Raw genomic sequence first — 45,393 nt, forward strand, 5'->3', positions numbered from 1 at the left:
AACCCCGCGGCTAAAAGCCGCTGAACTCTACCACGGACAGTGAGAAGACCCACCGTAATGGGTGTCTCTCTCGGATTTCGTCTTCGCTCCCCGGCGCTTGTCCGTGTCGCTCTGACCTGCAATAAGTTACGTGAGCGCTAACAGCGAGTCAAATCGCCTGGTTGCTCCGACGTTTTCCCAGGTCAGAGCCCGGTCGTCGGTGGGCCTACGCGCCTACGCGCTCGACCCCGGCAATGTGCCGCTTGCCACGTCGCAACACGAGCCAACGCTCATGCAGAAAATCGGATTGCCGTGGTATCCACTCGTCGCTTTCAATGCGAATGTTGTTCACATAGACGCCACCCTCAGCGACATTGCGGCGTGCAGCTCCCTTACTCGCCGCCAATCCCGTGCCGACCAACAAATCGACGATCGAATCCGGGCCGCCCGGCTTCAACTCGGCGACCTGTCCACTACTTGCCTCCCGCAGCGCGGCGCCGAGGGTGGATTCGTCGAGGTCGGTCAGCTCGGCCCGGCCGAACAGCGCCTGACTGGCCAGCTCGACCGCCGTCGTCGCGCCTTCCCCATGCACCAACGTGGTGAGTTCACGCGCCAATCGCCGCTGCGCGGCGCGTTCATGCGCGCGGTTCTGGGTGGAGTCCTCCAGCTCGGCGATCTCATCCGAGGACAAGAAGGTGAACCACCGCAGGTAGCCGATCACGTCGGCATCGGCCGTGTTCACGAAGTACTGGTACCAGGCGTATGGGCTGGTCATCTCGGGATCGAGCCACAGATTGCCGCCGCCCGTCGACTTGCCGAACTTCTTGCCCTCGGAGTCGGTGACCAGCGGAGTCGTCATGGCGTGCACCGTGGCGCCCAGCTTCTGGCGGACCAACCGGGCGCCGGCCACGATGTTGCCCCACTGGTCGGAGCCGCCGATCTGCAACGCGCAGCCGTGGCGCTGGTGCAGTTCCACGAAGTCGTTGGCCTGAAGAAGCATGTAGCTGAACTCGGTGTAGGAGATGCCGTCGCCCTCCAGCCGGCGACGCACTGTCTCCCGGTCGAGCATCACGTTCACCGAGAAGTATTTGCCGAGGTCACGGAGGAATTCGATGGCCGAGAGCTCGGCGGTCCAGTTCAGGTTGTTCTCGACGATGGCGCCGGTCGGGGTGTCGTCGAATTCGACGAACCGTTCCAGCTGGCCGCGGATGCGACCGGCCCAGTCGGCGACCGTGTCGGCGGTGTTCAGTGTGCGTTCCCCGGTATCGCGGGGGTCGCCGATCATTCCGGTGGCCCCGCCGGCGAGCACGATGGGCCGGTGCCCGGCACGCTGAAACCGGCGCAGCGTCAGCAGCGGCACCAGATGGCCCGCGTGCAGGCTCGGCGCGGTCGGGTCGAAGCCCGAGTAGACAGTCATGGGTCCCTTGGCCAGGTCATTGGCCAGCGTGTCGCGGTCGGTCGACTGGGCGATCAGGCCACGCCAGTCCAGCTCATCGAGGATTCCCATGCTCATGACGACGATCATGCCGCATTGCCGAGATCAGTCACTGGCACCGGGCGCGGGGGCGCGCGGGCTGCGCCGGTAGGCCGACACCTCTCCCCTGTCCGCCAGCCACAACCGCCATCTGCGGTCGGCGGCCTTGCTCACGCCGACCCGTGGGCCGTCGACCGACGGAAGCGGATCACCCAATGTCAAGCGGACCGGGCTGTCGGCGTCGAACAGGTCAATTCCGTTGTCCTCCATGGTGATTCCCAGGGCCGAACAGAGGTTGCCCGGCCCCCGCGCCAGCGCCGCCGGGCGAATCGCCGGTCCACGACGGGCGCCGGCCACGTCGGCGCCCTCGCACACCGACGCCGCTCGCAGCAGTACCGCCCCCGCGATGCCGTCGTGCCCGCAGACCACATTCGCGCAGACGTGAATGCCATGGCTGCGGTAGGTGTACAGGTACCCGGGCGGGCCGAACATCACGAGATTCCGACCGCCCGCACCGCGAAACGAGTGCGAGGCGGCGTCGGGCCAGGGCCCGTCGGGCGGGCCGCCGTACGCCTCCACCTCGACGATGACAGAGCTGACGCCGCGACCGGTCAGCTCGGCTCCCAACAGTCGGCGGGCCGCGAGCAAGGGGGCACCAGTCAACAGCTCGGTGCCTATCTGCAAGCCCACCCGAGCGATTCTGCACTTCGTAACATCCACCGTTGACACCGGCCACACCGGAGCGCAGTATTCACCACATGATGACTTCATCGATTGATGAATTCTCCCCAGGATTCCCGGCCGGCGCCGCTCCCCCGGCCATCGACATCGCCGGACTGCAGGTCACCCGGGGTGGCCGGCCCGCGATCCGCGATCTCACCGTGCAGATCGCCGGCGGCACCATAACCGGCCTCCTCGGCCCATCCGGCTGCGGCAAGTCCACCCTGATGCGCAGCGTCGTCGGAACCCAGATCGTCGCGGCGGGCACGGTCACCGTGCTCGGGCACCCCGCCGGCTCAGCACCGCTGCGCCACCGGGTCGGATACGTGACGCAGGATCCGACGATCTACGACGACCTGCGGGTGATCGACAACGTGCGGTACTTCGCCGCGCTGTACGGAACGTCTGCGGACTCGGCCACCAGTGCCATCCGGTCGGTCGGCCTCGACGATCACCGCACCGCTTACTGCGGCAACCTCTCGGGCGGCCAGCGCACCCGGGTCTCACTTGCCTGTGCGCTGGTGTCCGAGCCCGAACTCCTGGTGCTCGACGAACCCACCGTGGGCCTCGACCCGGTACTGCGCGTCGACCTGTGGGAACAGTTCAACGAACTGTCGCGGCGCGGCACCACATTGCTGGTCTCCAGCCACGTGATGGACGAGGCCGACCACTGCGGCGACCTGCTGCTCATGCGCGACGGCCGACTGCTCGCCCACACCACCCCGGACCAGCTACGGAAGGACACGGAATGTACGTCCCTGGAGGAAGCGTTTCTCACCGTCATCCGGCGCAGCGACTCGGGCGCGATCAACCGGGCCGACTGAGCCCGGCGGCCTACCTGGCCACGACCGGCCGGATCCTGCGGCAACTGGCGGCCGACCACCGCAGTGTCGCCATGATCCTGGTGGTACCCAGCCTGATCATCACGCTGATGTACTTCATGTTCCAGAATGCGCCGCACCCGCCGGGACACCCGACGCCGTTCAACAACGCATGTCTGATCATGCTCGGCGTCTTCCCGCTGATCGTGATGTTCCTGATCACCTCGATCACCATGCAGCGCGAACGCGTCTCGGGAACCCTCGAGCGGATCCTGACCACACCGCTGCGCCGCTTCGACCTGTTGGCCGCCTACGGCACCGCGTTCTCGATCGCCGCCGCGGCCCAGGCCACCCTGGCCTGCATCGTCTCGTTCTGGTTCCTCGGATTCGACACCGCGGGCAGCCCCATCCTGGTGTTCCTGATCGCGATCATCAACGCCGTGCTGGGCGTGGGGCTGGGCCTGTTGTGCAGCGCGTTCGCCCGGACCGAGTTCCAGGCGGTCCAGTTCATGCCCGTGGTGATCGCGCCGCAGCTGCTGTTGTGCGGCATCATTGTGCCGCGCGCTGCGCTGCCGGAATGGCTGCAGTGGATCAGCAACGTGCTGCCTGCGAGCTATGCGCTCGAAGCCCTGCAGCAGGTCGGTGCCCACCCAGAGCTCACCGCCGTCGCGGCCCGTGACATCGCGATCGTAGTGGGGTTTGCTGTGCTGGCACTGTGTCTGGCCGCGGCCACCCTGCGCCGCCGAACACCTTAGGAAGCCGTGAGCACCGACATCGATTCCGAACGAGAACGCAAACGGCCCGGCCGCCCCGCCGGCCCGTCGGACAAACGCGAGCGCATCTTGACCAGCGCACGGGAATTGTTCTCCCGCAACGGAATCGACAAGACATCGATCCGCTCGATCGCGGCCGACGCCGGGGTGGACGCCGCCCTCGTGCACCACTACTTCGGCACAAAGACCCAGCTGTTCGCCGCCGCGATCCACATTCCCATCGATCCCATGACCGTGATCGGGAAGCTCAAAGACGTGCCGGTCGAGCAGATCGGGCATACCTTGCCGTCAATCCTGTTGCCGCTGTGGGATTCTGAGATCGGCAAGGGCTTCGTGGCGACCTTGCGCTCCATCCTGGCCGGCAACGACGTATCGCTGGTGCGGTCGTTTCTCCAGGAGATCATCATCGGCGAAATCGGGCCCCGGGTAGACAGCCCGCCCGGAAGTTCTCGCGTGCGCATCCAGTTCGTCGCCTCGCAACTGGTCGGGGTCGCGATGGCGCGCTACATCCTGGAACTGGAACCCTTCGCCACGCTGCCGGCGGATCAGATCGTCGAGACCATCGCACCCACCCTGCAGCGCTACCTCACGGGTGACCTACCCGGACTCCCCTGATCCGGCCAATTCCAGCAGCCGGCGATGCTCGGCGTCGTCCTCGATGGCTACGGCCTCGTCGACGAGCAGCACCGGGATGCCGTCCTCGATCCGGTATGCCCGCCGCAACCGGGGGTTGTAGAGCCAGTCCGTACCGGCCAGCAGCAGCGGCCCGCGGTCCTGCGGGCACACCAGGATGCTCAAGAGCTTGTCGTCGACCACCAGGTGACGCTAGCCCAGCGGGATCGAGATGCCGCCACTCGGGCCGGGCTCGCCGCCGCCCCCGCCCGGAATGGGAGCGATGCCGCCCGGGAACTGGCCCACCCCGGGGTTGAGACCACTCTGCTTCGGAACCTGGGCGCTGGACTGTGCCTGCAACTTGCGCTGGTACGACAGCGTGCTCTTGAGGGCGTTGATCAGCGGAACCTGATTGGGGCGCTTGTCGAGCGCCGCGGTGATGGCTTCACGGTTGGCGTTCGATGGCCTGTACCCCTGCGCACGCAGCTTCATGATGTCGTGGATCAGCGTCGAGATCTGGCCACCGCCCTCGCCCGTGTCGTAGTCCTTGGCGATGATGGACAGTGCCTCGTCGGCGGTCATCTGCGGCGCCGCGGGGGCAGCCGATCCGGGTGCATCCGCGGCAGGGGTCGGCTGAGCGGGATCGGCGGCCGCTACCGGCGCACCTGCGCCCACCAGCAGCCCCAGGACCAGCGCACCGCCCGTCACCGTTCCGGTGACGATCCGACGCCAGCTGTTCGCACCCGATCCCGATGTCATCGATCCTCCAGTCGTTCTGCCGTCTGCCGGAGCCTAACAGCGCTTTCCTGCCCCGGCACCCCGTCGGCTAGTCGGTCGCCGGCTCGTCATCGGGGGCTCCCGCGACGAGTTCGGCCCGGCTGGCCGCCGTCATTTTCTTGTACGTACCTGTATCGGCATCGAAGTACCAGCAGTTACGGCGGCCCGGTTTCGGGATGCCCGCCGCCCGCAGCGGACCGACGAGCGGGCGGTATGAGGCGCCGAGTTCCATGTCGGCCACCACGTGCACCACGTCGGGCGGGTTACCCGCGGCCAGATCGTCCAGCGCGTGGGTGAGATCGGCCGTCGGGACGCTGCCGCCCGGACGCAGCGCCAGCGCCGTCACCGCCAGTTGCCGGCCTCCTTCCGTGACGCCGTACGTCACCGACATGTCGACCGCGTCCAGGCGGCCGACCGCGTCGTTGACGCTCGTCGCGAACACCGGTCCCCGTTCGGTCCGGATCACCGCACCCCGGTTGTCGACCAGCCAGTAGTCACCGTCCTCGTCACGACGGAACAGGAACTCGGTGGACACCCAGGTGTCGGCCGGCGCGAACACGCCCCGCTTGACCACGGCGGTCGGATCGACCGGGCCGCGCGGGTGAGCCAGCAGCACGCCGACCTCGTTAGCCTCGGCCTTGCGCACGAAACCCTGCTCGTCCTCCAGGATCAGGTCGTCATCGGCGTCGTAGGCGGCCAGCTCGACGGTGCCGCCGCCCGGCAGCGGGCGGCCCTTGCTGCCGATCTTGGCGCCGGACACGTTGGCCAGCACGGCCTGCCCGTCTGTGGTGGCGAAGAACTCCACGACCTGGGCCGGCTCGAACACGTCGACCACCCGCTTCCACAACCCGGCGGGCATGCCCGAGCCGATGAACAACCGAACCGGGTGGCTTCCGGTGAGCGAGAACGACGGATCGTCGATGACCTCGCGCAGCATGGCCCAGGTGTAGGACACGACCGTGACGCCGTACTGCCGGATCTCCTGCAGGAACCGGTCGGGCTGCAGCCCGCGGGACAGCGCGATGCGTGAGCCGCCGACCACCGCACCGCCCAGGCTGACCAGCAGGCCGGACTGGTGATGCAGCGGGGTCAGGCAGTAGACCGTGTCACCTCGGCCGAGATTGGCCGCCGACGCGGTACCGAACGCCGAAAGCGCCCATCGGAAGTTGGTGATCTGGCGGGCTACGAGCTCACCGCCGACCTCGCTGAAGGCGACGAAGGCCAGGTCGCGGGCCAGGCCCGGGTTGGGCCGGTACCAGCCGGGAAGCTCGACGACGTCGGGGTCGATCTTCTCCATATCGACGACAGACGCGACGTCGTCGTACTCCTCCAGGTGCAGATCACGGTTTTCACCGCCGCCGAGGACCAGCACGCGCTTCCCGAGTTCACGCGCCATGTCGAGGTGGCTCGGGTCGGCGATGATCTCGGACACGCCGCCGAGACGGGCGGCCTCGGCCAGATCCGTCTCCGGCAGCAGCACCGCCACCGCCCCCAACCGGGACAGCGCCGCGATCGCGACCAGGGCGCTGGGCCGGGTGTCCATCAGCACGCCAACGCGGGCGCCCTGACGCACCCCGACGTCGATCAGGCCGTGCACCACGTTGTTGACCCGGCGGTCCACCGCCTCGTAGGTGTGCACCCGGCCGTCGAACAGCAGCGCCTCACCGTTGGGCACGCTGCGCGCCTGCTCGCTCATGATCCGGCCGAGCGAGATCCGGGTGTGGTCGTTGACCTGACCCAACCGGGCCAGCCTCGGCAGCGTCCGGGCCGTCTCGATGACCAGGGTCCTGGCGTTCTTGTTCGCCGTCACCAAGGCCTCGGCCGCCGAGCGGGCCACCCCGAACGCCATCTCGGTGGCGGCGGTGGCACTGTGGGTGACGCGGGTGGAGAACGACACCCCGCCCTCCGGATGATCGGCCGGCTGCGATCCCATCGGGACCACACCCTCCGGCATCTGTTCTCCACCAAGCCATTTCACCCACTGCGCCACAGTCGGCCAGGTCTGGGTGGAGGCCTTGGAACCCACGACCAAACCGAAATGCCCTGCCCTGATCAGATATTCGTAGACATCCGCATCCGGCGCGGCCCGCTTGATGCCCCGGACCGCGGCCGGCTGACCGATGTCGTCGACCTCGCCGACCACCGCCAGGATCGGGCAGTCGATGTCGGACAGCGTGACCAGGTCACCGTGGACGGAAAAGCCGCCCGTCATCATCCGGTTGTGGGCGATGAACTGTTTGAGCAGCTCGGCGATCGCCGGCCCCGACCACGCGATCCAGCCCTCCGAGGACAGGAACCGGCGCTGCTGCTCGCGCGGCAGCAGGGCCTCGCGGTCGTGCAGCTGCCGCAGGAACTCCAGACGCGACTGTGCGGTCTTGATCGGGTCCAGCATCTGAAACCCGGTGCGGGCCAACCAGCCCGGGATGTCGATGCGGCTGAACACGTGATCGGCCATGAAATCCGCCGCACCCGCGGCGACGCCGGCCGGAAGGTTCATCGGCAACGCGGCCAGGGTGTCCACCGGGGACCCGAAGGCGATGATGCTGGCCAGGTCCTTGGACCGCCGATAGGCCGCGGCCTGGTAGGCGAACATCCCGCCCTGCGAGTAACCGGCCAGGTGCACGTCGCGGCCCGTGACCTCTTTGACGATGTCGATGGCCTCCGACAACGCCACCACGTGGTCGGCGAGATTGCGTTGCATGCCGCCTTCGACCTTGTCCGGTGAACCGAAATCGATCACCCAGGGGTCGACACCCGCGGAGTGCAGGATGCCGACCGCACCGTCGTCGCGCGTCACGTCCCACATGTCGGCCGACATCATCATCGGATGCACCATCAGCACCGGCGGCCGCGGATTCTGGACGCCGGGACGGACGTCCGGCGGGAAGTACCGCCGGAGCCGGTACATCGGCACGCTCTGGATGATCTGGAAGGGCGACGGCACCGAGCCGGTCTCCAGGCCCCCGTAGCGCAGCACCTCCAGACCGTTCTGCGCGGTCGCCAGCAACCGCTCGACCGGTTTGGTCACTGCCGAGAAATCCACCAGCTTGCTCCCCACATCGCAACTCACCCCGACCCCCGATTGACGAGGTCATCATGGCACAACAGCAACCGATCCCCGACTTGATCACTCGGACGCCGACAACGGCCCCATGCGGTGCCGGTGCCGGAGCCGCCGAACGATAGGGTCGGCGGCGATGGCACACCTGCTCGGGGGCGAAACCCTGCATCTGGAGTACCCCACCGGAGTGGTGTTCGACTCCGTCACCGTCGGCGTCAGCGAAGGCGACCGGATCGGCATCGTCGGCCGCAACGGTGACGGAAAGTCCACGCTGCTGGGCATGCTCACCGGCCGCGTCACCCCACACGGCGGTCGGGTGACGCAGCGCAGCGGGCTGAGGGTGGGATCCCTGGACCAGACGGACACGCTCGACCCCAATCACACGGTGGGCTGGTCGCTGGTCGGAGATCGCCCCGAGCACGAATGGGCCGGCGACGCCCGGATCCGGGACGTGATCGGCGGTCTGGTCGCCGACATCGCGTTCGACGCGCCCGTGTCGACGTTGTCGGGCGGTCAGCGCCGACGTGTGCAACTGGCCGCGCTGCTGATCGATGAGTGGGACGTCATCGCACTCGACGAGCCCACCAACCATCTCGACATCCAGGGCATCACGTGGCTGGCCGGGCACATCAAGCAGCGGTGGGCGCGCGGCGCCGGCGGGCTGTTGCTGATCACCCACGACCGCTGGTTCCTCGATGAGGTAGCGACCGAAACCTGGGAGGTGCACGACCGGATCGTGGAGCCGTTCGAGGGCGGTTACGCGGCGTACGTGTTGCAGCGCGTGGAACGTGATCGCCAGGCCGCCTCGATCGAGGCCAAGCGCCAGAACCTGATGCGAAAGGAGCTGGCCTGGCTGCGCCGCGGCGCGCCGGCCCGCACCTCCAAACCCAAGTTCCGTATCGACGCGGCCAACGCCCTGATCTCGGACGTCCCCCCGCTGCGCAACACCGTGGAGCTCTCCCGGCTGGCCACCGCCCGCCTGGGCAAAGACGTCATCGACCTGCTCGACGTGTCGGTCACCTACCCTGGCTCCCCCGACCGGGAAGTGTTGCGCGACATCGAGTGGCGGATCGGACCGGGCGAGCGCACCGGCATCGTCGGCGCGAACGGTGCCGGCAAATCCACCCTCCTCGGCCTGATCGCCGGGACCGTGACGCCGACCTCCGGCCGGGTCAAACGCGGTAAGACCGTGCGCCTTTCGATCCTCGACCAGCAGTCCAGCGAGCTCGATGCGGTGGCCGGGGACATGGTCCGCGAGGTGATCGGGCGGCTGCAGACCAGCTATCAGATCGACGGTAAGGACCTCACCCCGGCGCAACTGCTGGAGCGGCTCGGCTTCAGGCGCGATCAACTGTCGACACGCGTCGGCGAACTTTCGGGCGGGCAACGCCGCCGTCTGCAGCTCATGCTGGTGGTGCTCTCGGAGCCGAACGTGCTGGTGCTCGACGAGCCCACCAATGATGTCGACACCGACATGCTGACCGCCACCGAGGATCTGCTGGATTCCTGGCCCGGCACGCTGATCGTGGTGTCGCACGACCGGTACCTGCTGGAGCGCGTGACCGATCAGCAGTACGCGATCCTGGACGGGCGGCTGCGGCATCTGCCGGGCGGAGTCGACGAGTACCTGCGGTTGAGCGAGCAGCGTGCGGCCTCATCTGCCATGCCGGCCGGTTCTGCCGCTCCGGCTGCGCGTACCGAAACCGCACCGGCACAGTCCAAGTCGGGAGCAGAGCTGCGCGCAGTGGAGAAGGAGATCTCCTCGATCGACCGGTCGCTGGCCAAGCTGGCCGACCGGATCTCCGGCAAGCACGACGAACTCGCCGCCTACGACCAGTCCGACCATGTCGGGTTGGGAAAGCTCACCGGTGAACTGCGCGAGCTGGAGTCACAGGTGGCCGAGTTGGAAGCGCGCTGGATGGAGCTGTCCGAACAGCTGGAGTGAGGTCCACTCGGGTCGTGGGCGATGACGATGCAGTTGTCAGGTCCCTGACGATTCAGTCGGCTTCATCCCGTCAGACTCGGTCAACAGCGTACGGATCAGGACCTCCAGCGCGCGGTTCACCCGTTCATCTGTCCAACTTCCGGGATCCTCGACTGATTTGACGTGATAGCCGCGGCCGTACAGGTACAGGATGTCGGCGATCGCAGACGCTTCGGTTCTGTCGACATCTTCTGCGCTGCGGAGGAATTCGTCGTAGGTCGAGTCCGTGGTCGCCCGCAGGATGTTGTACGCCGCGCGATTGTCGCTGCGGACGTCGGCGATCGCCTCGATCCACAGACAGCGGAGCACCTCGTCTTCAGCGCTCGACGAGCACATCCACCGTGCCAACGCGACAAGCCGTCCCACACCGGACATACCGCCCAGGTGATCCGCGCGGTCGCGTTCCCAGTTCACCTGTGCGTGCTCCAGCGCATTGACAATCAACTGCGCGCGGGACGGCACGAAGTAAGTGATGAACGCCGTCGATCGACCCAACTGGTCGGCAACGGCCCGCACCGTCACCCCGCGCGTTCCGCGTTCCCGGGCGACGGCAACGGTCGCCCGCGCAATCTCTGCGAGTCGCGCTGATTCATCGACTTCGACAGGCATAGGAACCTCACACCTCCGCTCGCGATTGGTAAGCGAACGATAGCGACGCGCGAGTGCTCGGCGACCGTTCGTAGAGGTAATGCCCACCACAGATCGCCTTGACCTGTGGTCTACCTCATGCTACCTATGTAAAACACTGTTGTAAAACAGGCAAATGATACGACTCCGCCGACACCTCCACTCAGAGGAGCACAGATGCGAACGACTCCCAGCCCGACGGCGCTGCTCGCGATGGCCACCTCCATCGCCCTGCTAGCCGGGTGCAGTTCCACGCCAGACGCCGGCGGCTCCGGCAGCGGGAATCACCTGACACTTGCCACCTTTGGCAGCGCTTTCCAGAAAGCGCAGGAGCGCGCGTTCGTTCAACCCTTCGAGCAGGAGACCGGCATCGATGTGACCGTCGAGAGCCCCACAGACCTGGCGAAACTCAAGGTGATGGTCCAGGCAGGCAAACCCACCTGGGACGTGTACGTCGCCGGCCAGCAAGATGTGCCCGCATACTGCGGCACCTACTTCGACAAACTCGACCTCGGCACCATCAAGCGGGACGACTTCGCCCCCGGCACCGTTCACGAGTGCGGAGTGCCCGTCGACACCTACTCATATGTACTGGCCTACAACACCGAGAAGTTCCGCGACAATCCGCCGACCTCGATCAAGGACTTTTTCGACACCGCGAAGTTCCCCGGGACACGTGCGTTGAGCAATGACCCCGCCGAGGGCAACCTCGAGCTCGCCCTACTGGCCGACGGCGTGGCCGCCAAGGACCTCTACCCGCTCGACTACGACCGCGCCTTCTCGGTACTGGATCGCATCAAGGACGGAGCGATCTTCTGGTCCTCTGGCGCGGAACAGGTCGCGGCAATGGAGCAGAAGCGCGCCGACATGATGCTGGTGTGGTCGGGCCGGGGCTACGAAGCCGTCAAGAACGGCGCACCGTATGCCCCTGTGTGGCAAGATAATTCGTACCATTGGGCATCCTTGGCCATCGTGAAGGGATCACCCAATCGCGAGGCAGCGCAGAAGTTTATCGAGTCGGCGGTGTCGCAGAAAGCGCAGACCCGCTGGGCCGAAGCCATTGCGTATGGTCCGGCCAACCTCTCCGCCACACCGAAACTCGACCCCGCACAGACGAATTGGGACTCATCGGTACCCGAGCATCGCGCCCTGTCGTGGCAGATGGACAACGAGTGGTGGGGCGAGCACCAGGACGAGGTGATCCAGCGCTGGACGGACTGGACGGCCGGATAGCTACCGCGCGGCCGCGACAACCCTCACTCCTCACCTATCCCTAGGGAGCCAATGAACGCCATCGCCCTGGTCAACGGCACTGTAGTCACTCTCCATCGCAGCACCCCTGATGGCCAAGCGCTGCTCATCGAGAACGGACTGGTTCAGTCTGTGGGCACCACCGAGCAGATACTGGACCGCAAGCGTCCAGAAACGCCGGTCATGGATCTCGACAGTCGGGTCGTGCTGCCCGGTCTCATCGACGCCCACACCCACGTCGAGTTCTGCGCCCTGAGTCGTGACTGGCTCGACGTGCGGGCGGTCCCCCGCACCGTGACGCTGGCACGCTTGCGCGACGAGCTACGTGACGGTTACGCCGGCACCGAACGCTGGCTGGTCGCACAGGGCACGTTCGGACAGGACCTACCAGTGCGTGCCGAGCTCGACGAACTCTCACGTGACACGCCCATCATCGTTCGGGAGAGCATGCACCGCCTCACGGCGAACACCGCTGCGCTCGAGCGCGCAGGCATGGTGCGCGGATTCACCGCGCCCGTCGGCACTTTGGTCGAAATCGGCGAAGACGGAGCACCGAGCGGCTGGGTCGAGGAGGGCTATCATCTCTTCCCGGTGCCGGCGCCCCATCCGGACCGGCTCCGCACGATGCTGCGCAACGAGCTGCGTGACTCTTTCGCCCGCCACGGCGTCACCTGCATATACGAACTACCGGCCACAGCCGAAGGGATGCGGGCCTACCAGCGGCTCAACGCGGCCGGTGATCTGCCGACGCGCCTGAGCCTCACCCTCACGGTCGCACCCGGTCTCAACCCGATCCTCTCCTCACCCGAGCAGCTGGCCAACATCGGGCTGGTGAGCGGCTTCGGCGACGACAATCTGTGGCTCGGCGGCTTCAAGGTGTTCCTCGACGGCGACGACACGTCCGCATTCGACTCCGCCCATCTCACCAAGAGCCCGGGCAACTGGAGCACCAACACCCGGCAGTACGCGGAGATAGTTCACCTGCTCACCGTGGCCCACCGAGCCGGGTTGCAGGTCTGGATCCACGCGATCGGCGATCTGGCTCAGCACCTCGCACTGGATGCGATCGAAGAGGCCGGCCGCGTTGCCGGGCCCGGTGATCGTCGCACCCGGCTCGAGCACGCGGCCAACCTGTGGATCGACGACCCGTTGATTCGCCGACTCCGTGAACTCGAGGTCATCGCAGTGCCGACAGCCGGTTTCATCCACGCCGACCCGGGCGACGGCGCATATGCGTATCGAACGCTGATCGAGTCAGGCCTGCGGCCGCCGGGCAACTCCGACACCGGGGGCACCCAACCTTTTGCCACGAATCCGTGGTTCGGGGTGGCTGCCATGCTGGACCGAACCAATCGGCACGGGGTCGTAGTGGCGGCCGACGAAGCCGTCGACGCACACACCGCGCTTCGCACGTACACGGAGTTCGCGGCGGAGGCCGGGTTCCGTGAAGCACACATCGGCGCCCTGGGCGTCGGGATGCAGGGTGACTGCGCGGTGTATGCGAGCGATCCCCGCGAACTCTCTCCCGCCGAGTTGCGGGCCCTCGAGGCCGATCTCACCGTGGTGGGGGGACGTGTCGTGTGGCAGCGAGAGGATCGGTCATAGGCCCCGTAAAGGGCCGGCCGCGGCTGTCGTCAGTGGGTTTCCTGCTGATGCTGCCGGCCCTCGCAGTGGTATTGGTTTTCTTTCTGTATCCAGTCCTCGCACTGTCTGTCCGCAGCTTCCTTGAGCCCGAGCCAGGGCTGGGCCAATATGCGCGCCTGCTCACCGACTCCACGACTCTCACGATCTTGACTCGGACTCTTGTCGTCGCCGCGATCGTGACCGTCACTACGTTGCTGTTGTCCTATCCGTACGCCTACCTGATGAGCCTGTCCGGGCCGGGTGTCCGGGCACTGCTGCTGTTCCTGGTCCTTCTGCCGTTCTGGTCGAGCCTGATGGCGCGCACCTTTTCCTGGATCGTGCTGCTGCAGCCCAACGGAATCGTCACCTGGCTGCTGAGACGTGTCGGGCTCGGTGACGTTCAGTTACTCGGTTCACAGTTCGGCGTGACGATCGCCATGACCCAGGTGCTGTTGCCGTTCATGGTGCTGCCGCTGTTCAACAACATGGTCCAGATCGATCGGCGGCTGGTGAGCGCGGCGTACTCCATGGGGGCCTCCAGGACACGAACCTTCCTGAAGGTCTATCTGCCACTGTCGGTTCCGGGGATCGCCGCCGGCTCGGTGCTGGTCTTCATCCTCAGCCTCGGATTCTGGGTGACACCCCGGCTGATCGGGTCACCGCAACAGTCCCTCGTCGGCCAACTCATCGAGACGAAAGCGGGAAGATTGCTGGATTTCGCTGGAGCAGGGGCGATTTCGCTCGTTCTGCTCGTCATCACCGTTGTGCTGTTGCTCGTGGTGAGTGGAGGAATCCGGCTACTGGTACCCGGCGGCGGGAGGCGTGACGATGGATGAGACCACCCGCGCCGGGTGGGGCCTACGCGCATGGGCGGTACTGGTTGCCGTCCTACTCGTGGCTCCACTGCTTGTCGTCATTCCGATCTCGTTCGCGGCGAAGCCGAGTTTCAAGTTCCCGCCGGACGGTTACTCCGTCAGCTGGTACACCGACCTGTTCACCGACCATCGGTGGACCAGCGCGATCGGGACGTCGCTGTTGGTCGGGCTGCTCGTCACGGTCATTTCCACCGTGCTGGGCACCGCCGCCGCGCTCGGCATCCATCGGCATGGCGGCCGCGCGGCCACGGTTGTCACCGGCATCCTGGTCGCTCCCATGATCGTGCCCGGGATCGTCTCGGCGGTGGCGATCTACTCCGTGTACCTGCGCTGGAGCCTGACCGGCAACCTGCAAGGGTTCCTGCTCGCCCACACGGTGCTGGCAATGCCGTTCGTGGTCATCACCGTGCTGTCGAGCCTGCGCTCAACGGATCCGGTGCTCGAACGCGCGGCGGCGATACTCGGGGCCGGCGCCTGGCGGACCTTTGTCCGGGTCACACTTCCGGGCATCGCCCAGGGCATCGGCTCCGGTGCGCTGTTCGCCTTCGTCACCTCCTTCGACGAGGTCGTTGCCGCCAGCTTCCTGCAGTCGCCGGCCATCCGAACGCTGCCCATCGAGATGTTCGTCAGCGTTACCAACGAGGTGGACCCCACCATCGCGGCCGTTTCCACCGTCATCCTCGCCCTCACGACGGTGGTTGCGCTGCTGCCCCTACTCACCCGAAACCGCAAGCCCAAAGGGGGCTCTGACTAGTGTCTGACTCAACCTGCAGTGTGCGACTGCACTCAGTGACCAAGAATTTCCGCTCCGGCACGGTCGGTATCGACGACGTCACGATTGACATCAAGGGTGGCGAATTCGTCACGTTCCTGGGCCCGTCCGGCTCCGGGAAAACCACCACACTGAACACGATCGCGGGATTCTTGCGTCCGACCACGGGCCAGGTCGAGATCGGCGGCAAAGACGTCACGGCCCTGCCGCCCCGAAGGCGCAATCTCGGCATGGTGTTCCAGAACTATGCGCTCTTCCCCCATATGACCGTGCGCGAGAACGTGGCCTTCGGGCTGCACGGCCGCGGCCTTTCCAAGGAGCAGACCGCGAGCCGCATCGACGATGCACTCTCAATGGTGCGTCTCGACAGGTTCGGCGACAGCATGCCCAAGCAGCTCTCCGGAGGCCAGCAGCAGCGCGTGGCGCTGGCCCGAGCGCTCGTCTACCGGCCACCAGTGTTGCTGATGGACGAACCGCTGGCGGCACTGGACAAGGCGCTGAGGACCGAGATGCAGGTCGAGATCGGCCGGATTCACCGCGAGGTGGGGACCACGTTTCTGTTCGTAACGCACGATCAGGATGAGGCGCTGGGCCTCTCAGACCGCATCGCCTTGTTCAACCACGGCAAGGTGGTGCAAATGGGTACGCCGACGGAGCTCTACGAGCGGCCCCAGTCACTGTTCACTGCCGAATTCCTGGGCGAATCAAACGTTTTCCGCGGGGTGGTCGCAGATGACGGGGTAATGCGGTTCGCCGACCGTGTGCTGCATTTCCCGACCTCATCGGGCTCCTCGCCCGCGGGCACCCGGGCCGCCATGGTGGTGCGGCCCGAGCGAATGCGGTTGTGCGCCACCGGCGAAAGCGGTCCCGCAGAAAACAGCGTGCCGGCGGTGATCGCCGAGATCGCATACTTCGGATCCTTCCGCCGCATCACCGTCAGTTATCCGGACGGCGGTACCGGGTTGTTGCGCGGCGGGGTGGAGTCACCGGTGTCGTTCTCCCCCGGCGATGCCGTGACGGTCAGCTGGGATCCCGCGCATAGCGTGGTGGTTCACGACTCCGTACCCGCCGCATGAACGGACCCATCACGCTCCTGCGCGGCGGCCGGGTGCTGGTCGGCGCCGAACCTGTACCGCGTCCCGCCGAGTTGCTGCTGCGCGACGGACACATCGCGAGTATTGCGCCGCCCGGCGAGAGCGATCATCGCCAGGTTGACGAGATCGTCGAACTCGACGGGCGGGTCGTGCTACCCGGATTCGTTGATGGGCACTGCCACCTGGAGCTCACCGCCGTGGCCCTGGAGCTGCAGCTGCCCCTGCACACTCCGCCGCACGAGAGCCTCGCGCAGATGCTCGCCGTCCTCGACCGCGCGCGGGCCGCTCAACCGCTGGGCTGGATCGTCGCGCGAAGCTCGTTCGGGCTCCAGAACAAGGTGGCCGAGGGACGCCTTCCACATCGCTTCGAGCTGGACAAGGTGAGCCCCGACCAACCCATGGCTGTACTCGCCGGACTACACGTGGCGTGCCTCAACTCCGCCGCGATCACATCGCTTGGACTCGACGACAGTGCGCGGCTGCCCGGCTGGATCAGTCAGCACCACGACGCCAACGGGCCGACCGGCGCGTTCACCGAGGTGTGGGACCGGCTGCCCACCGCCGGTGTCGACGACGTCGTCGCCGCGCTTCGGGCGCACGCCGTCCCCGTGTTCTCCCGGGCCGGTGTGACGAGCCTGAGCACCATCCCCACCTCGGCCGACGACGTACGCGCCCTACACCGACTGGCCAAGGCCGGCGAGCTGCCATTTCGGGTGCGGTTCTATCCACACGTGCCACGGACAGCCACGCTCGATGAGGTCCTCGCGTGGGGGCCGGAGTCCGGATTCGGCGACGAGTGGCTGCGTTTCGGCGGGGTCAAGATCTTCGTGGACGGTGAGGGGGCCGACGCTGTGGGCAACCCGCGCGACGACACCAAGTGGACCCCGCGCGAACTTTACGAATTCGTACGCCGAGCGGACGCAGCCGGCGTCCAGGTGATGATGCACGCCGTGACACCGGGCGCCGTCCGGTTCGCCTGCGAGGCTGCGCTGCAAGCGCGGCAGGCCAATGGCGGCGCACGGCACGTTCGGCACCGCGTGGAACATGCCGGCGACTACATGGATCCTGCCGACGCGGGCCTGGCGGCCCGCGCCGCGGTCGGGCTCGTCGCCACCCCGCATTTCGCCACATCGAGTGACCCGGACGTGCCCGACTTCCAGCCATTGCGAACGCTGATCGACGCCGGGCACCGCATCATCGGAGCAACCGACTGCACGGGGACCGTGCCCGAAGCGGCAGGCCCGCTGGTGAACATCGCCGCCGCGGTCGGCCGCCTCAGATCCGATGGCAGGCCGTCCCCGCACCGCATCTCGGTTCTAGAGGGAATCCGCATGTTCAGTCGCTGGTCGGCGCTCGGCGCGGCAGAGGAACACGAAAAAGGAACCATCGCAGCCGGCCTGCGCGCCGACCTTGTGGTGCTCGATGGCGACCCGTTCACCGTCCCGCAGGACCGGATCGCCGGCATTGCAGTGGACCGGACGATCGTCGCCGGCAGGACGGTAAGCGGTGCAGCCGATCTGGTGGCCGGGCGCTGACCTATCCGGCATTGGCATGCGGAACCCGGTCCGCCGCTGATTACCTACGCGGCAAGGAGCTGATCGATTTTCGGTCGAGCTGGGATTCCATCGTTTCCGCCAAGTGGTTCAGGACGGCAAGCACTTTGTCCCGCTGAGGACCGAGTCCGGCGAGCAGAATCGCGTGGGCCTCAAGCTCGCGAGGAAACAATTCGTCGATGGCGCGTTTCCCGCGGTCCGTCAGGTTGATCAGTGCGCAGCGCCGATCGCTCGGATTTGGTGCACGACTGATCAGGTCGCGCCGCTCGAGTTTGGCCAGAGTCTTGCTGACACCCGCCCTCGACATGCCCAGGCTTTCGGCGAGGCGGATGGCGGTTACATGCTCGTCTGCATGCCGGAGTGGGACGAGCAGCTCCACCTCGGCCGCAGTGAGCTCAGCGCCTGAATAGATGCCTTCCACTGCGCGGTCGAGCAATGCGGAGATCCGTTTCACCTGCGCCACAACGTCCATCGGTGATGTGTCCAGAGTGGGGTTGTGCTCACTCCACAGCGCACGCGTGCGGGTTCGAAGAGTCGGGGCGGCCATCATCACCAACTTTGTTAACCGGTAAACAATCCTGTTAGGGTCTTAGCTTAACCAAACAGGTCCGACGAGCTTTCAGCACGTAGGCACCAGTGTCAGTCGAAGTACGTCGGCCGACCTCGCTCTCTGGCCCCGGCGATGCACGAGAGCCGTTGAATGCCAGCCGAACTCGAGCGCTGTCAACCGACGATGCACATTCTCGACAGGTGAGATGACAGGACAGGAGTCGTGGTGGAGTTCGACGTTGTAGTGATCGGCGGCGGAGCCGCCGGGTTGAGTGCCGCGACGGTGCTGGCTCGCGCCCGTCGTCGGGTGATCGTGGTCGATGCCGGGTATCCCCGTAACGCCCCGGCGGAGCACGTGCGTGGCTACATGTCCCGGGACGGCATGGCGCCGGCACAATTGCTCGCAGCCGGCAGGGACGAGGTGATCAGTTACGGTGGACAAGTCGTGAACGATCAGGTGGTGGGAATCGAGCAACTCGGTGACCGCGGGTTTGTCGCGCGGTGTGACGGCGGTCCGGACCGCACGGCGCGTGGCATCGTCGTGGCTACCGGCTTGCGCGACGAGTTGCCCGAAATCCCTGGCCTGCAAGAGTTGTGGGGCGTCGACGTATTGCACTGCCCCTACTGTCACGGATACGAGGTGCGTGACATGCCAATCGCGGTGCTGGGCGGCGACAACCGGCCGTTCACGCTGCATCAGGCTGCGCTAGTACGACAGTGGTCTGCGGACGTGGTCTTCTTCCCGAACCGGATCGCCCTGGACACCGACGAGCGCAGGCGCCTGACCGCCCGCGGGATCCGCATCGTGGAAGGGAGCGTGGCACGCCTGGTGGTGCGGAACGGTCGGCTGCGCGGCGTCGAGCTTGCCGATGGCGACACCGAAGAGAGGGCAGTGGCGTTTGTTGGACCGCGCTTCGTACCCCGCGACCAACTGCTTGCGGAACTGGGATGCGATGTGGGTGAGGACGGTTGGGTGGCCACCGACCCCACGGGCGCCACGAGTGTGCCTGGTGTGTGGGCCGCCGGCAATGTCGCCGACTCACCGGCTCAGCTCATCACAGCTGCTGCTGCCGGCACGAGAGCCGCTGTCGCCCTCAACCACTACCTCCTCGAGATGGACGTGCGGCAAGCCCTCGCAGCAATTCCCAGTGTCGCTGGTCCGGGCGATCCACCTTCAAGGACACCGACTTTGTCGTGAGCTATACGATTCCGCAATGGCACGGGAGGTCTCACGCCAAGTCTTCGTTCGTGGCGCCCTCGGCGTGGCCGCCGGTGCGCTGCTGGCCTCGTGCGAATCATCCGCAGCTCCGGGCCCGCACCCTCCGCCCGTGGTGTCCGGTCCGCCGGACTGGACTGCCCTCGAGGACGAGATCGAAGGCCAGGTCATTCTGCCGGCCAGCGCCGAGTACACCGCGGCAAAGAACGTCTTCAATATGCGATTCGCCAACTGTGAACCGGCGGCGGTTGTCGCAGTGAAGTCGACCAGCGACGTGCAGAAGGCCATGGTGTTCGCCGCGAAGAACGGCATCAAGGTCGCCGCTCGTAGTGGCGGACACTCCTATATCGGCGCTTCGGCGGCACCTGCCGCGATGATCATCGACCTACGGCGGTTGCCTGGCGGTGTTGCCTACAACGACGAACGCAGATTGGCGACGGTTTCGGCTGCAGCGCAATTGAATTCGTTGCACACGGCCCTGGCGGCGCATGGACGGGCGATCCCGGCCGGCAGCTGCCCGACAGTTGGCGTCGCCGGTTTGACGCTGGGTGGGGGCTTGGGGTCCGATGCCCGGCTTTCCGGCCTGACTTGCGACGCGCTGGTATCGGCTTCCGTCGTGTTACCCAGCGGTGAAGCGATCACCGCGGCGCCTGACGACCACGCGGATCTGTTCTGGGCCCTGAGGGGCGGTGGAGGCGGCAGCTTCGGCGTGGTCACATCCTTCACGTTCCGGACGTTTCCGATTACCGACAGGGACGTCATCACCCTGGTATTCCCCGAAGCTGCGACTGAGCACGCACTCATCGGCTGGCACGAGTGGCTGTGCACCGCGGACCGAGCGATCTGGGGCATGGTCAACATCACGAAGGGTGGGGGTTCCGGGGACTGCACGATGGTGTTGGCGACTCCGCCCGGAGACGGTCCGAGCAGAGCCGCTGACCTGAGCGCCGCGATCGGAGTGCGGCCCGCAATCGGTACGAGCCGAACCCTTAGTCGGATGGACTTCGTCCACTATTTCGAAGGCGGTGCCCAAGCGACTCACCCGCGGGCATTCGTGGCGGGCTCCGACATCGTCGGGAAGATGACCCCGGCCACCGCGGAATCGATCGTCGCCGCCACATCGGCATGGCCGCAGGCCGCGGGTTCGGCGACCACCGTGATCGAGTCGCTCTCGGGAGCGGTCAGCGACGTTGATTCGGGCGATACGGCGTTTCCGTGGCGTCGGCAGGCAGCGTGCATTCAGTGGTATGCCGAGACCCCCGCACCCACGACCGTTGCCGCTGCCGATCGCTGGTTGCAGAGTGCACACGACACGGTTCACGCGAGTTCGGTCGGTGGCTACGTTAACTACGTCGAACCCGACACAGCGGCGGCACGCTACTTCGGCGGCAACCTGAAGCGACTCACCGCCGTCCGGCAGCGGTACGACCCGGACGCGTTGATGTACTCGGGCATCGGCTTCTGACAGTCAATGCCGAATCGATCGTCGGCGAAGTCGGCGAGCGGCGCCGCCTCAACCTAGGGTGGCGCGCAACCTCTCGGCCGTCTCACGGACCACGCCGAGCTGCTTGGCGACCTGAACGGGCGCGGTACCGCCCCGGGCGCTGCGCGCGTTCACCGAACCCTCAACGGTCAACACCTCGCGCACCTGTGCGGTGAGCGACGGGTTGATCGCGGCGAATTCGTCGTCGGTGAGCTCCTCGAGCCCGACGCCGCGCCCCTCGGCGGCCTGCACCGCGGCACCCGCGGCCTCGTGGGCGACGCGGAACGGAACACCTTCGCGGACCAGCCATTCGGCGATATCGGTGGCCAGTGTGTAACCGGCCGGCGCCAGCGCGGCCATCCTGGCCTCGTCAAAGGTCAGCGTGCCGACCAGACCGGCCATCGCCGGCAGCAGCAGCTCCAGCTGAGCTACCGAGTCGAAGACCGGTTCCTTGTCCTCCTGCAGGTCCCGGTTGTAGGCCAGCGGCTGCGCCTTGAGCGTCGCCAGCAGGCCGGTGAGGTTACCGATCAGCCGTCCGGACTTACCGCGGGCCAACTCGGCGATGTCCGGGTTCTTCTTCTGCGGCATGATCGAGCTGCCGGTCGACCAGGAGTCGTGCAGCGTGACATACCCGAATTCGGTTGTGCTCCACAGGATGATGTCCTCGGCGAGCCGGGACAGGTCCACCCCGATCTGCGCGAACACGAACGCCGCCTCGGCGGCGAAATCCCGCGCCGCGGTGGCGTCGACGGAATTGTCTGCGGCCGAGGCGAATCCGAGGTCCTCGGCGATAGCGTCAGGATCCAGGCCGAGCGAAGAGCCGGCCAGCGCCCCCGAGCCGTAGGGCGAGACCGCGGTGCGATCGTCGAAATCGGCGAGCCGGTCGACATTGCGCAGCAGCGGATGAGCGTGGGCCAGCAGATGATGCGCGAGCAGGATCGGCTGGGCGGCCTGCAGGTGGGTCTTGCCGGGCATGATCGCCGTCGGATGCGCTGCGGCCTGTACCGCCAGCGCGTTGACCACTTCGAGCACGCCGTCGGCGACGCGGCGGACGGCGTCGCGCAGCCACATCCGGAACAGCGTGGCGACCTGGTCGTTGCGGGAGCGGCCGGCACGCAGCCGGCCGCCCAGATCGGGCCCGACCCGGTCGATCAGCCCGCGCTCCAGCGCACCGTGCACGTCCTCGTCGCTCACCAGCGGCTCGAAACTGCCGTCGGCGACATCGGAACCCAGGCTGTCCAGGCCGGCGAGCAGCCCGTCGCGCTGTTCGTCGGTGAGCAGCCCGGCCCGGTGCAAGACCCGGGCATGGGCCTTGGACGCCTTGACGTCGTACGGCGCCAACACCCAGTCGAAGTGGGTCGACTTGCTCAGGGCGGCAAGGGCGGCCGAGGGACCGTCGGCGAACCGGCCGCCCCACAGCGAGCCCTCGTTGGTGGTTCCGTCGTTGGTGCTCATGTCACTTCTTCCCGCGAGCAGTCCCCCGCAAGCGGGAGGGGCCCCCAGCAAAACTGCCTAGAAACACTGGAAATTGGGCAGTTTTACGTCTGCTCGGCATCAGAGGCCCAGGTCGCGCTTGGCCGAGATCTTGGACGACAGACCATGCAGCTGCACGAAGCCCTTGGCCGCGCTCTGGTCGAAGCTGTCGCCCTCGTCGTAGGTCGCGAGGTTGAAGTCGTACAGCGACTCACCGGAACGACGACCGTTGACGATGACGCTCCCGGCGTGCAGAACCAGCCGGATGTCACCGGACACGTGCTGCTGCGTGTGCTCGACGAACGCCTCCAGCGAGCGCTTCAGCGGGCTGAACCACAGGCCGTCATAGGTGAGCTCGCCCCACTTCTGGTCCACGCCGCGCTTGTACCTGCCCAGCTCGCGCTCCAGTGTCACGTGCTCGAGCTCGGTGTGCGCGGTGATCAGCACCATCGCGCCCGGAGCCTCGTAGATCTCGCGGCTCTTGATGCCGACCAACCGGTCCTCGACCACATCCAACCGGCCCACGCCCTGAGCGCCGGCCCGGGTGTTGAGCTCCTGGATGATCTCCAGGACGCTGAGCGGGCGACCGTCGATCGCGATCGGGCGGCCCTTGTCGAAGCTGATGATCAGCTCGTCGGGGGCGTTGAAGTTGACCGTCGGGTCCTGGGTGTAGTCGTAGACGTCCTTGGTCGGCGCGTTCCACAGGTCCTCGAGGAAACCGGTCTCCACCGCGCGGCCCCACACGTTCTGGTCGATCGAGAACGGTGAACGCTTGGTGACGTTGATCGGGATGGCGTTCTCCTCGGCGAACGCGATGGCCTTCTCGCGGGTCCAGGCGTAGTCGCGAACCGGCGCGATGACGTCCAGTTCGGGCGCCAGGGAGGCGAACCCGACCTCGAACCGCACCTGGTCGTTGCCCTTGCCGGTGCAGCCGTGCGCGACGACGGTGCCGCCGTGGGCACGCGCCGCGTCGACCAGGTGCTTGACGATCAGGGGGCGGCTGATGGCCGACACGAGCGGGTAGCGATCCATGTAGAGCGCGTTCGCCTTGATGGTCGGCAGGCAGTATTCGTCGGCGAATTCGTCACGGGCGTCGACCACGACCGCCTCGACCGCGCCGCAGTCCAGGGCACGCTGGCGCACGACGTCCATGTCCTCGCCGCCCTGACCCAGATCGATGGCGACGGCGACAACCTCTTTGCCGGTCTCCTTACCGATCCAGCTGATCGCGACCGAGGTGTCCAGACCTCCGGAGTACGCCAGGATGACGCGTTCGGACATGAGCAATCTCCTTGTTTTGAGCTCTACTTCAAGTTTTCGATGGTGTTGGCAAGTTCGGCCCCGGTCATCGGTTCGCGCGCCACCATCAGGATGGTGTCGTCACCGGCGATGGTGCCGACCACATACGGCAGGGCGGCGCGATCGATCGCGCTGGCCAGGTAATGCGCGGCCCCGGGCGGGGTGCGCAGCACGGCAAGATTAGCGCTGGCGTCGGTCGATACCAGCAACTCCCCCAACAAGCGGGTCAACCGCTCGGTGCCACCGGACACACCCCGCACCGGGCTGCCGTCCTCGGGCACCACATACGCGCCGACGCCGCCGTCGACGCCACGCAGTTTCACCGCGCCGAGTTCCTCCAGGTCCCGCGACAACGTCGCCTGGGTGACCTCGATGCCCTCCTGGCCCAGCAGTGCGGCCAGTTCGGTCTGGCTGCTCACCTGCCTGGACGACAGCAGAGCGATGATGCGGGCCTGGCGGCCGGCACGCGTCGGTGCACTCACCTGTTCTCCAGCAACCAGACCAGCAGAGCCTTCTGGGCGTGCAACCGGTTCTCGGCCTCGTCGAACACCGCGCTCTGCGGGCCGTCGATCACCTCGTCGGTGATCTCGTGCCCACGGTGCGCCGGAAGGCAGTGCAGCACAATGGCTGCCGGGTCGGCGAGCTTGAGAAGTTCGGCGTTGACCTGGAACGGACGGAACGGCCGCACCCGGTCGAGGCCGTCGTTCTCCTGCCCCATCGAGGTCCAGGTGTCGGTGACGAGCACGTCGGCTCCGTCGGACCCGGCCCTCGCGTCGTCGGTGAGCGAGACCGTCGCCCCGGTCTCGGCCGCACGGCGCTTGGCGGCGTCGACGAAATGCGGATCCGGTTCGAAGCCGGCAGGCGCGGCGATCGTGACGTTGATGCCCGCCGTGACCCCGCCGAGCATCAGCGAGTGCGCCATGTTGTTGGCCCCGTCGCCCAGATATGTCATCCGCAGCCCGGCCAGGTTGCCCCGGCGCTCTGCCAGCGTCTGCAGGTCGGCCAGCACCTGGCAGGGGTGGAATTCGTCGGACAGCGCATTAACGATCGGCACCGAGGATCCCGACGCCATGGCGGTCAGCCGCTCCTGGGCGAAGGTCCGCCACACGATGGCGTCGACGTAGCGGGACAGCACCGCCCCGGTGTCCTCGAGGGTCTCCTCGCGGCCCAGCTGGGTGCTGCGGCCGTCGACCACTACGGCATGGCCGCCGAGCTGGGCAATACCCATCTCGAACGAGAACCGGGTGCGGGTCGAGTTCTTCTCGAAGATCACCGCGACGCCGCGCGGGCCTTCCAACGGACGCCGCGAGAACGGCGCCTTCTTCAGCTCGGCGGCGAGGGCGAGGACCTCGGCCTGCTCGTCGGGTGACAGATCGTCGTCACGCAGGAAATGCCGGATGGTCATGAGGAAGCCTCCACAGCGGTATCGAGCACGGCGGGCAGAGCGGTCAGGAAGGTCTCGATCTGCGGTTCGGTGATGATCAGGGGCGGCGCCAGCCGGATCACGTCGGCGGCCGGGGCGTTGACCAGGAAGCCGGCGTCGCGGGCAGCGGCCTCGACGGCTTTGGCGCTCGGCGCGGTCAGCACCACGCCTTGCAGCAGACCCTTTCCGCGCACGTGATCGACCAACGGATGGCCCAGCTCCTCGATGCCGTGGCTCAGGGTCTTGCCGAGCACCCCGGCGCGGGCGATCAGGTCCCCGTCCGCCAGTGCCTTGAGTACGCCCAGTGCCGCCGCGGTGCACACCGGGTTGCCGCCGAAGGTGCTGCCGTGCAGGCCCGGGGTCAGCAGATCGCCGGCGGCACCGATGGCCAGGCAGGCACCGATCGGCAGTCCGCCGCCCAGCCCCTTGGCCAGGGTCACCACGTCGGGGGTGATGCCGTCGTGCTGATGGGCGTAGAACGCGCCGGTGCGCCCGACGCCGGTCTGCACCTCGTCGAGGATGAGTAGCGCGCCGTTCTTCGTGGTGATGTCCCGGGCGGCAGCCAGGTATCCGGCGGGTGGGACGACGACGCCGCCCTCCCCCATGATCGGTTCCAGGAACACCGCGGCGGTGTGCGAATCGACCGCGGCGGCAAGGGCTTCCACGTCGCCATAGGGCACATGCGTGACGTTGCCCGGCAACGGCTCGAACGGGGCCTGCTTGGTGGGCTGGCCGGTCAGCGCCAGCGACCCCATCGTGCGGCCGTGGAAGGCACCTTGGGCGGCAACGATATTCGTCTTACCGGTGAGCCGGGTGATCTTGAAGGCGACCTCGTTGGCCTCGGTGCCCGAGTTGCAGAAGAACACCCGGGCCTGAGTTCCCAGATGCCCGACCAGCGCCTCGGCCAGCGCGATGCCCGGCTCGGTGGCGTACAGGTTGGACGTGTGCCCCAGCGTGTTGAGCTGGGTGGTGACGGCCTCGATGACCGCGGGGTGGCGGTGCCCGAGCAGGTTGACCGCGATGCCGCCGAGCAGGTCCAGATAGGACTTGCCGTCGGTGTCGGTCACCACGACGCCGTCACCGCTGGCCAGAGCCAACGGCGGGGTGCCGTAGTTGTTCATCATCACCGCTTCCCAGCGGTCCTGCAGGCTCACTTCGCCACCACCTTGGTTCCAGTTCCTTCATCGGTGAAAAGCTCGACCAGCACGCAGTGTTCGACGCGGCCGTCGATCACGTGCGCACTCGGCACGCCGCCGGCCACCGCCCGCAGGCAGGCCTCGATCTTGGGCACCATGCCCGATTCCAGTGACGGCAGCAGTTGCGTCAGTGCCGCGGTGTCGATCTCGGTGACCAGCGAGGAGCGGTCGGGCCAGTCGGTGTAGAGGCCCTCCACATCGGTGAGCATCACCAGCTTCTCCGCGCCCAGCGCCTCAGCCAGCGCCGCGGCCGCGGTGTCGGCGTTGATGTTGTGCACCACGCCGTCGGCATCGGGACCGATGGTCGAGACCACCGGAATCCGGCCCGCGGCAATGAGATCCAGCAGCGAGTCGGCGTTGACGTGTTCGACGTCGCCGACCAGCCCGATGTCGGTGGCCACCCCGTCCACGGTGACGCTGCGCCGCACCGCGGTGAACAGATGCGCGTCCTCCCCGGTGAGACCCACCGCGTAGGGGCCGTGGGCGTTGATCAGGTTGACCAGCTCGCGGCCCACCTGACCGAACAGCACCATGCGCGCCACATCGAGGACCTCGGGAGTGGTCACCCGGAAGCCGCCCTTGAAATCGCCTGGGATGCCGAGCTTCTTGAGCATCGCGCTGATCTGCGGCCCGCCGCCGTGCACCACCACGGGATGGATGCCGCAGTTGCGCAGGAACACCATGTCGGCGGCGAAGGCCGCCTTGAGGGTGTCGTCGGTCATCGCGTTGCCGCCGTACTTGACGACGACGATCTTGCCGTGCAGTTGTTTGAGCCACGGCAGCGCCGAGGCGAGCACCTGGGCCTTGACGCCCCGCTCGATGGCCTGGCTCATGAGCTGTAGGCCGAGTTCTCTTCGACGTAGGCGTGTGACAGGTCGGTGGTCCTGATCGATGCCTCATGCGAGCCCACGGCCAGGTCCACGACGACGACGATGTCCTCGCCGGACAGGTCGACGTCACGGGCACCCGGGGCGCCGGCCCCGTCGATGCACACCGGAGAACCGTTGAACGACACGCTGATCCGTTCGGGATCCAGCTTGACCGGGGCGATACCGACCGCGGCCAGGACCCGGCCCCAGTTCGGGTCGGAGCCGAACAGTGCGGTCTTGACCAGGCTGTCGCGAGCGATGACGCGTGCCGCGACGAGCGCGTCGTCCTCGGTGTCGGCGCCGGTCACGGTGATGACGACCCGCTTGGTGACGCCCTCGGCATCGGCCTGCAGCTGCGCGCACAGGTCGTCGCAGACCCGCAACACGGCCTCGTTGAGATCGTCCTGGCTCGGCGCGATCTCGCTGGCGCCCGACGCGAGGAGCAGCACGGTGTCGTTGGTCGAGCAGCTGCCGTCAACGTCAAGCCGGTCGAAGGTCAGCGCCGCGGCCCGCTTGAGCGCGGTGTCCAGTGCCGCGGAATCCGCGACGGCATCGGTGGTCAGCACCACCAGCATGGTGGCCAGTGACGGCGCCAGCATGCCGGCACCCTTGGCCATCCCGCCGAGGGTCCAGTTCTCCCCCGATTCCACCGCATGGTGCAGCGCAACCTGTTTCGGCACGGTGTCGGTGGTCATGATGGCCCGCGCGGCGTCGTCTCCGCCGGTCAGTCCACCGGCGACCTCGTGCACTATCTCGGTGACGCCGGCCAGCACCTTGTCCATCGGCAACCGGTCACCGATCAGGCCCGTCGAGCACACCGCGACCTCGATGGCGCCGGTCTCGGTGCCCCAGTCGCTCAGCGCGGTGGCGACGGCCTCGGCGGTGGCGTGGGTGTCCTGGAAGCCCAGCGGGCCGGTGCAGGCGTTGGCGCCGCCCGAGTTCAGCACCACCGCGCGCAGCCGCCCGGTGGTGAGCACCTGCTGTGACCACTTCACGGGCGCGGCCTTGATCTTGTTGCGGGTGAACACCCCAGCTGCCGCGTAGTCCGGTCCCTCGTTGAATACCAGGGCCAGGTCCGGTGCGCCGGATGCCTTGATACCGGCGGCGATTCCGGCGGCCCGGAAACCTGCCGGGGCGGTCACGCCCTGGGTACGGATCAGCTTGGCGGCCTGGGCCGTCCCGGTTTGCGTCGACTCGGTCAAGGTGCCACTCCCACGATCGAAAGTCCTTCGGTTTCGGGCCAGCCCAGTGCCAGATTCATCGACTGCACCGCAGCGCCGCCGGTTCCCTTGGTGAGGTTGTCGATGGCGGCGATGGCCACCAGTGTCTTCGCCTGCTCATCGACGGCGACCGCGACCTGCGCGGCGTTGCTGCCGATCACCGACCCGGTCTTGGGCAGCTGCCCCTCCGGCAGGAGGTAGATGAACGGCTCTGCGTCGTAAGCCTTTTCGTAAGCGGCCCGGACCTCGGCCTCCGATGCCTCGGTGCGGGCGGTGCAGGTGGCCAGGATGCCGCGGGAGGTGGGGATCAGCACCGGGGTGAACGAGACGGTGACGTCCTTGTCGGTCACCGACCGCAGTCCCTGGGCGATTTCCGGGGTGTGCCGGTGCTTGCCGGCGATGTTGTAGGCACGTGCCGAGCCGATCACCTCGGAACCCAGCAGGTCCACCTTGGCGGACTTGCCCGCACCCGAAGTGCCGCTGACGGCTACGACAGTGACGGCCGGTTCGACGAGATCGCCGGCCACGGCGGGCAGGAGCGCCAGCAGTGCGGCGGTCGGATAGCAACCCGGCACCGCGATGCGCTTGGTGTCCTTGAGCCGGTCCCGGGCGCCGGGCAGTTCGGGCAGCCCGTAGGGCCAGCTGCCGGCGTGCGGTGAACCGTAGAACTTCTCCCAGTCGGCGGCGTCGGTCAGCCGGAAGTCTGCACCGCAGTCGATGATCAGGGTGTCGGGACCGAGGTGCTCGGCGAGCGCAGCGGAATGACCGTGCGGCAGCCCGAGGAACACCACGTCATGACCGGCCAGCACCTCGGCGGTGGTGGGCTCCAGGACACGGGAGGCCAACGGCAGCAGGTGCGGGTGATGCTCGGCCACCGTCGTCCCGGCACTGGAGGCCGCGGTCAACGCCCCGATGGTCAACCGGCCGTCAGCGTAGGCCGGATGCCCGAGCAGCAATCGCAGGATCTCTCCGCCGGCGTAGCCGCTGGCGCCGGCCACCGCTATCGAAGTCATACCGCAATTCTGCATTGTTATGCATGCAGATGCAAACTCATTAATTGGCTATGCGGCGCCGAGGCGGAGCCCGTCGTAAAGCCAGCGCTGGATGGAACCCACCGTAGTCGTCTCACCTGCGATCTCACTGAAAAGATCCCAGTACCGACGGACATCGGGATCGGTGTCGGCGCCCGCGTTTGCGATGAGCGCACGCCGAAACGGGGGCGTGTCAGCATCCTGGCGGGCCCGGGCATGGGCGTCGACGAATCTGTCGACAGCCGGCCCACCCGACGGCGGCCGTCCGGAGTGCACGAGCAGTAAGGCCATGTCACAAGCCTCCGCGACGCCGATCACGAGCCCCCGACGATCGCTGATGCGACCCGGTTCGAACCGCCACAGTTGCCTGGCCATCACCGCGCCGAATGCCGGTTGCCGGGCGAGGGCCACAAGTTCTGCGTACGCGACAACACGCGCCGGGCTTGCCTCCCCCGGTGGTCGCGGCACGGTCATCTCCACGAACCCGTCGAATACGTCCGCCGACGTCGCCCCTGCGAACAATCGCCGCCAGAACTCGACGAGAACGTCGTGTCCACGACGTCCCCCCTGCGCAGTGGACAACGCCTCCAACGAGGCCCGACGCCTCGCCAGGCCGGCCAACTCCGCGTCGACGGCTCGTCGCTCGACCGCCACGGCGTCACCGATCGATACCCGGCGGGCCAGGATGTCGCCGATGGCGTTCAGGCCGAGACCAGCCGCCCGCAACCGTCTGACCAGGGTGAGCGACTCGACCGCCGAGGCCTCGAAAACGCGGTGGCCACCGGAACTCCGACGTGCGTCCAGCAGGCCTTCATCGCAGTAGTAACGGATCGTCCGCACCGATACGCCGGTGAGCCGCGACAACTCACCGATGCTTGTGCCGTGCGTCACAGTGCCTTGAACCTCCACCCGACTGGAGTTCCTAGCGTAAGCCGCATGCACACCGAGGACATCTGGCGCGCCGTCGACGCAGAACGACGCAGCCTGCTGCAACTACTCGAACAGCTCAGCGCATCGCAATGGCGCCACGCCAGCCTGTGCGACAGATGGCAGGTCCGAGACGTGGTGGCCCACGTGACGCTGTCGACCCAGGCCAATGTCGGTCGAATTCTGGTCAACCTGTTGCGCGCTCGCGGCAGCCTCGACCGCATGGTGTGCACTACCGCGATTCGCCATGCCACGAAGAGCGACGACCGTCAGCTGCTCAACGAGATGCGCAACACGATCGGGTCGCGCTTCACCGCCGTCGGCACCACAGCAACCGATCGGCTGATGGACCTTCTCGTGCACGGCCAGGACATCGCGGTACCACTGAACCTTCACCACGAAATGCCCACTGAGGCAGCACAGCTGGCACTGGAACGGGTTTGGAATCCGCGGTTCCCGTTCCGGGCCACCACGAGGCTGGCTCCGTACCGGTTATGCGCGGTCGACACCGGCTGGGCTGCTGGGGCCGGGCCGCTCATCGAGGGGCCCGTCTCGGCGCTGCTCCTGCTCGCGACCGGACGTGAATCGGCTGCGCTTCCGCACCTGCGCGGTGACGGCGTCGAGTTGTTGCGCCGAGCAGAATGAAATCAGCCGCGCAGGACGGCGCCGACCCGCTCGCCGGCGACCGCGACGGCGGCGTCGCGGGCGGCGCTGGCCTCGTCCTCGGTCAGGGTCCGGTCGGCAGCCCGGAACCGCAGCGCCAGGGTCAGGGACTTGCGGCCCTCCCCGATCTGCGGGCCGGTGTAGACGTCGAACAGCCGGACGTCCTCGAGCAGCTCGCCGGCCCCGTCACGGACGGCGTCGACGACGGCGGCCGCGGCCACCTCGTCACCGACCACCACGCTGATGTCCTGGAACACCGCGGGGAACGGTGACACGGACGGCGCGGGCAGCACCTCGACGATCGGCACGGCATCGAGGTCGAGTTCGACGGCGCACGAGCCCTTTGGCAGGCCCGCCCGCTCGACGACCGCCGGATGCAGCTGGCCGGCGTAACCCACCACCGTGTCGCCGACGACCACCTCGGCACAGCGGCCCGGATGCCACGGCAGCTCCTGGGCGGCGCGCAGGGTGAATTCCACCCCGGCCGCCCGGCCGATCACCCGTACCGCCTCGAAAGCGTCGGAGGCCTCCACCGGACGTCCCTGGCCCCACGGTCCGGCAGGCTCCCGCAGCCCGGCGAGCACCGCAGCGACATGCTGCGGCTGATGCGGCAAGGAGGCGTCCAGCCCGGCGATCTCCTCGTCGGTGGGCCTGCGGTCGTTCGGGATGCGTTCGACGGACCGGGTCTCGGCCGTGGGATGCACCACCTGCTGGATCGCGAACAGCGCGACATCGGCTGCGCCACGGGATACGTTGCGGCCCAGCGCTTCCAGCAATCCGGGCAGCAGCGTGGTGGCCAGCTGCGGCCGGTCGGCCTCCAGCGGGTTGAGCACCTTGGTGGTGTTGCGTCGAGGGTCGTCGGTGGCCAGGCCCCACGTGTCGAACACGCCGGTAGGCAGGAACGGTGTGGGCAGGACCTCGACGAATCCGGCCAGCGCCAGTGACTTTCCGATGGCCCGGCGCCGCTTCTGCACCGCGGTCAGGCCACGCCCGGCCGGTGCTGTCGGCAGCACCGACGGGATGGACTCCAGGCCCTCCAGCCGCAGCACTTCCTCGACGAGGTCGGCACGCTGACGCATGTCGGGTCGCCAGCTCGGCGGGGTCACGGTGAGCGGATCGGTCCCGGTTACAACAGCGCCGATCTGCGTGAGCCGCCGTGCCGTGGTGCCCGCGGCATATTCGACGCCCGCGGTGCGGTCCGGCAGGTCGGCCGGGATCTCGATGGCCGGCTGAGACCAGTCGGTGCGCCCGTCCGCGCGCCAGTCGGTGAGCGTCGGCGCGACGGTACCGCCGGCGATCTCGGCCAGCAGGGTCGCGCAACGATCCAGTGCGGCAACCGAAATGGCCGGGTCAACCGACCTCTCGTAACGGCGGCCGGCCTCACTGGCCAGATGCAGGCGGCGCTGCGTGCGTGACACCGCGGCCGGATCCCACACTGCGGCTTCCAGCAGCACATCAGTGGTGGTATCACGTACCTCAGTGGTGCCCGCGCCCATTACGCCGCCGATCGCGGCGGTCGCGACGTCGTCGACGATCAACACGTCGGCCGAGTTCAAGGTGCGCTCGACATCGTCGAGGGTGACGACCTTTTCGCCGTCACGGGCGAAGCGCACCGCGAAACCGCCGGTGATCAGGCTGCTGTCGTGGGCGTGCATCGGGTGGCCGATTTCGAGCATGACGTAGTTGGTCACGTCGACGGCCGGCGAGATGGCACGGATGCCGCTGAGCATCAGCCGTCGCTGCATCCACCACGGCGTCACTGCCGCCGGATCGATGCCGGTGACCGGGCGCAGCCCGAAACGCTGCACGCCCGTTCCGGGCTCGACGGTCAGCGGCCAGGCCTCACCCTCGGCGGGCAACGGCGGTACGTCGGCCAGATCGACGAAGTCCAGATCATCGGCGCACGCGATCTCGCGAGCCAGACCTCGCACCGACAGGCAGTAACCGCGATCCGGCGTGATGGCCAGGTGGAACACCACGTCGTCCAGACCAAGGATCTCCGCCGCCGGGGTACCCGGATCGGCGGTGCCCTCGGGCAGCACCAGGATGCCTGACTGGTCGACGCCCAGGTTCATCTCTGATGCCGAGCAGATCATGCCGTCGGAAACCCGGCCGTAGGTCTTGCGGGTGGCGATGGTGAAGTCGCCGGGCAATACGGTTCCCGGAAGCGCCACCACCACCAGGTCGCCGACCGCGAAATTCGTCGCCCCGCAGACGATGTCGCGATGCTCGCCGTCCACATTCTGGATACCGACATCAACCTTGCAGGCCCGGATCGGTTTCTTGAACTCCGTGAGTTCCTCGATCTCGGCAACCCGGCCGACGGTCAGCGGTCCGCTCACCGGGCCGATCGGGATGATCTCCTCGACCTCGTGTCCGATCCGGATGAACGTCTGCTCGAGTTCCTCGACCGACGCATCCCAATCCGGCGCGCCGGCACGAACGGCCTCACGCAGCCAGCTGAAAGGAATCCGCATCAGGCACCGACCCCGAACGGCAGCGAGAACCGGACATCGCCCTCGACCATGTCGCGCATGTCAGGAATTCCGTTGCGGAACTGCAGGGTTCGCTCCAATCCCATGCCGAAGGCAAATCCGGAGTAGACGTCGGGGTCGATACCGCAGGCGCGCAACACATTCGGGTTGACCATGCCGCAGCCGCCCCATTCGACCCAGCCGGGGCCGCCCTTCTTGCCCGGGAACCAGATGTCGACCTCGGCGGACGGCTCGGTGAACGGGAAGAAGTGCGGACGGAACCGGGTGCGTCCCTCCGGCCCGAACTGGGACCGCGCGAACGCGTCCAGCGTGCCGCGCAGATTCGCCATGGTCAGGCCCTTGTCCACCGCCAGCCCCTCCACCTGGTGGAACACCGGCGTGTGGGTTGAATCGAGTTCGTCGGTGCGGAAGGTCCGCCCGATCGAAACGACATAGACGGGCAGGTCGCGTTCCAGCAGCGCCCGGATCTGCACCGGCGAGGTGTGGGTACGCAACACCTGACGTGAGCCGTCCGGGGCGATCTGGAACGTGTCCTGCTCGCTGCGGGCCGGGTGATCGGGCGGGAAGTTCAGGGCGTCGAAGTTGAACTGCTCGGTCTCGACCTCGGGCCCCTCGGCCAGCTCCCAGCCCATCGCGACGAAGGTGTCGGCGACGTTCTCGGCCAGGATCGTGATCGGGTGCCGGGCGCCCACCGGCTGGCGCGTCGAGGGCAACGTCACATCGATGCGCTCGGCGACCAGCACCGCGGCGTCGCGCTCGGCGCGCAACGCGTCCAGCCGCTCGTCGTACGCACGCTGGGCCTCGCCGCGGGCAATGTTGACCCGTTTGCCGGCGTCGGCGCGGTCAGCCTTCGGCAGGGTCGCCAACGCCTGGCGTGCCAGGGCGATCGGGGCACGATCGCCGAGGTGCTCGGTCTTGGCGCGCGCGAGCGCGTCAAGGTCACCGGCCAGCTCAAAGGCATGCCGGGCCGCGCTGACGGCTTTGGTCAGGGCTTCTTCTGAGAGATCACTGGGCTGCTCAGCCACCCGGCGATCATAGGCGATGGCCTGATCAGGCTTCGAATCCGTTTCCACCGGCTCAGACTGAACCTGCGACAACGAACTCAGCCGAGATCGGAGACGATGACGACGTGGATCGTCAGAAGTTGGCTGATGGATGAGTGGGATGACGGGATCTCGCCCGCGGTAGCGGGATCGGACTCACCCTGACCCACCTCACCGCCGGACACTAGGACTGGGACAACCAACCCGGCTTCGCCTACTTGGTGCAGAGCAATGACGACAGGGATGTGACGAGCCCGTTCCGGCTCTTCCGCCTCGGCATCACCAAAGGCCAACCCAAAGCCCGCGGCTACTACGACCGCTGGGCAGCCAAATCAAATTAGCGCGCGAGGCGCCCGATGAATGCCGTTACGCTTGTGAACGGATCAATCTCGCCGCCTCAGGACTGTTTGCCGACGTAGCCTTTTCGCATATTCAGCTGCCCGGGTCAACCGCTGTACGGTGCGCAGTCTTCACCGGCGGAAAGTTCGTGCCTCGGACACAACAATTGCTACAGAAGGTTGCCAGGTGGATCGTCAGAAGTTGGCTGATGAATGGGATGACGGGATCTCGCCCGCGGTAGCGGGACTGGCCGGGCTGGCCGAACCCTACGGGGTCGCCCTGGACTACTCGGCCCAATCACTGCGCGCACTCGAACACGTCATCACCACCCTGTTCCACGAACCCGACGACGTCTTCACCGACGACGACCGCCCCGTCATCCGCGCACTGATCGCCTACATCGGACTCACCCTGACCCACCTCACCGCCGGACACTGGGACTGGGACAACCAACCCGGCTTCGCCGAACACGCACAACCCACCCTCACCGACACCGCGCTACGCGGCCGCATCACCGCCACCTACTGGGGCTGGGACGACAACCCCGCCGGCACCCCGGCCGGTATCCCCATCGCCGTACCCGGCGACGGACTCGGACTCAACCCCGTCTCACCCCTGCACCTTCTCGTCGCCACCGTCATCGACCGACCCACCAACGCAGGACCACTCGTGCAGACCTTCACCGCCTGGAGCGAAAAGGTCACCACCCCACCCCCACCCGGCGTCGTCGGCATCGACCTACTGCCCAGCCCACCGCCCTCACCCGTCCTCGACGACTGGCTGGCCGCCCGCCAACGCGACTTCCCACAATGGGCCAACCGCTACCCCGGAAACTGGGACTTCACCCCCGAATCCATCGACCGACTCACCGACCTCATCCACCACCACACCCCCACCGTCGAGGCCATCAACGACCCCGCCAACACCGACCTACTCGCAGGCGCCTGCTGGTACCTCGGCGAAATGCTGCGCCGCAACCGACCCTCACGCTGGGTCTACGTCGACTACCTCACCGATCCCGGCGACCCCGCGCTCGTCGAGTACAAGGTGCAGAGCAATGACGACAGGGATGTGACGAGCCCGTTCCGGCTCTTCCGCCTCGGCATCACCAAAGGCCAACCCAAAGCCCGCGGCTACTACGACCGCTGGGCAGGAAAGCCATGACCAGTCACCGGCTCGTCACTTACGCCATGGTGTTCGCGCTGGTCATCGCCACCTCGACGTGGCTGGGGGGTCCGACAGCCCGCGCCGATTACGGGGCCTACGGCGAGTGCACCACTGGGTTCGCCCTGCCGGGATTCGATGCCACCGAGGTCGCACCTCAAGACAAGACGGTCGAGTACAGGTATCCGGGGCTGGATCCGGGGCTGGAATCGGTCGAGGAACCGTCGAAGGACGAACTGGACGAGCTCAAAGACGAGGGCCTGCCCGGTGGCACCGAGAATCACATGCTCATCGCCTGGCGCAATCACATAATCAAAAGGACCATGGCCGGCGCTAAGCCGATGGCCTTCCAGCGGTGGAAGACGAACTACATCACCGTCATCAAGAACCGGCGAGTCGGACCTGCCTTCGAAGACTTTCTGTGGAACGAACTGTGGAAGCTGGCCGGCAGCGAGTCGGCGGGCTGGATCAAGGGCTCCAAGATCGACCCCGGGATCCTCCCGAACGGACCGGTGTTCGATATCACCAACGTGACCAACAAGGTTCCGCCACGGCTGTGGACCATCGTCGAAGCCAAGTCCGGGGACTCGCTTGCGTCGCACGCAAGAAAACAGTTCATCGACCACGTCAAGATGGCCGGCCAAACCGGGTCCTCGTTGGTGATGATGTTCGGCAGGCTGCCCAGCCCCGCCACACAGCGCTGGATCAAGCGCACCCTGGATCAGCTGAGGAATGACGGCACAACCATGCCGACGGCGGTCTGCGTCAAGTACTGGCCGACGAAGGCCGTACCCGAAGAACCAGGCGGTCCAGGTGGCCCGGGTGGCGCGGCTTCGCTGCCGCTCCCGCTGGGAGACGCACCAGACAGCCCCGAAGATCAGGCGGTCAGAGACGAGATCGAGGTCGCACTCGATCAAACCGCCAATCCGACGCAACAGCCAGCGCAACCGGCGCCCGTGCAGCAGCCGAAACCGGCGCCCATCGAGGTTCAGGCCGGCCAGGCACCGGCACCGGCACCGGCACCACAACACCAACCGGCACAACCGCCGGCGCCACAGCAACGGCCGGTGCCCGCGCCTGCGGTTCCAGCTGTCCCGGCCCCGCAAGCGCCTGCTGCAGCGCCACCGCCGATCGTCATTCCGGCGCCGGCCCCCGTACCGGTGCCGATACCGGCAGCGCCGATTCCTGTGCCGATACCGGCGGCGCCGATTCCGATACCAGTACCGGTACCGGTGGCGCCTGCTCCTGCGGCACCGGCCCCCGCTCCTGCGGCACCAGCACCCCAGCAGGCTCCTCTGGCACCTGCCGCGCCCGCAATCGACTACGGCGGTATCGATTTCTCGACGCTCGAGTTGCGCTATGTCACCGACACCGTCGCAGGCAAACCGGCAATGCAGTACGCGTTCCGTGCCAGCACCACGTCTGATGATGCGCCGTCCTACGGCGGGCAGCGCAACGCCCAGATGGCCATGGACGCCTTCTACGTCTGGATGGCGCTGTCCCCCGACAAATTCTGGGTCAACCTGAATCCCACCGAGCCGGACCGTGTCATCGACGGGGAGTTCGGCAAGACCCAAGCGGGTCAGGTGCTGCTTGAGGCAGACCTCGAAATGAAGGAGGTGTCGGGCCGGCTACAGCGAGACGACACCCCGCTCGGCAAACGATTCGAAGACACACTGCGCGGCACGGACAAATGCTTCCTGGGCCGCCGGCAATGGATAGAGCCCACGCCGGCTACGGTTCGGGAGGACGGCGACCAGCTGTACATCATCGACGCACCACTGACGGTCAAGGTCGGGCTCGAAGACAGCGATATCAGCCCGAACGAATCATGCGACGGCCAGGATCCGGCGATCACCGCACAAAACGGCAAGGTGTACCAGGACATGATCATGCCCGCGGTGATCGAGGCGATCAATCATGATCCCAAGTTCGCCGATCTGCGCCGGGTGTACGCCAGCCGGATCGCTGCCGAGTGGTATCGGAAGCGCAACGCGGACAAGCCAACTCAGTATGCGGATGTCATCGATTCAGGCGACGTCGCCGCGTGGACCGTGCCGTGGAACTCGCGTGAGGTCTTCGACCGCTACGTCTATTCGTACACCCACGCCAAGCCGACCTTCAGCTGGAAGACCAAGGACGCTGACGGAACGTGGACTCGAGGCCGTTCCTGGGGAGGCGTCGACTTCAGCAAGATCGAACTGAAGGACGTCGGCGAACAGGAGTTCACGTCGAAGTACCAGTCCATCGCCACCACTGCGGGTCCGTCGATCGTCGGTCCGATCGAGCAGCAGTCCAGTGACGATATCTGGGTCGGCGGCATCACCACTTCTGTTCCGCTGAGCCAGATTTGGCCGCAGCAACCGACGTCCTGGACGCCGTACGAAATCCCGAACCCCGCGACCTCGAAGCCGTTCTTCTATCTGCTGGTGACCCTGCCCGTGGCCGCCTGGCTCGTAACCGGCGGCGTGCTGTGGTGGCGTCGCCGCAAAGCCGGAAACGGAGGCTGACCGTGTCACTGGATCCCTTTGGTAACTACGATCCGTTCGCCGACCCCGCGCCACGGCAGTACACCGCGCCACCGCAGTACACCGCTCCACCGCAGCCGGCTCCGCCACCAACCGCGCCGGGCTGGACTGGGGTGCTACACCGCGCAACGCCGGAGCGCCCAACGCCGCTCGCGCACACCGGGTCGTCCACGGTGCCTCCGTGGAAGGCAGGCGGCCCGCCGTGGACGGTTTTCCTGGCCGGTTACCTGGTGGGTGGGATCGCCGCACTGCTCGTGGTCGGCGCCATCGGCACGTTGCTGGCGCTACCGGAGCTCGAATTCATGTACGGCGGCACCACATTTCCCGGTGTGGCATTGGCGGCGGTCTCGGTTGGCGTCGCTGGGGCACTGGTATGGCTGGCCGTTCAGTACGCCCGCCGACGTGGAACCGCGCGTACGCCGATGCTCATCGGCATCGCGGTCACCGCAGCCGTCGCCGTCGTAACCATCGTGCTGGCGCCGGGCGGCCAGGTCTCATGGTTCCGGACGCTGACGCTGATCCTCAGCGCCGCAGTACTTCTCCTCGCGATCGCGATCGTGGTGCTGGTCCTCCAGCCGAAGTCCAAGTCCTATTTCGTCACGCCCTCAACCGCAGACCAGCTGGCGATGCTCGGATTGACACCTGCCGCGCCTGCGCCGAGCAGCGCGCTGCCCGCGGAACCCGCCACCGTCACCACCAGGCCGGTCGCTCCGCCACCCACGTACGCGCCACCCCCACGACAGGCGCCCCCACCCCCGCCGGCGCTCCAACCGGACTACGACCCTTTCCAATAGAACCGAGCCGCGCTGCGGTGAGTGCGCCCAGCACCGACGCTCCCCCTGAGCACCGCACCCCTATGCGCCCGGCACCCCGTCACCCTCATGTTCGCCGGCCGGCAGCCGCCTGGGAATTTTCACCCGGTACATCATCAGATCGTCGGGAACACCCTCCGGCTTCGCCGAAAATATCTGCCGCCGTTCACGTTTGACGGTCACACCCAGGGTGGTGAGCTCGCCTTCCGAGATGCCCTCCAACGTGGTGTGCGAGATCATCAAGCCGCCCCTGGCAGCACGTTCCATCACCCGGGCGGTGATGTTGACGTCGACGCCGAGCCAATCCGACCCGATGCGCTGCGGCCGGCCGGTGTGGATGCCGATCCGCATGCGCGGCGCGTAGCCGTCCATGTCGATGCTCTTCACTCCGTCGAGCGCGACGAGCATCGCCCCCAGGGCGGTTTCCGGGTCGGAGAACACCGCCATCATGCCGTCGCCCATGCGTTTGACGATGTGACCGCCCGCTTCCAGCACCGGCGGCTCGATCACCTGCGCCACCCGGCGCAGCAGTCGCAACGTGGCATCATCGCCGGAGCGCAACGACCACGATGAGAACCCGACGAGATCGGTGAACACCAGTGTCACCTCGGGATTGGCCGGGGTTCCCGAGACACGTTCGGTCAGCGCCTGCCACACCTGCAATGCGCCCAGGCTCACCTCACGCGAGGCGGCGTCACGGTCCAGCAGTCGGTCAGCCACCCGCGCCGCGGCCCGGGGACCGCCCTCGCCCGACGCCGAGAGCCGGTCACCGAAATCCGGATCTCCGGGCAACGCCCGACGCCACCGCCGGACCAGGTCGACGACGGCTGGGCTGCGGTTGGCGCTCTGCAGCCAACCCAGCGGACCCGGCAACCCGGGTGTCCGCACCGGGCGCTGTTGCGGCGCCTGCTCGACATCCCCGACTCGGCCGGACGGGTCATCGAGAGGCTCGCCATCCACAGCGCCAGAGTAAGTGGCGCGCGGACCGGGCGGCAATCATGCTGCGAGCCGGTATGCCCACACTCTCCCGGTGCCGGCAAACCCGGCTGGTCACAGCGCTGTGGCGCGACGGTAGCCGCCGAATAACAGTGCGCGGCGACGCGCCGCGGCGGCGTAGACAACGCGCGTTGTCACTACTATCGTTGGCCTCAGCTGTGATTCACGTCATGACGAGTCAACGAGGACCCAATGACCACACGAGCCACCACCGGCACCGAGCACAATCCACTCGGCCCGGATTCGCTGACCTGGAAGTACTTCGGCGACCTGCGCACCGGGATGCTGGGCGTCTGGATCGGCGCGATCCAGAACATGTATCCGGAACTCGGCGCCGGCGTCGAGGAGCACTCGATCCTGCTGCGCGAGCCGCTACAGCGGGTGGCCCGGTCGGTGTACCCGATCATGGGCGTGGTCTATGACGGCGACCGCGCGGCGGACACCGGCGCGCAGATCAAGGGTTTCCACACCACCATCAAAGGTGTCGACAGCCAGGGGCGGCGCTACCACGCGCTGAACCCGGAGACGTTCTACTGGGCACACGCCACGTTCTTCATGTTGATCATCAAGACCGCGGAGTATTTCTGCGGCGGCCTGACCGAAGCCGAGAAGCAACAGCTGTTCGATGAACATGTGCAGTGGTACCGCATGTACGGCATGAGCATGCGGCCGGTCCCCAACAGCTGGGAGGACTTTCAGGAGTACTGGGACGCCAAGTGCCGCGACGAGCTCGAGATCAACCGGGCCACCCTTGACATCTTCACCATCCGGATCCCCAAGCCCTGGTTCGTGCTGATGCCGACACCGGTCTGGGACCAACTGTTCAAACCCCTTGTCGGAGCACAGCGCTGGATCGCGGCCGGCCTGTTCGACCCGGCGGTGCGGGAAAAGGCCGGAATGCGGTGGACGCCCGGCGACGAGGTATTGCTGCGGATCTTCGGCAAGGCGGTCGAATTGGCGTTCGTCGCGGTGCCCGACGAGATCAGGCTGCACCCGCGCGCCCTGTCGGCGTACCGCCGCGCGGCCGGGAAGCTGGCCGCCGACGGTCCCCTGGTGGAAGCACCGGGCTTCATGGCCCCGCCACGCGACCGCTGGGGTCTACCGATGCACTACGTGCCGCGCAGCAAGACCCTGCTGGACCGGGCCGGAGCCCTGGTGCACACAACGTTCTCGCTGCCGGCGCTGCGGCGGCCCGCCCGCCGCCCCGCGGCCTGACTTTGACACCTGTCTAAGCTGTCGAGATGCTTGATTGGTCTGACGTAGACATCGCCGTGCGCGACGCGGTTCGTGAGTTCGTGAACAAGGAGATCCGCCCGCACCTCGACGAGCTCGAGAGCGGAGACATGGAGCCGTACCCGATCGTGCGAAAGCTGTTCGCCACGTTCGGTATTGACGCCCTCGCCAAGGAGTCGCTGGACAAGCGACTGGAGAAGCTGCGCAGCGGGGACGCCAAGCCCTCGGGTGCCCGCGGCGGAATGTTCGGCGGCAGCGGATCGCCGGGCATGGGATTCGTCCTGATCAGCGAACTGTGCCGGGTGTCGATGGGCCTGGTCACCGGGCTGGGCGTCAGCCTGGGCCTGACCGTGTCGACCATCCAGAGCCGCGGCACCCTGGCCCAGCAGGAACGGTGGCTGCCCGGTCTCGTGACCTACGAGAAGATCGGTGCTTGGGCGATCACCGAACCCGATTCGGGTTCGGATGCCTTCGGCGGCATGAAGTCCTACGTCACCCGTGACGGTGACGACTACATCCTCAACGGCCAGAAGACGTTCATCACCAACGGGCCCGACGCCGACGTCGTGGTGGTCTACGCCAAGCTCGATGAAGGGGATGGCGCGGACAAGCGCAACCGCAAGGTGCTGACCTTCGTCCTCGACCGCGGCATGGAGGGCTTCGAGCAGTCGAAGCCGTTCCGCAAGATGGGCATTCACTCATCGCGCACCGGTGAGCTGTTCTTCAACAACGTCCGGCTGGGACGCGACCGGCTGCTCGGTGAGACCGAAGGGTCCGACGGGCCCGACGAGGGTAGGGCCAGCGCCCGGTCCAACTTCTCGGCCGAACGCATCGGGGTCGCCGCTATGGCGCTCGGCGTGATCGAGGAATGCCTGCGGTTGAGCGTCGACTACGCCAAGACCCGCACCCTGTGGGGCCAGGAAATCAGCCAGTTCCAGCTGATCCAGCTCAAGCTGGCCAACATGGAAGTGGCCCGGATGAACGTGCGCAACATGCTGTTCCGCGTCATCGAATCCGCCGAGAAGGGGGCGACGATCTCCCTCGCCGAGGCCTCCGCGATCAAGTGGTACTGCTCGCAGGCCGCCACCGACGTCGCAATGGATGCCGTGCAGCTGTTCGGCGGCAACGGCTACATGACCGAGTACCGGGTGGAGCAGTTGGCCCGCGATGCCAAGTCGTTGATGATCTATGCCGGCAGCAACGAGGTGCAGATCACCCACGTGGCACGCGGTCTGCTGAGTTAGTCTGCCGAGTTAGCCGACGACGGCCAGCGCGTCGATCTCCACCAGCATGACCTCGTGCGGGAGATCGACGAACACCGTTGTCCGGCACGGAAGCTGGTCGGACTTGACGTTCTCGGCCATGAACTCGCCGTATACCTCGTTCATGGCCGCGAAATCGTTGCGCGTCGTGAGGTAGACCCGGAGCATCAGGACATCGTCGACACCGGCGCCGCCGGCCGCCAGGATCGCCTTGACGTTCTCCAGCGTGCGACGGGTCTGCACCCGCACATCGCCCTCGCCGATGTAGGTGTTGGTCGCGGGGTCCATCGGACCCTGACCGGACACCTGCAGGAACCCGCCCTTACGGATGCCCTGGCTGAAGGTGTGTGCGGGCGCCGGCGCGTCATCGGTGCGGATGACCTGGGAATCGGGCACGGTGGAATCTCCTCTGCTTGCGGTGTTTTCGATGATTTCCCGGTCGAGCTACGACGGCCGATAGCCGCATTCGGCCGAGATGCGTTCGCACATCGCCTGCAACGGTGGCAGAAGTTCGAGGACCTGTCCGAAAGGCAACACGACGTCGGGAACCGATACGGAAACCGCCGCGACGACGCGGCCGTTCGCACCGCGGATCGGAGCGCCCACGCAGTTGATCGACGGCTCGTTCTCTTCGCGGTCCTGGGCCCAGCCCTGAACCCGCACGGCCTCGATTTCGCGCAGGTACTCCTCCGGCGTCGTGATGGTGTTGGCGCTGCGGCGGGTGAAGTCCATCGCGGCGACGATCGGCCGCAGCTCGGCATCTGGCAGGTCGGCGAGGATCACCTTGGCGACGGCGGTGGAATTCAGGTTGGCGGTCAGGCCGATTCGCGAGTACATCCGGATCTGATCGTGTGATTCGAGCTTGTCGATGTACACGATGGCGCCGCCTTCCATCGCGGCGAGGTGGGTGGTGCGGCCGTATTCGCGGTTGAACTCGACGAGATGTCGCGAGGCGATCTGGCGGATCTCCCGCTGATTGGTGCCGTGGGCGGCGAGTTCGAAGATCCGGGAGCCGAGGTGATAGCGATTGTTGTTGTCGCGGAACGTGAACCGCTCGTCGGTCAGTGTGCGCAGCAGCCTCATCACGGTGGTCTTGTGCACATCCGTTGCGGCCGCGAGCTCGTCCAGGCCGGCCGGACCGTTTCCCAGCTGAATCAAGAGTTGTAGTGCCCGCGCGACACTTTGACTCACCGCTTGCTCCCGCACACCGTGAACCCGACCTCACTCACCTTCGTCGCCGCCCACTCTCCGTCTGTGCAGGCGAGCAGGTGCTCGATCGCCGTATCAGGCGGTGGCGGGGCCGAATCCGCCACGACAGTCAGGGTGACGGCGGCTCCGATGTGGCCGCGCCGCAGGCACGATTCCGGATCCTCGCCGCGCACAACACCGCTGAGGAATCCGGCGGCGAAGGCGTCGCCGGCGCCCACCGGCTCGACGACGTCGACGCGCAACGCCTGGGCGACGAAAACATCGCCGGTCCGGTCGACCGCGAAGGCCTGGTCTGCACCGTCCTTGATGACCAGTATCTCCGGACCCGGCAGGATGCGACGCAGCGCCACCGGGTCGTCGGTTCCCGCGACGCGAAGCGCCTCGTCGGCGCCCAGGAGCACCACGTCGGCCAGGTTGGCCAGGGCCACCACCTCGGCCGGATCGCCGTCGGGCCACAGCTGTTCGCGCCAGTTCACATCGAAGCTCAACAGCGCGTTGATGCCGGGCCGGTCGGTGAGCAACCGGCGCATCATGGCCCGGCAGGTATCGGACAGAGCCGGTGTGATGCCGCTGCAGTGCACGACCGACGCGCTCGCGAGTACGGACACGACGGCGGCCGAGTCCAGAAATCCGGGCGCCATCGCGGAGGCCGCCGAGCCGGCCCCGCTGCACTTGCTGACGCTGCACACCTCCCCCGCCTCGTCGAGCGCGGTGAGATTGGCGTAGTACCCGGTGGGCCGGGTCGGGTCGATCTCGACCGCGGAGATGTCGACGCCGCGCGCGGTCAGCTCCGACCTGATCAGGTCCCCGTAGCCGTCGTCGCCGAGGCGACCGACGAAGGAGGCGGGGATGCCCCAGGCGACGAGTCCGGCCGCGACGTTGGCTTCCGCACCGGCCAGGTGCAATCCGGCCTGAGCACCGGCCAGGTGCAATCCGGCCTGAGCACCGGCCAGGTGCAATCCGGCCT

At 67.0% G+C, this 45,393-nt stretch carries 40 protein-coding genes; 18 read left to right on the plus strand and 22 right to left on the minus strand.

The genetic code is table 11. The features are described from left to right. Positions 1 to 205: 205 nt before the first annotated feature. Positions 206 to 1,492, minus strand: coding sequence for a tyrosine--tRNA ligase (gene tyrS / locus ACZYZ7_RS23430; RefSeq protein ID WP_167857872.1), 1,287 nt, complete (start codon positions 1,490 to 1,492; stop codon positions 206 to 208). 27 nt (positions 1,493 to 1,519) lie between these two features. Then, complete coding sequence (locus tag ACZYZ7_RS23435) at positions 1,520 to 2,131, minus strand: DNA-3-methyladenine glycosylase (protein WP_135460093.1); 612 nt, start codon at positions 2,129 to 2,131, stop codon at positions 1,520 to 1,522. Positions 2,132 to 2,211: 80 nt separating this feature from the next. Here ACZYZ7_RS23435 and ACZYZ7_RS23440 point away from each other — a divergent pair, with 80 nt between their 5' ends. From ACZYZ7_RS23440 to ACZYZ7_RS23450, 3 genes are read left to right on the plus strand one after another with little or no spacing between them, the layout of a single operon-like run. Then, positions 2,212 to 2,997, plus strand: a complete 786-nt coding sequence (locus ACZYZ7_RS23440; protein ID WP_450070516.1) for an ABC transporter ATP-binding protein — start codon at positions 2,212 to 2,214, stop codon at positions 2,995 to 2,997. After that, on the plus strand, positions 2,922 to 3,749 hold the full coding sequence (locus tag ACZYZ7_RS23445; protein WP_167857873.1) for an ABC transporter permease: 828 nt from the start codon (positions 2,922 to 2,924) through the stop codon (positions 3,747 to 3,749). Before ACZYZ7_RS23440 ends, ACZYZ7_RS23445 begins: the two co-directional genes overlap by 76 nt. Before the next feature lie 6 nt (positions 3,750 to 3,755). Beyond that, a complete protein-coding gene (locus ACZYZ7_RS23450; protein WP_135455330.1) occupies positions 3,756 to 4,382 on the plus strand; it encodes a TetR/AcrR family transcriptional regulator in 627 nt (208 codons plus the stop codon). On the opposite strand, the gene ACZYZ7_RS23455 is transcribed toward ACZYZ7_RS23450, so the two are convergent. From ACZYZ7_RS23455 to ACZYZ7_RS23465, 3 genes are all read right to left on the minus strand, one after another. After that, positions 4,365 to 4,583: a Trm112 family protein gene (locus ACZYZ7_RS23455; protein ID WP_135455332.1), complete on the minus strand. Its 219-nt coding sequence runs from the start codon at positions 4,581 to 4,583 to the stop codon at positions 4,365 to 4,367. The genes ACZYZ7_RS23450 and ACZYZ7_RS23455 overlap by 18 nt on opposite strands. 9 nt (positions 4,584 to 4,592) lie before the next feature. Beyond that, positions 4,593 to 5,138, minus strand: a complete 546-nt coding sequence (locus tag ACZYZ7_RS23460; RefSeq protein WP_450070517.1) for a hypothetical protein — start codon at positions 5,136 to 5,138, stop codon at positions 4,593 to 4,595. Positions 5,139 to 5,205: 67 nt separating this feature from the next. Then, positions 5,206 to 8,202 carry an acyl-CoA synthetase gene (locus ACZYZ7_RS23465; protein ID WP_450070781.1) on the minus strand — a complete coding sequence of 999 codons (2,997 nt, stop codon included), beginning with the start codon at positions 8,200 to 8,202 and terminating at the stop codon, positions 5,206 to 5,208. 151 nt (positions 8,203 to 8,353) lie between these two features. Here ACZYZ7_RS23465 and ACZYZ7_RS23470 point away from each other — a divergent pair, with 151 nt between their 5' ends. Further along, the gene (locus ACZYZ7_RS23470) at positions 8,354 to 10,162 is read left to right on the plus strand and encodes an ABC-F family ATP-binding cassette domain-containing protein (RefSeq protein WP_463741949.1); all 1,809 of its coding nucleotides are present in this window, start codon (positions 8,354 to 8,356) and stop codon (positions 10,160 to 10,162) included. Positions 10,163 to 10,198: 36 nt separating this feature from the next. On the opposite strand, the gene ACZYZ7_RS23475 is transcribed toward ACZYZ7_RS23470, so the two are convergent. Next, entirely contained in the window at positions 10,199 to 10,810 is a 612-nt protein-coding gene (locus tag ACZYZ7_RS23475; RefSeq protein ID WP_463741950.1) for a TetR/AcrR family transcriptional regulator, read from the minus strand. Between the two features lie 195 nt (positions 10,811 to 11,005). Between ACZYZ7_RS23475 and ACZYZ7_RS23480 the strand changes: the two genes are divergently transcribed. From ACZYZ7_RS23480 to ACZYZ7_RS23505, 6 genes are all read left to right on the plus strand, one after another. After that, entirely contained in the window at positions 11,006 to 12,061 is a 1,056-nt protein-coding gene (locus ACZYZ7_RS23480) for an ABC transporter substrate-binding protein (RefSeq protein ID WP_463741951.1), read from the plus strand. A 51-nt stretch (positions 12,062 to 12,112) separates the two neighbouring features. Further along, on the plus strand, positions 12,113 to 13,684 hold the full coding sequence (locus ACZYZ7_RS23485; RefSeq protein ID WP_463741952.1) for an amidohydrolase: 1,572 nt from the start codon (positions 12,113 to 12,115) through the stop codon (positions 13,682 to 13,684). Positions 13,685 to 13,869: 185 nt separating this feature from the next. Beyond that, the gene (locus ACZYZ7_RS23490) at positions 13,870 to 14,538 is read left to right on the plus strand and encodes an ABC transporter permease (RefSeq protein ID WP_463741953.1); all 669 of its coding nucleotides are present in this window, start codon (positions 13,870 to 13,872) and stop codon (positions 14,536 to 14,538) included. Beyond that, positions 14,531 to 15,331: an ABC transporter permease gene (locus tag ACZYZ7_RS23495; protein WP_463741954.1), complete on the plus strand. Its 801-nt coding sequence runs from the start codon at positions 14,531 to 14,533 to the stop codon at positions 15,329 to 15,331. The genes ACZYZ7_RS23490 and ACZYZ7_RS23495 overlap by 8 nt, the downstream gene beginning before the upstream one ends. Before the next feature lie 35 nt (positions 15,332 to 15,366). Further along, positions 15,367 to 16,425: an ABC transporter ATP-binding protein gene (locus tag ACZYZ7_RS23500; protein ID WP_463741955.1), complete on the plus strand. Its 1,059-nt coding sequence runs from the start codon at positions 15,367 to 15,369 to the stop codon at positions 16,423 to 16,425. After that, positions 16,422 to 17,978: an amidohydrolase gene (locus ACZYZ7_RS23505; protein ID WP_463741956.1), complete on the plus strand. Its 1,557-nt coding sequence runs from the start codon at positions 16,422 to 16,424 to the stop codon at positions 17,976 to 17,978. The genes ACZYZ7_RS23500 and ACZYZ7_RS23505 overlap by 4 nt, the downstream gene beginning before the upstream one ends. A 40-nt stretch (positions 17,979 to 18,018) precedes the next feature. Here the strand turns inward: ACZYZ7_RS23505 and ACZYZ7_RS23510 are convergent, their stop codons facing one another. Further along, positions 18,019 to 18,468, minus strand: a complete 450-nt coding sequence (locus tag ACZYZ7_RS23510) for a MarR family winged helix-turn-helix transcriptional regulator (RefSeq protein ID WP_463741957.1) — start codon at positions 18,466 to 18,468, stop codon at positions 18,019 to 18,021. 303 nt (positions 18,469 to 18,771) lie between these two features. Here ACZYZ7_RS23510 and ACZYZ7_RS23515 point away from each other — a divergent pair, with 303 nt between their 5' ends. Beyond that, entirely contained in the window at positions 18,772 to 19,743 is a 972-nt protein-coding gene (locus ACZYZ7_RS23515; protein WP_463741958.1) for an NAD(P)/FAD-dependent oxidoreductase, read from the plus strand. A gap of 16 nt (positions 19,744 to 19,759) precedes the next feature. Further along, positions 19,760 to 21,226 (plus strand): FAD-binding oxidoreductase, encoded by a 1,467-nt coding sequence (locus ACZYZ7_RS23520; protein ID WP_463741959.1) that lies wholly within the window; start codon positions 19,760 to 19,762, stop codon positions 21,224 to 21,226. Positions 21,227 to 21,274: 48 nt separating this feature from the next. Here ACZYZ7_RS23520 and argH read toward each other — a convergent pair whose 3' ends face one another. From argH to ACZYZ7_RS23565, 9 genes are all read right to left on the minus strand, one after another. Beyond that, positions 21,275 to 22,699, minus strand: a complete 1,425-nt coding sequence (argH, locus tag ACZYZ7_RS23525; RefSeq protein ID WP_450070520.1) for an argininosuccinate lyase — start codon at positions 22,697 to 22,699, stop codon at positions 21,275 to 21,277. Positions 22,700 to 22,798: 99 nt separating this feature from the next. Beyond that, positions 22,799 to 23,998 carry an argininosuccinate synthase gene (locus tag ACZYZ7_RS23530; RefSeq protein ID WP_135455344.1) on the minus strand — a complete coding sequence of 400 codons (1,200 nt, stop codon included), beginning with the start codon at positions 23,996 to 23,998 and terminating at the stop codon, positions 22,799 to 22,801. Between the two features lie 23 nt (positions 23,999 to 24,021). Then, positions 24,022 to 24,516, minus strand: coding sequence for an arginine repressor (locus ACZYZ7_RS23535; protein WP_210115668.1), 495 nt, complete (start codon positions 24,514 to 24,516; stop codon positions 24,022 to 24,024). Further along, complete coding sequence (gene argF, locus ACZYZ7_RS23540; RefSeq protein ID WP_135455348.1) at positions 24,495 to 25,421, minus strand: ornithine carbamoyltransferase; 927 nt, start codon at positions 25,419 to 25,421, stop codon at positions 24,495 to 24,497. Before argF ends, ACZYZ7_RS23535 begins: the two co-directional genes overlap by 22 nt. Next, on the minus strand, positions 25,418 to 26,593 hold the full coding sequence (locus ACZYZ7_RS23545; protein ID WP_450070521.1) for an acetylornithine transaminase: 1,176 nt from the start codon (positions 26,591 to 26,593) through the stop codon (positions 25,418 to 25,420). Before ACZYZ7_RS23545 ends, argF begins: the two co-directional genes overlap by 4 nt. Beyond that, positions 26,590 to 27,468: an acetylglutamate kinase gene (gene argB / locus ACZYZ7_RS23550; protein WP_135455353.1), complete on the minus strand. Its 879-nt coding sequence runs from the start codon at positions 27,466 to 27,468 to the stop codon at positions 26,590 to 26,592. The genes ACZYZ7_RS23545 and argB overlap by 4 nt, the downstream gene beginning before the upstream one ends. Next, positions 27,465 to 28,664, minus strand: coding sequence for a bifunctional glutamate N-acetyltransferase/amino-acid acetyltransferase ArgJ (gene argJ / locus ACZYZ7_RS23555; RefSeq protein ID WP_450070782.1), 1,200 nt, complete (start codon positions 28,662 to 28,664; stop codon positions 27,465 to 27,467). Before argJ ends, argB begins: the two co-directional genes overlap by 4 nt. A gap of 38 nt (positions 28,665 to 28,702) precedes the next feature. Then, on the minus strand, positions 28,703 to 29,737 hold the full coding sequence (gene argC / locus ACZYZ7_RS23560; RefSeq protein WP_450070522.1) for an N-acetyl-gamma-glutamyl-phosphate reductase: 1,035 nt from the start codon (positions 29,735 to 29,737) through the stop codon (positions 28,703 to 28,705). A 48-nt stretch (positions 29,738 to 29,785) separates the two neighbouring features. After that, positions 29,786 to 30,646 carry a MerR family transcriptional regulator gene (locus tag ACZYZ7_RS23565; protein WP_210115527.1) on the minus strand — a complete coding sequence of 287 codons (861 nt, stop codon included), beginning with the start codon at positions 30,644 to 30,646 and terminating at the stop codon, positions 29,786 to 29,788. A gap of 45 nt (positions 30,647 to 30,691) precedes the next feature. Here ACZYZ7_RS23565 and ACZYZ7_RS23570 point away from each other — a divergent pair, with 45 nt between their 5' ends. Next, entirely contained in the window at positions 30,692 to 31,327 is a 636-nt protein-coding gene (locus tag ACZYZ7_RS23570) for a maleylpyruvate isomerase family mycothiol-dependent enzyme (protein WP_135455361.1), read from the plus strand. 2 nt (positions 31,328 to 31,329) lie between these two features. Here ACZYZ7_RS23570 and pheT read toward each other — a convergent pair whose 3' ends face one another. Beyond that, positions 31,330 to 33,822 (minus strand): phenylalanine--tRNA ligase subunit beta, encoded by a 2,493-nt coding sequence (gene pheT, locus ACZYZ7_RS23575; RefSeq protein WP_135455363.1) that lies wholly within the window; start codon positions 33,820 to 33,822, stop codon positions 31,330 to 31,332. Then, entirely contained in the window at positions 33,822 to 34,865 is a 1,044-nt protein-coding gene (gene pheS / locus ACZYZ7_RS23580; RefSeq protein ID WP_135455365.1) for a phenylalanine--tRNA ligase subunit alpha, read from the minus strand. Before pheS ends, pheT begins: the two co-directional genes overlap by 1 nt. A 543-nt stretch (positions 34,866 to 35,408) precedes the next feature. Here pheS and ACZYZ7_RS23585 point away from each other — a divergent pair. Genes ACZYZ7_RS23585 through ACZYZ7_RS23595 form a run of 3 tightly spaced genes read left to right on the plus strand, consistent with a single transcriptional unit; the run spans position 35,409 to position 39,708 of the window. Beyond that, positions 35,409 to 36,386 carry a hypothetical protein gene (locus ACZYZ7_RS23585; protein WP_450070523.1) on the plus strand — a complete coding sequence of 326 codons (978 nt, stop codon included), beginning with the start codon at positions 35,409 to 35,411 and terminating at the stop codon, positions 36,384 to 36,386. Then, positions 36,383 to 38,896 (plus strand): hypothetical protein, encoded by a 2,514-nt coding sequence (locus ACZYZ7_RS23590; RefSeq protein ID WP_463741960.1) that lies wholly within the window; start codon positions 36,383 to 36,385, stop codon positions 38,894 to 38,896. Before ACZYZ7_RS23585 ends, ACZYZ7_RS23590 begins: the two co-directional genes overlap by 4 nt. Positions 38,897 to 38,898: 2 nt before the next feature. Continuing rightward, positions 38,899 to 39,708, plus strand: a complete 810-nt coding sequence (locus ACZYZ7_RS23595) for a hypothetical protein (protein ID WP_450070525.1) — start codon at positions 38,899 to 38,901, stop codon at positions 39,706 to 39,708. A 60-nt stretch (positions 39,709 to 39,768) separates the two neighbouring features. Here ACZYZ7_RS23595 and ACZYZ7_RS23600 read toward each other — a convergent pair whose 3' ends face one another. Then, positions 39,769 to 40,686: an adenylate/guanylate cyclase domain-containing protein gene (locus ACZYZ7_RS23600; protein ID WP_450070526.1), complete on the minus strand. Its 918-nt coding sequence runs from the start codon at positions 40,684 to 40,686 to the stop codon at positions 39,769 to 39,771. Between the two features lie 228 nt (positions 40,687 to 40,914). On the opposite strand from ACZYZ7_RS23600, the gene ACZYZ7_RS23605 reads away from it, so the two are divergent. Next, complete coding sequence (locus ACZYZ7_RS23605; protein WP_450070527.1) at positions 40,915 to 41,937, plus strand: oxygenase MpaB family protein; 1,023 nt, start codon at positions 40,915 to 40,917, stop codon at positions 41,935 to 41,937. A gap of 26 nt (positions 41,938 to 41,963) precedes the next feature. After that, a complete protein-coding gene (locus ACZYZ7_RS23610) occupies positions 41,964 to 43,199 on the plus strand; it encodes an acyl-CoA dehydrogenase family protein (protein ID WP_450070528.1) in 1,236 nt (411 codons plus the stop codon). A gap of 9 nt (positions 43,200 to 43,208) precedes the next feature. On the opposite strand, the gene ACZYZ7_RS23615 is transcribed toward ACZYZ7_RS23610, so the two are convergent. The 3 genes from ACZYZ7_RS23615 to ACZYZ7_RS23625 are packed head-to-tail and all read right to left on the minus strand — an operon-like array spanning position 43,209 to position 45,385. Beyond that, positions 43,209 to 43,613, minus strand: a complete 405-nt coding sequence (locus tag ACZYZ7_RS23615; RefSeq protein WP_450070529.1) for a RidA family protein — start codon at positions 43,611 to 43,613, stop codon at positions 43,209 to 43,211. Positions 43,614 to 43,661: 48 nt separating this feature from the next. After that, the gene (locus ACZYZ7_RS23620; protein ID WP_450070530.1) at positions 43,662 to 44,408 is read right to left on the minus strand and encodes an IclR family transcriptional regulator; all 747 of its coding nucleotides are present in this window, start codon (positions 44,406 to 44,408) and stop codon (positions 43,662 to 43,664) included. Next, complete coding sequence (locus tag ACZYZ7_RS23625; RefSeq protein WP_463742136.1) at positions 44,405 to 45,385, minus strand: sugar kinase; 981 nt, start codon at positions 45,383 to 45,385, stop codon at positions 44,405 to 44,407. The genes ACZYZ7_RS23620 and ACZYZ7_RS23625 overlap by 4 nt, the downstream gene beginning before the upstream one ends. Positions 45,386 to 45,393: the final 8 nt, after the last annotated feature.

Source organism: Mycobacterium sp. IDUB_17 (assembly GCF_055419465.1).

What these genes read in the sequence shown, in the direction of transcription:
- tyrS (WP_167857872.1), bottom strand. Translation starts at nt 1,492, where the DNA reads ATGAGCATGGGAATCCTCGATGAGCTGGACTGGCGTGGCCTGATCGCC.
- ACZYZ7_RS23440 (WP_450070516.1), top strand. Translation starts at nt 2,212, where the DNA reads ATGATGACTTCATCGATTGATGAATTCTCCCCAGGATTCCCGGCCGGC.
- ACZYZ7_RS23445 (WP_167857873.1), top strand. Translation starts at nt 2,922, where the DNA reads ATGTACGTCCCTGGAGGAAGCGTTTCTCACCGTCATCCGGCGCAGCGA.
- ACZYZ7_RS23460 (WP_450070517.1), bottom strand. Translation starts at nt 5,138, where the DNA reads ATGACATCGGGATCGGGTGCGAACAGCTGGCGTCGGATCGTCACCGGA.
- ACZYZ7_RS23470 (WP_463741949.1), top strand. Translation starts at nt 8,354, where the DNA reads ATGGCACACCTGCTCGGGGGCGAAACCCTGCATCTGGAGTACCCCACC.
- ACZYZ7_RS23475 (WP_463741950.1), bottom strand. Translation starts at nt 10,810, where the DNA reads ATGCCTGTCGAAGTCGATGAATCAGCGCGACTCGCAGAGATTGCGCGG.
- ACZYZ7_RS23480 (WP_463741951.1), top strand. Translation starts at nt 11,006, where the DNA reads ATGCGAACGACTCCCAGCCCGACGGCGCTGCTCGCGATGGCCACCTCC.
- ACZYZ7_RS23485 (WP_463741952.1), top strand. Translation starts at nt 12,113, where the DNA reads ATGAACGCCATCGCCCTGGTCAACGGCACTGTAGTCACTCTCCATCGC.
- ACZYZ7_RS23495 (WP_463741954.1), top strand. Translation starts at nt 14,531, where the DNA reads ATGGATGAGACCACCCGCGCCGGGTGGGGCCTACGCGCATGGGCGGTA.
- ACZYZ7_RS23505 (WP_463741956.1), top strand. Translation starts at nt 16,422, where the DNA reads ATGAACGGACCCATCACGCTCCTGCGCGGCGGCCGGGTGCTGGTCGGC.
- ACZYZ7_RS23510 (WP_463741957.1), bottom strand. Translation starts at nt 18,468, where the DNA reads ATGGACGTTGTGGCGCAGGTGAAACGGATCTCCGCATTGCTCGACCGC.
- ACZYZ7_RS23520 (WP_463741959.1), top strand. Translation starts at nt 19,760, where the DNA reads ATGGCACGGGAGGTCTCACGCCAAGTCTTCGTTCGTGGCGCCCTCGGC.
- argH (WP_450070520.1), bottom strand. Translation starts at nt 22,699, where the DNA reads ATGAGCACCAACGACGGAACCACCAACGAGGGCTCGCTGTGGGGCGGC.
- ACZYZ7_RS23530 (WP_135455344.1), bottom strand. Translation starts at nt 23,998, where the DNA reads ATGTCCGAACGCGTCATCCTGGCGTACTCCGGAGGTCTGGACACCTCG.
- argF (WP_135455348.1), bottom strand. Translation starts at nt 25,421, where the DNA reads ATGACCATCCGGCATTTCCTGCGTGACGACGATCTGTCACCCGACGAG.
- argB (WP_135455353.1), bottom strand. Translation starts at nt 27,468, where the DNA reads ATGAGCCAGGCCATCGAGCGGGGCGTCAAGGCCCAGGTGCTCGCCTCG.
- argC (WP_450070522.1), bottom strand. Translation starts at nt 29,737, where the DNA reads ATGACTTCGATAGCGGTGGCCGGCGCCAGCGGCTACGCCGGCGGAGAG.
- ACZYZ7_RS23570 (WP_135455361.1), top strand. Translation starts at nt 30,692, where the DNA reads ATGCACACCGAGGACATCTGGCGCGCCGTCGACGCAGAACGACGCAGC.
- pheT (WP_135455363.1), bottom strand. Translation starts at nt 33,822, where the DNA reads ATGCGGATTCCTTTCAGCTGGCTGCGTGAGGCCGTTCGTGCCGGCGCG.
- ACZYZ7_RS23590 (WP_463741960.1), top strand. Translation starts at nt 36,383, where the DNA reads ATGACCAGTCACCGGCTCGTCACTTACGCCATGGTGTTCGCGCTGGTC.
- ACZYZ7_RS23605 (WP_450070527.1), top strand. Translation starts at nt 40,915, where the DNA reads ATGACCACACGAGCCACCACCGGCACCGAGCACAATCCACTCGGCCCG.
- ACZYZ7_RS23610 (WP_450070528.1), top strand. Translation starts at nt 41,964, where the DNA reads ATGCTTGATTGGTCTGACGTAGACATCGCCGTGCGCGACGCGGTTCGT.